This window comes from Aquimarina sediminis (genome assembly GCF_002895435.1).
Classification (GTDB): Bacteria; Bacteroidota; Bacteroidia; order Flavobacteriales; family Flavobacteriaceae; genus Aquimarina; species Aquimarina sediminis.
Map to the genome: position 1 here is coordinate 1 of NZ_POYJ01000005.1, position 57671 is coordinate 57671.

General features: G+C 32.0%; 55 protein-coding genes and 1 pseudogene (1 of these 56 running past the window's edge). 25 read left to right on the forward strand and 31 right to left on the reverse strand.

The genetic code is table 11. The features are described from left to right. Nucleotides 1-2432 (forward strand): InlB B-repeat-containing protein (locus tag C1X07_RS12500; RefSeq protein WP_128755268.1); only part of this gene is annotated, 2432 nt, incomplete at its 5' end. Between the two features lie 132 nt (nt 2433-2564). Here C1X07_RS12500 and C1X07_RS25380 read toward each other — a convergent pair. Beyond that, entirely contained in the window at nt 2565-2666 is a 102-nt protein-coding gene (locus C1X07_RS25380; RefSeq protein WP_262494917.1) for a helix-turn-helix domain-containing protein, read from the reverse strand. A 150-nt stretch (nt 2667-2816) separates the two neighbouring features. After that, a pseudogene (locus tag C1X07_RS25385) lies at nt 2817-2960 on the reverse strand (Crp/Fnr family transcriptional regulator); the annotation flags it as partial. Nucleotides 2961-3193: 233 nt separating this feature from the next. On the opposite strand from C1X07_RS25385, the gene C1X07_RS12515 reads away from it, so the two are divergent. Then, entirely contained in the window at nt 3194-3679 is a 486-nt protein-coding gene (locus C1X07_RS12515) for an HD domain-containing protein (protein WP_317046081.1), read from the forward strand. Nucleotides 3680-4028: 349 nt separating this feature from the next. Further along, nucleotides 4029-4886 carry a hypothetical protein gene (locus C1X07_RS12520; RefSeq protein WP_103070371.1) on the forward strand — a complete coding sequence of 286 codons (858 nt, stop codon included), beginning with the start codon at nt 4029-4031 and terminating at the stop codon, nt 4884-4886. 35 nt (nt 4887-4921) lie between these two features. Here the strand turns inward: C1X07_RS12520 and C1X07_RS12525 are convergent, their stop codons facing one another. Then, entirely contained in the window at nt 4922-6133 is a 1212-nt protein-coding gene (locus C1X07_RS12525) for a bifunctional alpha/beta hydrolase/OsmC family protein (protein WP_103070372.1), read from the reverse strand. 187 nt (nt 6134-6320) lie between these two features. Between C1X07_RS12525 and C1X07_RS12530 the strand changes: the two genes are divergently transcribed. Next, nucleotides 6321-7142, forward strand: coding sequence for an alpha/beta hydrolase (locus tag C1X07_RS12530; protein WP_103070373.1), 822 nt, complete (start codon nt 6321-6323; stop codon nt 7140-7142). Between the two features lie 23 nt (nt 7143-7165). Here the strand turns inward: C1X07_RS12530 and C1X07_RS12535 are convergent, their stop codons facing one another. Further along, complete coding sequence (locus tag C1X07_RS12535; RefSeq protein ID WP_103070374.1) at nt 7166-7714, reverse strand: type II toxin-antitoxin system RatA family toxin; 549 nt, start codon at nt 7712-7714, stop codon at nt 7166-7168. A 148-nt stretch (nt 7715-7862) separates the two neighbouring features. Between C1X07_RS12535 and C1X07_RS12540 the strand changes: the two genes are divergently transcribed. After that, complete coding sequence (locus C1X07_RS12540) at nt 7863-8966, forward strand: helix-turn-helix domain-containing protein (RefSeq protein ID WP_103070375.1); 1104 nt, start codon at nt 7863-7865, stop codon at nt 8964-8966. 30 nt (nt 8967-8996) lie between these two features. Here C1X07_RS12540 and C1X07_RS12545 read toward each other — a convergent pair whose 3' ends face one another. The 17 genes from C1X07_RS12545 to C1X07_RS12625 all read right to left on the reverse strand — a co-directional run bounded on the left by C1X07_RS12545 (nt 8997) and on the right by C1X07_RS12625 (nt 22378). After that, complete coding sequence (locus C1X07_RS12545; RefSeq protein ID WP_103070376.1) at nt 8997-9299, reverse strand: DUF1330 domain-containing protein; 303 nt, start codon at nt 9297-9299, stop codon at nt 8997-8999. Between the two features lie 32 nt (nt 9300-9331). Beyond that, nucleotides 9332-9955 carry a hypothetical protein gene (locus C1X07_RS12550; protein WP_103070377.1) on the reverse strand — a complete coding sequence of 208 codons (624 nt, stop codon included), beginning with the start codon at nt 9953-9955 and terminating at the stop codon, nt 9332-9334. Between the two features lie 96 nt (nt 9956-10051). After that, nucleotides 10052-10588 (reverse strand): GNAT family N-acetyltransferase, encoded by a 537-nt coding sequence (locus C1X07_RS12555; protein ID WP_103070378.1) that lies wholly within the window; start codon nt 10586-10588, stop codon nt 10052-10054. Then, nucleotides 10589-11326: a protein phosphatase 2C domain-containing protein gene (locus C1X07_RS12560; protein WP_103070379.1), complete on the reverse strand. Its 738-nt coding sequence runs from the start codon at nt 11324-11326 to the stop codon at nt 10589-10591. A gap of 74 nt (nt 11327-11400) precedes the next feature. Continuing rightward, nucleotides 11401-11820 carry a DUF1801 domain-containing protein gene (locus C1X07_RS12565; protein WP_103070380.1) on the reverse strand — a complete coding sequence of 140 codons (420 nt, stop codon included), beginning with the start codon at nt 11818-11820 and terminating at the stop codon, nt 11401-11403. A gap of 183 nt (nt 11821-12003) precedes the next feature. Next, on the reverse strand, nt 12004-12441 hold the full coding sequence (locus C1X07_RS12570) for a GNAT family N-acetyltransferase (protein ID WP_103070381.1): 438 nt from the start codon (nt 12439-12441) through the stop codon (nt 12004-12006). A 14-nt stretch (nt 12442-12455) separates the two neighbouring features. Next, complete coding sequence (locus tag C1X07_RS12575; RefSeq protein WP_103070382.1) at nt 12456-13886, reverse strand: AraC family transcriptional regulator; 1431 nt, start codon at nt 13884-13886, stop codon at nt 12456-12458. A gap of 62 nt (nt 13887-13948) precedes the next feature. After that, complete coding sequence (locus C1X07_RS12580; RefSeq protein ID WP_103070383.1) at nt 13949-14404, reverse strand: hypothetical protein; 456 nt, start codon at nt 14402-14404, stop codon at nt 13949-13951. Between the two features lie 280 nt (nt 14405-14684). Then, complete coding sequence (locus tag C1X07_RS12585) at nt 14685-15584, reverse strand: alpha/beta hydrolase (protein ID WP_164914154.1); 900 nt, start codon at nt 15582-15584, stop codon at nt 14685-14687. A gap of 97 nt (nt 15585-15681) precedes the next feature. After that, nucleotides 15682-16230 carry a cupin domain-containing protein gene (locus C1X07_RS12590; RefSeq protein ID WP_103070385.1) on the reverse strand — a complete coding sequence of 183 codons (549 nt, stop codon included), beginning with the start codon at nt 16228-16230 and terminating at the stop codon, nt 15682-15684. A gap of 33 nt (nt 16231-16263) precedes the next feature. After that, nucleotides 16264-16818, reverse strand: coding sequence for a GNAT family N-acetyltransferase (locus C1X07_RS12595; protein ID WP_103070386.1), 555 nt, complete (start codon nt 16816-16818; stop codon nt 16264-16266). Between the two features lie 195 nt (nt 16819-17013). Next, nucleotides 17014-18108 (reverse strand): serine hydrolase domain-containing protein, encoded by a 1095-nt coding sequence (locus C1X07_RS12600; protein ID WP_241507254.1) that lies wholly within the window; start codon nt 18106-18108, stop codon nt 17014-17016. A gap of 391 nt (nt 18109-18499) precedes the next feature. Further along, the gene (locus C1X07_RS12605; RefSeq protein ID WP_103070388.1) at nt 18500-19201 is read right to left on the reverse strand and encodes a hypothetical protein; all 702 of its coding nucleotides are present in this window, start codon (nt 19199-19201) and stop codon (nt 18500-18502) included. Between the two features lie 12 nt (nt 19202-19213). Then, nucleotides 19214-19786, reverse strand: coding sequence for a cysteine hydrolase family protein (locus C1X07_RS12610; RefSeq protein ID WP_103070389.1), 573 nt, complete (start codon nt 19784-19786; stop codon nt 19214-19216). Next, nucleotides 19786-20475 carry a DUF2490 domain-containing protein gene (locus C1X07_RS12615; protein ID WP_103070390.1) on the reverse strand — a complete coding sequence of 230 codons (690 nt, stop codon included), beginning with the start codon at nt 20473-20475 and terminating at the stop codon, nt 19786-19788. Before C1X07_RS12615 ends, C1X07_RS12610 begins: the two co-directional genes overlap by 1 nt. Before the next feature lie 155 nt (nt 20476-20630). Further along, a complete protein-coding gene (locus tag C1X07_RS12620) occupies nt 20631-21341 on the reverse strand; it encodes a LytR/AlgR family response regulator transcription factor (RefSeq protein WP_103070391.1) in 711 nt (236 codons plus the stop codon). Further along, entirely contained in the window at nt 21338-22378 is a 1041-nt protein-coding gene (locus tag C1X07_RS12625) for a sensor histidine kinase (protein ID WP_103070392.1), read from the reverse strand. The genes C1X07_RS12620 and C1X07_RS12625 overlap by 4 nt, the downstream gene beginning before the upstream one ends. Nucleotides 22379-22580: 202 nt before the next feature. Here C1X07_RS12625 and C1X07_RS12630 point away from each other — a divergent pair, with 202 nt between their 5' ends. The 4 genes from C1X07_RS12630 to C1X07_RS12645 all read left to right on the forward strand — a co-directional run bounded on the left by C1X07_RS12630 (nt 22581) and on the right by C1X07_RS12645 (nt 27748). Next, entirely contained in the window at nt 22581-23885 is a 1305-nt protein-coding gene (locus C1X07_RS12630) for a hypothetical protein (RefSeq protein WP_103070393.1), read from the forward strand. Nucleotides 23886-23910: 25 nt separating this feature from the next. After that, nucleotides 23911-24744 (forward strand): DUF5694 domain-containing protein, encoded by an 834-nt coding sequence (locus tag C1X07_RS12635; RefSeq protein ID WP_128755270.1) that lies wholly within the window; start codon nt 23911-23913, stop codon nt 24742-24744. Between the two features lie 136 nt (nt 24745-24880). Continuing rightward, complete coding sequence (locus C1X07_RS12640; RefSeq protein ID WP_103070395.1) at nt 24881-25327, forward strand: GNAT family N-acetyltransferase; 447 nt, start codon at nt 24881-24883, stop codon at nt 25325-25327. A 327-nt stretch (nt 25328-25654) separates the two neighbouring features. After that, nucleotides 25655-27748, forward strand: a complete 2094-nt coding sequence (locus tag C1X07_RS12645) for a M12 family metallo-peptidase (RefSeq protein ID WP_103070396.1) — start codon at nt 25655-25657, stop codon at nt 27746-27748. 135 nt (nt 27749-27883) lie between these two features. Here C1X07_RS12645 and C1X07_RS12650 read toward each other — a convergent pair whose 3' ends face one another. Further along, the gene (locus C1X07_RS12650; RefSeq protein ID WP_103070397.1) at nt 27884-29338 is read right to left on the reverse strand and encodes an MBL fold metallo-hydrolase; all 1455 of its coding nucleotides are present in this window, start codon (nt 29336-29338) and stop codon (nt 27884-27886) included. 161 nt (nt 29339-29499) lie between these two features. Between C1X07_RS12650 and C1X07_RS12655 the strand changes: the two genes are divergently transcribed. From C1X07_RS12655 to C1X07_RS12700, 10 genes are all read left to right on the forward strand, one after another. Next, the gene (locus C1X07_RS12655) at nt 29500-30309 is read left to right on the forward strand and encodes a LytTR family DNA-binding domain-containing protein (protein WP_103070398.1); all 810 of its coding nucleotides are present in this window, start codon (nt 29500-29502) and stop codon (nt 30307-30309) included. A 228-nt stretch (nt 30310-30537) separates the two neighbouring features. Then, nucleotides 30538-30903 carry a hypothetical protein gene (locus C1X07_RS12660; protein ID WP_103070399.1) on the forward strand — a complete coding sequence of 122 codons (366 nt, stop codon included), beginning with the start codon at nt 30538-30540 and terminating at the stop codon, nt 30901-30903. A 49-nt stretch (nt 30904-30952) separates the two neighbouring features. Next, nucleotides 30953-32221, forward strand: coding sequence for a hypothetical protein (locus tag C1X07_RS12665; protein WP_103070400.1), 1269 nt, complete (start codon nt 30953-30955; stop codon nt 32219-32221). A gap of 146 nt (nt 32222-32367) precedes the next feature. Continuing rightward, complete coding sequence (locus C1X07_RS12670; protein WP_103070401.1) at nt 32368-32805, forward strand: hypothetical protein; 438 nt, start codon at nt 32368-32370, stop codon at nt 32803-32805. A gap of 52 nt (nt 32806-32857) precedes the next feature. Next, a complete protein-coding gene (locus C1X07_RS12675) occupies nt 32858-33892 on the forward strand; it encodes an XAC2610-related protein (RefSeq protein ID WP_103070402.1) in 1035 nt (344 codons plus the stop codon). Nucleotides 33893-33931: 39 nt separating this feature from the next. Next, the gene (locus tag C1X07_RS12680) at nt 33932-34663 is read left to right on the forward strand and encodes a M949_RS01915 family surface polysaccharide biosynthesis protein (protein ID WP_103070403.1); all 732 of its coding nucleotides are present in this window, start codon (nt 33932-33934) and stop codon (nt 34661-34663) included. Between the two features lie 141 nt (nt 34664-34804). Further along, a complete protein-coding gene (locus tag C1X07_RS12685; protein ID WP_128755271.1) occupies nt 34805-35287 on the forward strand; it encodes a hypothetical protein in 483 nt (160 codons plus the stop codon). Nucleotides 35288-35814: 527 nt separating this feature from the next. Beyond that, entirely contained in the window at nt 35815-36579 is a 765-nt protein-coding gene (locus tag C1X07_RS12690) for a hypothetical protein (RefSeq protein ID WP_103070405.1), read from the forward strand. 353 nt (nt 36580-36932) lie between these two features. Further along, nucleotides 36933-37727, forward strand: a complete 795-nt coding sequence (locus tag C1X07_RS12695) for a hypothetical protein (RefSeq protein ID WP_103070406.1) — start codon at nt 36933-36935, stop codon at nt 37725-37727. A 126-nt stretch (nt 37728-37853) separates the two neighbouring features. After that, nucleotides 37854-38774, forward strand: a complete 921-nt coding sequence (locus C1X07_RS12700; RefSeq protein ID WP_103070407.1) for a hypothetical protein — start codon at nt 37854-37856, stop codon at nt 38772-38774. A gap of 305 nt (nt 38775-39079) precedes the next feature. On the opposite strand, the gene C1X07_RS12705 is transcribed toward C1X07_RS12700, so the two are convergent. Both C1X07_RS12705 and C1X07_RS12710 read right to left on the reverse strand, forming a co-directional pair. After that, nucleotides 39080-41035: a S9 family peptidase gene (locus tag C1X07_RS12705; RefSeq protein WP_103070408.1), complete on the reverse strand. Its 1956-nt coding sequence runs from the start codon at nt 41033-41035 to the stop codon at nt 39080-39082. 16 nt (nt 41036-41051) lie between these two features. Next, the gene (locus C1X07_RS12710; protein ID WP_103070409.1) at nt 41052-44264 is read right to left on the reverse strand and encodes a VPS10 domain-containing protein; all 3213 of its coding nucleotides are present in this window, start codon (nt 44262-44264) and stop codon (nt 41052-41054) included. Between the two features lie 435 nt (nt 44265-44699). On the opposite strand from C1X07_RS12710, the gene C1X07_RS12715 reads away from it, so the two are divergent. Beyond that, nucleotides 44700-44936, forward strand: coding sequence for a hypothetical protein (locus C1X07_RS12715; RefSeq protein WP_103070637.1), 237 nt, complete (start codon nt 44700-44702; stop codon nt 44934-44936). A gap of 14 nt (nt 44937-44950) precedes the next feature. Here C1X07_RS12715 and C1X07_RS12720 read toward each other — a convergent pair whose 3' ends face one another. Together C1X07_RS12720 and C1X07_RS12725 are read right to left on the reverse strand one after the other, a co-directional pair. Beyond that, nucleotides 44951-46426 carry an SLC13 family permease gene (locus C1X07_RS12720; protein ID WP_103070410.1) on the reverse strand — a complete coding sequence of 492 codons (1476 nt, stop codon included), beginning with the start codon at nt 46424-46426 and terminating at the stop codon, nt 44951-44953. 263 nt (nt 46427-46689) lie between these two features. Beyond that, nucleotides 46690-47049, reverse strand: coding sequence for a hypothetical protein (locus C1X07_RS12725; protein WP_103070411.1), 360 nt, complete (start codon nt 47047-47049; stop codon nt 46690-46692). A gap of 469 nt (nt 47050-47518) precedes the next feature. Between C1X07_RS12725 and C1X07_RS12730 the strand changes: the two genes are divergently transcribed. The 5 genes from C1X07_RS12730 to C1X07_RS12750 all read left to right on the forward strand — a co-directional run bounded on the left by C1X07_RS12730 (nt 47519) and on the right by C1X07_RS12750 (nt 51878). Then, the gene (locus C1X07_RS12730) at nt 47519-48655 is read left to right on the forward strand and encodes a vWA domain-containing protein (RefSeq protein ID WP_103070412.1); all 1137 of its coding nucleotides are present in this window, start codon (nt 47519-47521) and stop codon (nt 48653-48655) included. 48 nt (nt 48656-48703) lie between these two features. Continuing rightward, entirely contained in the window at nt 48704-50167 is a 1464-nt protein-coding gene (locus C1X07_RS12735) for a sigma 54-interacting transcriptional regulator (protein ID WP_103070413.1), read from the forward strand. 200 nt (nt 50168-50367) lie between these two features. Beyond that, entirely contained in the window at nt 50368-50919 is a 552-nt protein-coding gene (locus C1X07_RS12740; protein ID WP_103070414.1) for a TetR/AcrR family transcriptional regulator, read from the forward strand. 91 nt (nt 50920-51010) lie between these two features. Next, on the forward strand, nt 51011-51445 hold the full coding sequence (locus tag C1X07_RS12745) for an SRPBCC domain-containing protein (RefSeq protein WP_103070415.1): 435 nt from the start codon (nt 51011-51013) through the stop codon (nt 51443-51445). 4 nt (nt 51446-51449) lie between these two features. Further along, nucleotides 51450-51878, forward strand: a complete 429-nt coding sequence (locus C1X07_RS12750; RefSeq protein WP_206604239.1) for a hypothetical protein — start codon at nt 51450-51452, stop codon at nt 51876-51878. A 21-nt stretch (nt 51879-51899) separates the two neighbouring features. Here C1X07_RS12750 and C1X07_RS12755 read toward each other — a convergent pair whose 3' ends face one another. The 5 genes from C1X07_RS12755 to C1X07_RS12775 form a co-directional block, all read right to left on the reverse strand. Then, on the reverse strand, nt 51900-52835 hold the full coding sequence (locus tag C1X07_RS12755; RefSeq protein WP_164914155.1) for a questin oxidase family protein: 936 nt from the start codon (nt 52833-52835) through the stop codon (nt 51900-51902). Between the two features lie 110 nt (nt 52836-52945). Then, nucleotides 52946-53743 (reverse strand): RNA polymerase sigma factor, encoded by a 798-nt coding sequence (locus C1X07_RS12760; RefSeq protein ID WP_103070417.1) that lies wholly within the window; start codon nt 53741-53743, stop codon nt 52946-52948. 2 nt (nt 53744-53745) lie between these two features. Continuing rightward, complete coding sequence (locus C1X07_RS12765) at nt 53746-54135, reverse strand: SRPBCC family protein (protein ID WP_103070418.1); 390 nt, start codon at nt 54133-54135, stop codon at nt 53746-53748. A gap of 152 nt (nt 54136-54287) precedes the next feature. Beyond that, the gene (locus C1X07_RS12770; RefSeq protein ID WP_103070419.1) at nt 54288-56363 is read right to left on the reverse strand and encodes a hybrid sensor histidine kinase/response regulator; all 2076 of its coding nucleotides are present in this window, start codon (nt 56361-56363) and stop codon (nt 54288-54290) included. Between the two features lie 134 nt (nt 56364-56497). Beyond that, nucleotides 56498-57671, reverse strand: partial view of a response regulator gene (locus C1X07_RS12775; protein WP_103070420.1) — the 3' portion only. 932 nt of this gene lie beyond the right edge of the window; the window shows 1174 of its 2106 coding nt (coding positions 933-2106); its start codon lies beyond the right edge, outside the window; its stop codon occupies nt 56498-56500.

Consider the following 57671-nt stretch of genomic DNA (forward strand, 5'->3'; position numbering starts at 1 on the left):
CCATTACTTTTGGTAATAATTTGGTAAGAGCATATACTTTAAACACAGAAATCTCTATTTCTGGGAGCCAAACTTCATGGTTGCGTAATGATTTAAATGCAAATCCGAATACGATATGGAAAATGGCACAGTACCATAAACCTATGCGTCCTCATGTTTCTTCTAAAAGAGAGGGGAATAATCAGTATAACAATTGGGCACGACTTTTTTATGACAAAGGAGTAAAGCTAGTCGTAGAATGTGATGCTCATACAGTAAAGACTACCTGGCCTGTTCGACCAACAACTGGATCAGGAAATGATGAAGGTTTTGTAAGAGATAATCAAAATGGAACCGTCTATGCTGGCGAAGGCTGTTGGGGAGCTCCATTAAGATCAAATGATGATAATAAAACATGGACACGTAATTCAGCTAGATTTAATCAATTCAAATGGATTTTTGTTGATGCTAATAAAATAGAGATGCGTACCATTAGAGTTGATAATGCATCTCAGGTAGGGCAGGTTTCCAATAATAATGTATTTCAAATACCTTCTGGGCTAGATGTATGGAACCCTTCAAATGGAAGTGTTGTTACGATAAATAATACTTCTGTTGTGGATAATGAAGCTCCTTCAATGCCAACAAATCTAGCTTCATCCAATGTTACGGCTAATTCAGTTTCATTAAACTGGAATCCATCTACTGATAATGTTGGAGTAACTGGTTATGACGTATATCAAAATAATTCAGTGGTAGCTACAGTATCTTCTACAGGATATACCGCCAGTGGATTATCACCAAATACAACATATTCCTTTAAGGTTAAAGCAAAAGATGCAGCAGGAAACGTTTCTGGTTTTAGTTCTATATTAAATGTAACTACATTAGATGGTTCATCTCCGTTATATACTATTGGTGTTACAACTGTTGGAGGAAGTATTTCTACACATTCTACCAGAAGAGCAATGCCATATACAATGAGTGAGGATGGAATACTACAAAGTATAGCTTTTCATACCGAAGGAGGAACAGGTAGTGTACAGTTAGGGGTATACAATGATAATAATGGAGTACCTGGTAATAGAATCGGTCAAACGTCAATTACTACGCTTCAACCGAACAGAGGTTGGCAAACGGTTTCATTACAAAACCCGGTGACAGTAAATAGTGGAAATACAATATGGTTAACTTGGATATTTTCTAATAATCCTGGTATTCCTTATACAGCAGGGACTCCAGGTAGATATGAGGCTACAGGATCCAGTTGGTCTACTAGTGGTAATAACATACCATTTAGTTATGGTAGTGGTGCTCAAACTAATTATAAGTACTCTATATATGCCAATTATAAACGTAGTCAAACTTCTATAACCTATACTCTTGCAACTAATACCATAGGTCAGGGTACGGTAAGTGGAGGAGGAACTTATAATGAAGGAAGTATAGCAAGTGTTGCGGCAACTCCAGCTTCAGGATGGAAATTTGATGGATGGAGTGGTGCTCTTTCCGGAACTTCGAATCCAGGTACTATTACAATGAACGCTAACAAAACGGTTACTGCTAATTTTAGTGAGGATTCTGGTGGTGGTCAACCACAAACTATAGAAGTTGCTATTAGCAGAGGTAGTGATGATGTAGAAGAAGGAGAGAATGGTAATGTATATTCTGATAGTAGCGATCTCGAATTAGTATACGATAGTTATAATAGTCAAGGCTATCAGATTATTGGATTACGATTTAGATCTGTCAATATCCCTAAAAATGCTACTATAACTAATGCATACCTCCAGTTTAATCCCGATGAAAGTAATAGTGCAAGTGCTTCATTAGAAATATCATTACATAATAGTAGCAATTCTCCTGCATTTTCTTCATCTAATAATGTTTCTGGGAGAAGTGTTTTCTCAAGTAAAGTAACCTGGAACCCCGGATCTTGGACAAGAAACGGAAATAAGCAACGTTCTCCTGATCTAAAGAGTATGGTGCAAAGTTTGGTAAACAAAAGCAATTGGTCTTCAGGTAATAATGCTAGTTTTATTATTAGAGGTAAAGGAAATAGTTTGACCAGTACATCTGCAAAAAGAGTAGCCGATTCTTATGAAGGAGGAGCAAGTAAAGCACCAAAACTTGTGGTAGAATACAAAACAACTAGCGCGAGATCTTCAGAAATAATAGTAAATAATAATAGAGAGAAGGGCTTTAAAATTCATCCCAACCCTTTTACAAGTAATATTAATATAAGTACATCTCTATCACAAAGCAACAAAACCTTTACTATTGTTGTTTATAACCTTAGTGGTATAGTGATTCATAAAGAAAAAATCTCATCTCGATCACAAAATGAAACTATGGTTATAAGTCCAAAAGTAATTCATTCGGGAATTTATTTACTCTCGATTAATGATGAGAAAGGACGAGTTTTGAAAACAGAACAAATAATAAAAAAGTAAAGTAAGCTAGAAGAAGCCTTACGATTTACATTTAGAACCACTAACTCTATATATAGTTAGTGGTTTTTTTATGAGGGTAAAGATATTTTAAGATTCTAAGAGTAATCTTGTAGGGAGACTAATTCTATTATGCTATTGGCTTAACATTCCTTCTTCTTTTAACTTGTTTAGTGTTCTGTTTAAGCTACGTATTGTTATACCTAGATAATTTGCAATATCTTGTTTAGATATCACTTTGATCAAATCTGGAAACTGATTCTGAAGCCGTAAAACATTATCTTCTATGGCATAAGAATGCTGATACGAATGTCTTGGAGCTTTATAGCTTATTTTGGCGGCAAGAGATTTTATAACGAGTCGATTAAACTGTTTGTCTTCCTCAAGGAGTTTGTTAAAATAAGAATGGGATATTTGATAAACTTCTAGAGATGTTATTGACTTGATTGAGCAAAAGCTGCTCTTATCACTAAACACTTCAATTTCTCCAAAGAGCATTCCTTTTCCCAAAAATTCTTGAATAAAGTTTTTACCTTTCTCGTCTGATCAAAAACACTTGGTAATCCCTTGTCTAATAATGAAAAGAGAAAAATATCTTTTGTTTTGTCCTATCACTTCTTGACCAGGATCAAAGTTTTTTATAGAAATATCGTCTTTATTTAATTGATAAAGAGTATCAAAATAATTTAATACTTCAGAGTTAATTCTTATCATTTTTCTTGCGGGACATTTGTCCTTTTTATTTAGCTCATTACACCATTTCTTTGAAAACAATAAAAATACATTATATAATGCAACCAGAAAGACTATTCAAGCAGATAGCGTTTATTAAAGAAATTGATAAAATCAAGTACATAAAGCGTAAAACCAAATTATTTGATAGTGATATACACGAAAATGATGCAGAGCATAGTTGGCACTTAGCTATGATGACAATTGTATTAGCCGAACATACTAATGAAGATATCGATATTTTGAAAGTTTTAAAAATGGTTCTTATACACGATATTGTAGAAATAGATGCTGGAGATACTTTTATTTTTGATACCCAAAAAAATCATTCTAATACAGAGGAAGAACTTATAGCTGCCAAACGAATCTTTGGATTACTACCAAAGGATCAAACCATAGAATTAGTTTCTATTTGGCTGGAGTTTGAGGAAAAAAGAACTAAGGAAGCTAAATTTGCTCATGCTATGGATCGATTAGAGCCGATACTACAAAATATTTCAAATAATGGAGGCTCATGAGCAGAATTTAATGTAGCGTATAGTAAAGTATTTGAAAAAACTAAATCTATAAAAAATGGCTCAAATACTTTATGGGATTATGCTAAACAATTGATTGATACATATTACAAATAATAAGAGTGGTGAGCCATAAATCTATCTAAAATATAGACTCATATCAATTCTATTATTTTTTGTTTTTTAACTTAATTTTAAAAAGAAAATTCTTACAGATTTTATTTATATTTGCGCTCTTTAGAATGATACAATTTGTTGAAGCATTGCTTGTTTGGATAATGTTGTTTTATTCGAATTAGTTTGCTCGGCAGGTTTGTTTTTTAATTAGTATAAAGAACCAGAATTCGATAAAATGATAAAGCAAATAATAAAACTATTTGATAAGCAGGTTTTATTTTGGGAAAGCCCAAAAATAATCCAGAGAATAAGTTCTTTTTTGGTATTCTCATTTATAATATGTGGGATTTGCAGCTCATTGGTGTATTATAAACTAATTTCTATTGGAGACTTTAATAATGTTTTTAAACATCCCTTTTTTGCGATTGAGGTCGCTTTTACAATTCTTTTAATTTTAGAGTTGCTTAGTTTGATTTTTGTATTACCAAAATCAGTTTCCAGATCCTTGAGTAAACAGCTTGAATTATTATCATTGATATTCCTAAGGGATGCCTTCAAAGAGTTTAGTCATCTTGATAATTTTTTGATGTGGAGTGAATCCAAAGATACTATACAAAGTATGCTTGTATATTCGTTTGGAGCATTGGCTATTTTTACAATTATGGGGTTTACTCAAAGACTAAATAGTCAAATTAGGTTATCAGAAACGTTTGTTAACCAAACCCAATTCGTTCGAATAAAAAAACTATTAGCACTATTTTTATTAATTTCCTTTTTCTTAATAGGTTGTCGGGATTTTGTTGTTTTAATCCAAACCGGGAAATATTTACACTCTTTTGATACTTTTTATACGGTATTGATTTTTACAGATATCATTATTGTTCTGGTAGCTTTGAGGTATACTATAAATTATTACCGAGTTTTTAGGTATACGGCATTTGTATTAGCTACAATCTTAATACGAATTTCACTAACTTTAGAAACCTACTATAATGTATTTCTTGGGGTTACAACAGCAATATTTGTTTTGCTTTTGGCTATTATTTATAATTATATGCAAAAATATCTCACGAAGAGAGAATTGACCACTTAATAATGATTTATTGTTGAGTTAGATTTTGATTATTTTTATAATAATGTAGTAATTACTTGTGTATCGTTGTGTAGTGTTATGTGAACCGGACATTTATCGGCAATTTGAAGAATTCTTTTAATTTGTTTTTCATCTAGATCACCTTCTATTTTTATTTCTCTTTTGAAAGTATCAATTTTTGCTGTTGGGTCTTCGCAATTTTCACAATCGACCATGTGAGACTTACTATAACTGGTGTGAACCTCGACATTTTGCAGATCCCAATCTTTTCTGGCAACATACATTTTTATGGTCATTGCGGTACAGGCTGATAGACCGGCAGATACTAATTCATATGGAGAAGGACCAAAATCAAACCCACCAACACTTTCGGGTTCATCAGCCAGCATATAATGATTCCCTACTTTCATTTGAGTGGTAAACCCTTTCTCATTTCCTAGACTGGCAACAACGTGATGGTTGCTTTTTAGACGTTGTTCTTCGGGGATATCCATATATCGCAAAGACCATTGTGCGATAACATTGCCTGCGTATAGAGAATCCTTTTTTTGCATTAACAAATGATCAGCACCATCAAGGGTAATAAAACTTTTTGGATGTTTGGCAGCATGATAAATTTCTTCTGCGTTTTTTATACCTACTGTACTATCTTGAGGAGAATGCATTACCAAGAGTGCTTTGTTCAAATTTTTGGAAACTTCAGAAAGTGACTGGGTTTCTAAATCATCTAGGAATTGCTTTTTTATAGTAAAATCTCTTCCACTTAAATTGATTGTAGCTTTCCCGTTACTTTTAATTTCTTCTAAACTACTTTTTAGTAAATGAGTTACGTGCTGAGGATTGGATGGGGCACCAATTGTAGCAACAGCTTTGACCGAATCAATTTTCTTTGCAGCAAAAATTGAAGCAGCACCTCCCAAAGAATGACCTATTAGTAGCGACGGAGCTTTGAAATGTTTTACTAAAAAATTTGATGCAGCTATTAGGTCTTCTACATTTCCAGAGAAATTAGTATCTTCAAAATCACCATCACTTTCTCCTAGTCCGGTAAAATCAAACCTTAGAACTCCATATCCTTGAGAAGTAAGACCACGACTTATATTTCTTACTGCTCCCAAGTTTTTATTGCAGGTAAAACAATGTGCAAATAATGCAAAATTATGTGGATGTTGATCAGCGGGTAGTTCCAAACGACCAGAGAGTGTTTGACCTTCAGAATTCGTAAAAGTAACTTTTGATAGGCTCATAGAACGGAATGTTTATAATAAATGTCGAATTTTTTGAAATAAGATAACTTTTTGGAAGGGTTAAAAATATGTTAAAGAGAAACAGGTGATTCTTTTTCTATGTTATCAAAAATGATTAATAAAGAGAAACATGTTATTCGTTTGAGTTCTTACTATTTGTTATATTGTATTGAAAATAATGTGATTAATGGTGTATAACGAGTTTAACTGGCAACAAGAAGGTAATAGGATATATGCACAGTCATGGCAAATTAATAATCCAGCTGCAGTAGTTTGCCTTGTACATGGAATGGGAGAACATAGTTCACGATACGCTCATGTTGTTAATTTTTTTAATATTCATTCTGTTAGTGTGTATTCCTATGATCATATCGGTCATGGTCTGTCAGAAGGTAAGCGTGGCTATACACCAGATTATGAGTTTTTGCTGGATAGTGTTGAAGAAATAGTTACTATAGCTACCCGAGAAAATAAGGAAGTACCACTATTTGTTTATGGGCATAGTATGGGAGGAAATGTTGTAGTTAATTATTTACTCAAAAGAAACCCTAAAATTAATGCAGCAGTTTTATCTTCTCCATGGTTAACCTTACCTTTTGATCCTCCTAGATTTAAAGTTAGTCTGGCTAAACTAATGAACAAGATTTACCCAGCATATAGCGATACGACTAACCTTGATGTAACTGCAATTAGTAGAGATAAAAATGTAGTTGATGCATATAATATGGATAAGTTAGTTCATAGTAAAATCACACCATCATTCTTTTTATCTTGCTTTAATGCAGGGAAATGGGCAAAAAGTAATGGCAGTAAGTTAACAATACCAACAATGGTTATACATGGTACAAAAGATCGGCTAACCAGTTACAAAGGGTCAAAAGAATTCGCATCTACAAATACCCTAATTGAATTTAAGGAGTATGAAGGGTTATACCATGAATTACACAATGAGCCAGAGCAACAAGTGGTTTTGCAAGATGTTTTAACTTTTATTACTTCTAAGCTGTAGAAGTGTAGTATTATCACTTATTTTTATTTCTCAGCTAATCGTTGCCAGTTATCTAATAAGAACTCTGTATCCTTTTCTGCTTGTTTCATACCTATTGATAAGAAGTATCCACTTAAAAATGGATTTTTAAATTCGTAAGTGAAATCCATATACAATCGAGTTTGCATTGGACTAACTGTCTCTACTTTCCAAAAACCTGATAAAGATTTTAGGGGATAGGGGTAATCTTCTTTTTGGGTATTTACTACAAATTCAAATTCGTTATCGGGATTCCATATAGTACATGTTTCTTCCCAGCTACTACCATCTGGAGCTTTGCATATACGTTTCATGCCCAGTCCTTTTCCTTCTATAATTTCTACATGATCAATATTTGGAGCCGTTACTTCATGGTAGTTGCCAACATCAGATATTACCTTCCAGACTTGATCCTTAGGAGCATGAATTATTCGTTCTGCTATAAAATGTTGTTCACCTTTGGCTTTTGGATATTGGATAAACCCATATACTAGTATTAGTATAATATCCAAGATAAAAAAAATAGCGATTCCTTTAAAGATTTTACGTTTCATAATTATTTGTTTTTGATGGTATAAAAGTAGGGTGAAAATCCCTTGAATATATTGCAAATAGGGAGCGCTCAATTAATTGGTACTCTTTTGCCAAGTTTTGATTGATGGCATATTTTTTCATTTAATTAAGGAGTACTATTTTTATCATATGAATAGTATAGAGTCATTTTCATTTATAGTAACCTTTTTATTGGGAGGTGTTATTTTGGTGGGTAGTTTTATCATATTGGTTGTTCTAAAGAGTACTTCTCTTAAACAATCACGATATTATTTAGCAATCGCTCTTTTGGGGTTAATACAACATTTATTTACTTATTTGTTATTTACCACCAAGCTTATTTGGTTATGGCCACATATGCTTGGAGTTGGTTATCCTCTTTTGTATTTGATTGGTCCTAGCTTTTATTTGTTTGTAAAAAGTTATGGAGATTCTTCTTTTAGGTTAAAAGCGATTGATAGTTTTCACATACTTCCTTTTTTGACAATACTTGTACTTTTATTTCCCAAATATTTGGGTAGTATAGAAGAAAAACGGGAGATTATACAATATTACTATGATATTTTACCAGGAGAGGGGGTACAATTTTCAGAATGGTTACAAGCTAGTTTGCATCTTATGTTGTTATTTATATATTCTGTAGCGTCATTAGTTTTTATATATAAAAAAGATAAAAACAATGGTGTCTTGTTAAAACGATTTGGTTTACTATTAGTCATTTTAGCTTTTATAGAAATTTTATTACAAACAGGGTTTTTACTTACTGGAGTTTCAGCAATAACTACTGAAATTATCCTATCTGGATTTATGTCTATTACTGTTTTGTTGCTAGGATTTTGGATAGTAGATATTAAGCAAGTGCTACCCATGCTAGAAGGGAAAAAGTATAAGACATCTCCATTGTCAGAATCACAATTGCAAGAAATCGAGCGACAGGTTCATGGTTTTTTTAGTGATGATGAGAAATATCTGATTCCTAATCTCAAGATTGCAGATATGGCAAAGATGATTGATATACCGTCGCATCATATTTCTCAGGTGTTAGGAGAAAAAATGAACTCTAATTTTTATGATATAGTAAATCAATATAGAATAGGCAAAGCTAAAGAAATGTTAGAATCAGGAGCACTGCAAAAAATATCTGTACAAGCAATAGGAGAGGAGTGTGGGTTTAGCAGTAAAACTAGCTTTTATAGAGCTTTTAAAAAAATAACGACAATGACACCAACTCAATATGTGCAAAAGGTTACTTAAGTTGTTTTGTGCTTAATAACTGTATTAACCTTATACTTTTTCTCCCTTAATTGTCAATGTCGATTTAATAGATTCTTCTTTGAGATGTATAAATTCTATTCGTTTTGGGTCTTTCATATATTCCTTTAGACCTTGTTCTGATGTAAAGGTTACAAAATGAATTTCATATGGTAATTCTTCATCTCCCGATACAAAATTATTTTTATCCGGTCTGATACGATAGAGTATTCGACCGCTATATTTTTCCATTAAAGGGATGACATATTCTTCAAATTCTAAAAAAGCATTTTCTTTCCCTTCTTTTACAAAAATTAATTGCGTTATATATATCATCTTACTTGATCTGTTGTAAGTATAATGTGTTACTACTCTGTTCTTAACTCAATTTCCATGGCTCGATTATAGAACTCAGCAAATTCTTCTTTGTTGTATTTTACACGCATTGCGCCTAGCACATCAGGTAAGCCTAGACCACGCCATTCCCAAAGCATGGTATCAAAATTATACTTTAGCATTTGTTGTTCTACTTCTTTACGGATCTTTTTAATTTCATATTTGGTAATTCCATTTTCAACTAAGATCTCAGTAATGTTTTTATCGATCTTTTCGGTGTATTCTGTATCTATAAATGGTTCTAGTAACCAGTCCCAATTCTTTGTCGCTTCAAAGGTTCTTATAGCATTTCTTTTGGTAAACTCTTTTAAGGGTTCGTAATGCTCTCGCGAAACAAAGATTACTTCGTTTTTGATTTGTAAGAGAAGAGGGTAAGAGTCATAGCAAATTGCAGTAATTTCCTGAGCTTTTATGATTCTTTCTGGAAAGGCATAGGAGGGTTCAAAAGGATATTTTGAAATTTTTATTTCTGAGGGTAAGATTTCGGATTCACCTATTCCACAAAAAAAATTATTCATTTCATAAGCGGATGCCCCATAGTACGCTCCTATTTGGATGTTAAACATTTTTTTAACTAATACTTTTAAAAACTTCATAACCTTTTAGATAGTACCAATGCAATATAAATTTTGATAATTACTTAGATAAATGTACTCTTTTTTTGGTTAAGCATTCATTGTAAACAATTGATCTTAGCTCTTGGTAATAGTATTGTATTCTGGTTGTTGTATAGTATAGATTAAACTCTTTTCTGCTCCGGGAACATCATCAAGCTTACCGATAAGTTTCATTCCACTTTTTTCCAATATTTTTATTGATGCAATATGATTGGGGCGTACCAAAGCAAATACTTCTTTTTTACCTAAGGTTATGAGACCATGGTGTACGGCATATGTAGCTAATTCTGTAGCATATCCATTTCCCCAATATTCTTTATTAAATCGATAACCTAAATTAAGTTTTAGAGTATCTTCATATTTTCGATAGGATAGACCTCCAAAGCCAATAATTTTATCGGGATTTTCTTTTGTTCTAATAGTCCACATTCCGAATTTGTGTTTTTCCCAGTGTTCAATTGATTTTTGAATGATTTGAGAAGCAATATGCTTATCAGTTAATGGACCATTTGGGTTAAATTTATTTGTTTTTGGATCGGCGTATATTTTATAAAACTCATCAACATCTTCACTTTTTGTTCTACCCAAAATAAGTCTTTTACTTGTATCCATTTATTTTGTTTTAATTCTTACAATCGCAAGATCATCTGTTACTACATGATCCAATTCATCTTTGAGGAATTTTATCCTTCTATCCAGAAAATTATCAAATTCTGAATTTTTATTATCAACCAAAAGGTGCTTGATAATTTCATAATCGGTCTTTTGTTTTTCCTTGTTTTTGAAATTTTTAAAAGTAAATATACCATCGGTACAGATGGACAAATCTTTGAATTCTGATACTGATAGTCTTTGATTTTGTAGGTTATACCATGTTTCAAAATCTTCAGATAAATGATATCCCAGATAATCTGGTTTATCGTTTTGTTCATATTCAATTAATTCTCCATCCTTACAAATTAATCCGTCTCCAATAGCCAGAAATTCGGCTTCAGATTTTTCGGTATTAATGATACCAATAATTAACGTAGAAAGTAATTCATTCGTTTCAAGTCCAAGTTGGTTTTTTATCAGTTTTGTTTCATGAATTAATTGCTCGATGATTTGTTTTAATTTGGTCTTTAAGTCAATTGGGATAGCAGATATAAATTCTTCGTAATATTTTTTCTTACAGATGTTTCGTAATATTTTTCCGTACAAGATAGAAGCAAAAACAGACTCTGTTCCCATGGTGCAACCATCCAAAACAGCAATTAACCTTTCATTAGAGGCAATTTTTTCGTTAACATAAAAATCTTCGCAGTAATTGGTGTGAAATTCTCCAATATGTAGTGTGGTGTATATCTTCAATTTAATATTGATTTGTAATTAGTTTCTTCATTTTTTGAGGATTACAATTTTGGAATAACGCTATGTATAAAACCTTACGCTCCAAGTAACGGAAGGTGCTTTACTTTATGATATCTTAATGCCAAAGAAATACAGTGTTTAAGTTCATTTTCTGGAATTTTGGAGGTTAATTTGAAAATGATTGCTCTGTTACCTTCAAACTCAAAAATATCTTTATAGATTGTTCTGAATGTTGGAACTAGCTTAGAAGTACATTTAAAGTATATGGCAAATTGCTCAGGACTTTTTTCTTTCCAATCGATTCTCACAGTACTTCCATATTTTGTAAGATAGCTTGGTTCGCCCCATTTTAAGGTTTCCTCAAGCTTGTTAAGTCCTTCGATTTCTGTTGCTACACCCAGAATTAGTTCTCGAAGATGGAGTAGTTGAGGTTGTACATCTTGAGGGTAGTTATTAAAGACATCTGTGACTTTTGGGTTTGTGACTAATTCCATACAATTGTTTGTTTATCATGTAATATCATCCTAAACCGATATCTAAGAAATAGTATTCATACTTCAATATTAATTGATTAGTTTCTGATTTTTTATAAACATAAACTTATAATAAATATAGTTAATACCACTCAGAAAAGTCTTCTTTTATGAGGATAAGAGAGGTAGTAGTAGTGTATGCCCCTATCGTTGTTGTTCCATATAGTATAAATCAAGCCCTGGACCCCAGTAATCTTTTTCTGTTTTGATAAGTTGAAATCCAAATTTTTCGAAAAAGCCATAAGCTAATTGTGAGGTCGTTACTACTAGTTTTTCTACAACTGGGTTTGACTTGAGAATAGCCAGGCAATGTTCTACGGCTTTTTTTCCTAAACCAAGTCCCGAATATCCGGGATGAAAAAAGATCCATGTTATTTGCCCGGACTTGTTACTTTCTTGAATATAACAGCCTGTTCCTCCTACAATTTGGTTTTTGTATTCTACGATGAAGTATGTGTCACCGTGATCTTGTAGATACTCCTTAAAATCAGCTAGCTCTTTTGGATCAAAATATTTTGGAGTATTGAGCTTAAAGAGCTCGATTAATTGATTTTTGTCTGATATGTCATATGGTCTTATCATCTACACTATTCTTTCTATCCATCAAGAACATTTGTAATGTCTTTAACGAATTTCATCGTCATGATTTCTATTTGTTGGGTTAATGTATCTGGGTCGTCAAAATCGGGATACTGAATAAGTATATGGTCGATAATGGATAAACCATCACCGGTTTCATGAATATGGTATACATCCCAATCGCTATGTTTAAAGATACGCCAATACTTTTTTCTGATCTGTTTGTTTTGTCCAGACAAGCAAATTTCAAATTGCATTTTTACATGATTAAAGATAATGACAAATTTTAGTTTTAGTTTTTTTAGTGAAGCAGGAGTTATAGAAAAATATGTAAAATCCATATTACCCTGATTCAAATTACCTACTTTAAAAGTAACTGCGTATTCTTTGATAAAGTAAGTTCTTATAGTTTTTATATATGTAATGAGCTGATTATAGTCTTTTTGTATTTTTCCTTTTTTAATTTGCTCTTTATAGTATCCCAAATTACTATCAGAGTTCTCTACTATATTATTTTGAGGAGAGGCACCTTTCTTATGGCTATTTTTAACAGGGATACAGATGTCTATTACAAACTTTTGTTCGGGGTGGGTTTTGTGATCGTTAAGATAGATTTCGAAGTAATCACTGTCTCTAAAGTTATACCCATTTTCTAATACCCAAACACACATACTATCCCAGGCTTTTTGAAATAGATCTGCCGTAATCTCAAAATGTCCTACCGCATAGTGACCACTTTGAATCAAAATTGGTTTTACTTCTCCTTCAGCACTAATATCTTTGTCTATCGTTATGCAAGTACTAAGTCTTACCTTTGACATTTGGGTAACTTTGGGGTTATCATGATATATGGTTATGGCTTTTAGGTTTTTAGAATTTAGTAACCTTTTTTGTGAAGCCCATTTAAATAGCCTTTCATATGTATTTCCGATTTCATCGAACTTTCCTATATGTGTGATTCCTGCTAGTTTTATTTCCTGTAGTTTTTTAACTTCTATATGTGCATTCATATCAATCCATTTTTTGATGTTATCAATGCTACAAACATATGTATCAAGTGTTACAGGGAGTATACCGATCTTGCTAACAATGTCTTTACCTTTTGTTTTAAATGCTGTAGGACTAACTCCATAGAATTTTTTGAATACTCGGGCAAATGAGCTACTACTGTTAAAACCATATTTGTAGATGAGCTCATTGAGAGGTTTCTGGTTGCCTACCAGTAAGATAGAAGCAATTCGCTCTATTCTTTTTCTGTTGATGAATTCATTTATAGATTCTCCTACAATTGCCGAAAAAATTCTATGAAAATGATAAGGGGAGTAAAAGGCTTTTTTTGATAATTGCTCCAGAGATAAATCTGAGTCTAAGTTTTTTTCAACAAAATCCATTACATAATTGATTCGCTTAATGTATTCTTGCCTTGATTTTGTTATTTCATTTTGCATGGATTCTATATACTTGCAGGATTTATTTTAGTATAAAACTAAAGACTTTGAAAATGTTCTGTTTAGGTAGCTTCTAATAATTGTATTCCATTTTTAATTTTTTTAATCCAATTTTTATCTACAGGATTAACAATAATAGTTTTAAAATTATATTGTTTGCCTTCAATTTCGACACCTTTAGAATCATCAATGTGCAATTCAAAACCAAATGACAAGGGGTGTTTTGAAGCATTTATATTTCGGGATTTTAATACTCTTTGATTTTCGGTTTGGTTAACAATTCTGTCTACTTTGATTCCGTAAAATCTTAATGTTAGGCGTATTTTAAGTTTTGTTCGAAACGAAGTAGTGTAAATATGTATTTTATGACCTAGATGCTGTAAATCATAAATTAAGGCAGGTGTTCCTGCTCGTATTTCTTCAATTCCAACGAGTTTTGCAATACGACTTCTTTTTTCAGTTTCAAATTCATTTCCATTAGGAATAATTGTGCTGTCGAGATCAAAACTGATATTCATTTGTTACAATAGGTACTATTGATGTTATTCCATTAGTATTTTGTATAAATCTATAGGATTTTGAGTAAATAGTATAATGTTTACATTAATTTCTATTTTTACTATTATTGATGATAATAAAGTTCTTGTACCCTAGGCAGAGATTCATCAGGAACTATATGACTTCTTTTTACTAATACTAAATTGTCTAAATAGATTATGAAATTTGATTTTGTATAGATGAAGTAAGATGTTCTTTTTTTGAAGACCTGTTTTACCATAGAATTATATCATCTAATGATCAAAGTGTATTTATTGTTCGTTCAGTTTGTCTTATCGATGTACTATACAGTACATCATGATATAAAAAATCAATAATATCACTAAAACACTTGGTTAAGGGTAGTTCTGCCCAGGCGTGTGAGCCCCCGGTAATAGAATATAGGTAATAAGGGCTACCAAGTCCTTTTAACCGTTTGGCAATAGGCGCAGAACCATATAGCATTAAAAGACCTTTGTCATTAGATTTACAATAATGATGAGGAGCAACTCCGTAAGGAACCAATATATCGCCGGTACCATGAAAAAGTTGTGTGGGTATTGCTGTTTCATGTTTTATTTTGTCTACTGTAGTTATGGCTCCGGCCAGGCTGATTACACCTGCATATTTAAAATCGGCAGGTAGGGTATTATCTTCATACACATACGCCATATTTAATACAGCCTCTGCACCGGCGCTTCCTCCGGCAAGAATTACCTTGCTTTTGTCAATATTAAACTCCTGATTGTGATCAAGGATATATTTTATAGCGATACCTACATCGTGCGAAGCTGCATCAATTGCTTCTATTTTTTTATTAGTTTTGGTATTACATCCAAAACCAATTCCTTTCATTGTTAATCTATACGATACAGAGGCAACGGCGAATCCATGTTGCGCAAGTTTTGTTGCAAATGCAACAATGCCATCACTGTCTCTTTGTCCTCCAGAAAAACCACCACCATGTACATACACCAAAAGAGGTACTTGTTCTTTGATCTCTGAAGCGATATAGTAATCTAATTGTAAAGAATCATTTTTATGAGTATTAAAGACATGAGTAGTTTTATTGACTTCAGAAAAAATACTATCTAAATATTGTGTCTGAGCGATCGAAACTTCTATAGCCATTATAAGTATAAAAGTCAATATGTTTTTCATGGTAATCATTTGTTTAATTCTAAGAATTTGTTTGCTACTTATTTGACAAATATCACATTCTAAATCCATAGTTAGAGGCAATACATGGATATTTAACCTAGTTTTTTATAAACTTTACTCCATACGTATTTGCAATAGAATCTACTTCGTGTTTTGCCAGTTTACTATTCTCTGAAGCTTTTGCTATATCATTAAAAAAGTTCTCAAGTCCACCTGGTGTCATTGTATTCATGGTAATACCAGTAATAGTATCTATATTGATAAAACTATGGGGAATCCCTCTAGGTAATCGAATAAAATCTCCTTGTTTGGCTTCGATTTTTTTATCTCCACACTTAAATATGTAGCTGCCTTTTAAAACATAAAAAAGCTCGTCCTCGTTTTTGTGTACATGTACCGGAGGTCCTCCATTTGGTGGTGTTTCTGTAATAATGGTCGAATAATCACCATTGGTTTGGTTACTTAAAATTTTCCCTGTAATTTTTACCCCAAAGACATTCCATTCTTTACCTTGGTCAGAGGATATGTGTACAGGAATATCGGTTTTGCCTTTTTCAGAAGTATGTGGTTCTTTATGATGCTTACAGCTATTATTTACTATTAGTATTACAGCAAATAATAAGGTTTTTTGTAGAGTAATATTCATAAGTATTTCTAATGATAAGTGTGTGAAATATTTTTAAATGGTCTTGATCGTTTTATGCAATGCCACCCACTCGGGTTTTGTAATCTTATACCAGTTATGTGGCTCTTCTTCAAAGTCAAAAGTCTCAATAAAATTTAACCCAACTTTTTTAAGAACCTTATTAGATGCCAAGTGTTTTATATCTGCTGCCGCACAAATCTCCTTTAGGTTTAAAGTATTAAATCCGTAGGTTAGGGATTCTATAGCAGTCTCTGTGGCAATTCCTTTTCCCCAATACTTTTTCCTTAATCGATATCCCAGATCGTAGTAGCTAAAATCTTTTCTCACCCTTTGCTCATATTTTAATCCAGTCCACCCGATAAAATCTTCTGTTTTTTTATCTATAACTGCCCACCGACCAATTCCGTATTCGGTATATTGTTTTCTAATCAAATCGATTACATTATGGGCTTCATCAATTGTTTTAATAGGGTTATTTCCTAAAAACTCATGAACTTCAGGGTCAGAATCAAGATCAAAGATTCCTTGTGCATCGTATTTTTCAAGATCTCTGATGATTAGCCGTTCTGTTTCTATATGAATTTTCATCTCTTGTAATTTGATTTTAGCAATGGATATTAGTGGTATAACGGTAGAGATTGTTAAGTCAACTAGATTTTTTATAAAACTAGTAGATTTTGGAAGAATACCATAGTATTTTCTATGATTTATGAATTTATCAAGAGTCTGGTTATTTTGCTAGATATCTATGAATGTATGTTAGTAGATTACTGATGTTGAATATCACTCCTGCAAAGCAAAAGCGGGTAAGAAAACGTCTTTTATAATAGCAAAGGGTAACTTATCTTCTTGAGAATTGTAAGCTCCACCAGTAAATACAGCAATAATACTTAGTTTAGGAAAAACTATGATATACTGCCCTCCATTTCCAGTGGCTGTTTTGGACGTATATACGTTATTATCTAATCGGAAAGGGATGTTCCACCATAAAAAACCGTAATCAATTCCTGTGATTTTGGTTTTGGGAGTGGTAGCCTCTTCAATCCATTTTTTGGATACGATTTGCTGATCATTCCATAGCCCTTCTTGTAGTATAAGCTTGCCAATTTTTGCCATATCCCGAGGCGTCATATTAATTCTTTTGGCTGAAGGGATCACTTTTTTATTAGCTGTGTGTCCCCAACTAACATTGTTGATGTCCAGAGGTCTAAATAAATGCTCTTGGGCGAATTTATCAATAGTCATTCCTGAAGCTTGACTGATGATTTCAGACATTAAAAGAACACCCATTGAACAATAATCAGAAACAGTTCCCGGATCATTGATCATGGGTAAATCAAGAGTGTATTGTAACCAATCTTTCTTTTTATACACCTTATCTTCTTGACCTTTTGAGTTTTTATCCCAGTCATTGCAATCCAAGCCGGTAGACATGGTGATTAGGTGTCTTATGGTGATTTTATCTTTTCGCGTATCCAGGTTCTTCTTGGCAACAGGGTTTTTGAGATATTTGGTTATTGGATCATCTATATTGTCAATAATTCCTTTATCGATTGCAATTCCCAACAAAATTGATCTGATACTTTTACTCACTGAGCGAAGATCATGTTGCATACCAGCATTATTGTTACCAAAATATTCTTCGATAATAACCTGATTATTTTTTATTAATAAGGCACTATGAATTTTATGTTTACCATTTTGTAGCTGATTGAACAGTTGATAAATTCTTGTAGAATCAATATCCAGTGATTTTAGGCTATTGGTTTCCCAACCATCATTAAGTAGTGTAGGTTGAGTGTATTTATAAGAGTTTTGCCCATAGGAAAACGAACTTATAAATACGATAAAGAGTATTAGAACTATTTTGTTTTTCATAATGTATAACTTCATAAAGTGCTTACTGTGCGATCTGTTAAGCCACAATGTTTATGCCATGAATAGTGTTTCGAAATTATAATGTATTCTGAATATCCATATTGTAAGATTAACAGAGAAGTATAGTGTTCCCCAGAAAACAATATGTATCACCTATGTGTTTTATAGTACTCACTATAGTAAATGTACTATTCCTCAGATTAAATCATATAATTCCCGTAATGGGGAGCATAAAATATAGTATGGTGAGCATGATATTATGAATGGTGAGTATATGAATAATTATGGTGAGCAATATATTTATTGTGATGAGTATGACAAATGCCATGGTGAGCATAATAGCAAGTATGGTGAGTTACTAAAATAGTCCCGGGATTAGTTATAATAGGAGCTAAGCTTTTCTGTGTCTACTGATATATCCTTTAAATCGATTGGGATTATTTCTAAAAATATACTTGCCGGCATTACGAATTTCGTCTACCGACTCTTTTAGATGAGTATATGCCTGGTTTCTTATTTTTACAATATTACTATTCTGAGCGGTAGCATTATTAGCCAGCGCCAGCAGTTTTGCTATTTCTGAGGATAATTGACCGGCAAGATCGAGTTTTTGAACATCAAAATTGATATGCTCTAGTTCTGTAGGATACGACTTTCCTAAAATATCAAGATTACTAAGATCCTGGATCAAATCTGCAAAACTATTTCCTTTGGCTATAGCTCTAATGGCACTCAAGGCATTTTTTTGATTACGATAAGCATACCTAAAATCAGCAAGTAACTCTGCTCGTAATTCTTTTGCTACGAGAAGTTTTTCTTTCCATAGTTTTTGGGGTTTTTCTTGCCCATTTTTTCTGTTTACCCATATTGCCTGGGCATGTCTTAGTGCTCCTGCACGGGCAGTTAGATCTTCTACATGGTGTTTCCAATCCAGGTTAATTTTTAGTAATGCCTCTTTATCATCCAAAACCCATAGATATAAATCTTCGGCTTCCTGAAGATAAATATCTATGGGAATATTTGGGGTGCGTATGTCTTTTGTATCGATTTCCTTAAGTATGATAAGTTTATTCTGGTAATCAATTTTTGACATAGCCTCTCTATATTAAGAAATTAGTTGCAAAAGCTGCTCTGTTGATAGGACAGTGGCAAACTCATCTTTTAAACTTGCGATAGCGGTGTCATGTATTAGTTGCGCACTATAGTTCTGTCCATTAGCTCCTGTTTTATTAAAAGTTGCCACCGCATCTTCAATAAGATAGGTGTCAAACCCATAATTACCTGCCATTCTGGTGGTGGTGGATACACAATGATCTGTAGTTAGTCCTATGATAACCAGAGTGTCTGTTTTTTTGGTTTCTAATTGCTCTTTGAGGTTTGTATCTATAAAAGCACTATTAACTTCTTTTTCGATTATAGGTTCGTTGTCTTGCGGATCGATAAAATCCATAAAATCATTACCACTATTATTTTTTGATAGTGGAGAAGTAGGAGAGGTAGAGCAATGTTTGATATGAAATACTGGGAGATTGTTTTTTCTCCAGGATACTAATAGCTTTTCCATGTTGGTTTCTGCATCTGGATTATTACGCTCTCCCCCCCAGTGGGTGATATCTTCAAAACCTTTTTGGATATCTATTAATACTAAAGCTGGATTTTTTTCTTTTGAAATCTTCATTATTGCTTTTCTTTTTTTCTAAAATCAGTATTGTAAATAACACCTAGCTGTAATCGGTCATAATTGATTCCTGTAAAGTGATTTTTGAGATACCCTAGCTGTATACTAAAATTAGATTTTACATTATACCCCACAGCACCATACAATCTGTTTTGACCAAAAATAGGTTCTTGCAGATTTATAAAAACTTCGTCATAGGCATTCAAGAACCATTTTTCATTGATAGGATAAGTTAGTTGTAATCGATATCTTGCTCTATGTTCTGTAAAATCATCATTCTGAGTATTAATAAACCTTTGCTCCAGACGATATCTGTGCTCAAATTTAAACTTCCCTACAGTGTTTTTTAGAATAAATTGCTCAAAGATTCGGTGTTCCTTAGTGTTTTCTTCTCCCGGTAAATCCTCAAAGGTACCATCGGTGCTTATAAAACCATATCCCAAAGTGGCAATTGCTTTATCACTAATATGATAGTTTAACCCTGTACGCAATAATAATTGATTAAAACTAGAAGCGGTTTCATAAAACCGAAATTGAGCTTCAGAATGAATACTCAGTTTATCAGTTACCTGATTTGTGCCAAAATACATATACCAGGCTCCTAGTTCATCCTGACCGTTATCCTGAGCGTTAGAAAATGTTATTGTCGAAAATAATACTAAAAAAAGAAATAAGCTTTTTGTGTTCATCTTATAAAATGCTTTGAGTTGTATTCAAAATTAAAATGTAATTCTGTAGAAAATCTAAATTTATTTGTTGAAAAAAAGTAGTAAAGATAAAATAAACAAATCCTTCTATACCTCACTTTAAGATTTATATAAGAAATGATTTATAAAGATCATAATTACAATTTCTTTTTGGTAATGATTTCAAAAAAATCCTTGCGATAGGTATCTCCTATAGGAAGTATCTGATCATTAATATAGACATGTAACGAATCTGTTTTGAGAATATGATTCATAGCAACGATATATGATTTATGGATTTTGATGAATGTGCTTTCGGGTAATGTGTTTTCTATATATTTTAATGTATTATAGGTAATGATTTGTTTGTGTGGCAGATGTATGGCAATATAATTTTTTAAGCCTTCTATGTACAAAATATCATCAAGGTAGACCTTTTCGTAATTGTTTTTACCATCAGTCTTTACAAATAAATATTCTTTTGCAGATACATTTTGATCAGTAGTGATATTTTTTTGTTTAACCTTGAGTACTGCTTGATAAAATCGTTCAAATTCAAAAGGTTTAAGTAAGTAATCCATAGCGTTCAGGTTATATCCCTCTAAAGCAAACTGAGGATACGCTGTGGTGAAAATAATCTGTACCCGATCTTTGACAATTTTGGATAATTGAATTCCTGACAAATCTGGCATTTGGATATCCAAAAATACCAAATCTATAGTATCATTTTCGATTTGTTTAAGTGCTTCTATAGCTTTTGTAGTGGTAGCGATAAGGTCTAGAAAAGGTACTTTGGATACATAATTTTCTAGCAAACGTATTGCTGGTGGTTCATCGTCTACGATAAGGCAACGTAATGATTTACTCATATAGGTATTTTTAGATAAGCTTCAAAGTAAGATTTTTGTTCACTCTGATATAATGTAAAATCGTTTTTAAAAAGAATAGATAACCTTTGATGGATACTCATATATCCAATTCCTTCTTCTAGGTACTTCTCTGAAAGAGCCTTTTTATTTTTGGTATGGATCTCCAAGTTCTTGGAGTGAATTGTAATCGTGATAGTGGCAGGAGCCGAAGAATCGTTAACAATACCATGTTTAAAAACATTTTCTATAAAATGAATTAATAGCATTGCAGGGATTTTTTGATTAGCTACAGTACCATGTACTTGATAGTCAACAGCCAGATTATCTTCATATCGTTTTTTATAAAAGAATATATAATCCGAAATAAATTTTAGATCCTTTTGTAATGAGATAGTCTCTTGCTGCGTTTCATAAGTCACAAATCGTAATAGACCCGAAAGCCGATGAATATCTGTTGCTATTTTGGGCTCACTCTGTATAAGATCTGAATAAAAGCTATTTAGTGTATTAAAAAGGAAATGAGGATCCAGTTGTGATTTTAGCAAGTTTAACTCTGCCTTTTTGTTTTCAATTTTTAATCGATGTATAGCATCTTGATGATCTACAAATCTAAAGAAAAGATATATTGCGGTACTGAACAGTAAGCTTTTTGAAGCATAATAGGAATTATCAAAGACATAGTATCTAAAATGGCGATAATTATCTCCATAGTTATGTAATCCGGTAATAGAATATAGTAAAACCTCTTCTAGTAGATAACGAATACCAGCATATAGAAATACTAATAGAATAACCCCAGAGATATATTGTAATATACGTTTGCGCGAAAGTATAAAAGGACATAATATCTTATAATTTAATATGTAGATACAAAAGAAAGTAGTATACATTGCCAGAGTATATAAAAACAGAGGGTATTCAAAATAGTCCGCCCAGCTGTTTTTTTGTTTGTATATGTAATCACCATACATGTCCATTATAATAATTAATACACCTAGCAGTACATGATATTTCCAACGGTATTTTGATACGACCATAGGTCAAAAATACTATTTTGAGTATTCAATCTATTCGGTTCTGGTAACAATCCTTATTTTCTTTATACAAACCCGGCAAACCATACAACCAAATTTTAGGTAGTGAATTTGTACCCATTTATAAGATAAACATAAGAGTAGATGTAAATCCACCATATTTAATAGGGATACCCTTTTATTTTGGTCTCAAATATATAATGTAATGAGACAATTTATAATACTTATTGGTTTAATTTTATTTTTTTCTTGCAAAGGCGAAAAAGCATCGGATACCATTGAAGCAAAAACAAAAATTGAGGTTGGAGGATCTAGTATAGATTCAACATATATCGCTACAAAAACACGACACTTTACACTTGCAGATACTATAATAACAGGAGAAGGATATGCACTATTAAAAAATATTATTTCTAACTCACAATTTATAATGTTTGGCGAGAGACATGGCTCCAAGGTTACTTCAGAGTTAATCGCGGCACTCATCCCAATATTGCATAAAGAAGGATTTAATCACACTGCTTTTGAGGTAGGTCCGTATGCTGCAAAAAAACTGATGACGCTTAGTTCACCTCCATCTGCTACGGTAGAGAACTTAAAAATATTTACCTCAAAATATGCCTTAGAAGAAGATCATCAGGTTCCCATTCCTTTTTTTGATGGTTTGGAGGATGCCTATTTTCTTCGTGCTATTCGAGAGCGAAACATGAATATTTGGGGACTCGATCAAGAGTATTATTCATCTACATTGTTTTTTATAGACGAATTTCTCTCATTGGCTAAAAATGATACCGAATATCTAACCATCAAATCAGAAAAAGAAAAGGTGTCTAAAATAATTACCTCTTGGTATACAAAGGATAATTTACCAAATTCTAATATTAAGCTTTTTGAAGAAATACAAAAAGATTCCATTGTAACGCAATATCTAAATCGCTTTCGAGAGAAAGAAAATACAAAGAAGATGGTTCAAGATTTAGAAATGAGTTGGGACATATATACTAGATGGAGAGATGACTCACATGCTGATAGGATAAGCTATATGCGTACCAATTTTTTATCGCATTACAATAAAGCGTTAGAAACAGAAGCAAACCCTAAAGTATTTTTAAAATTTGGTAATCTACATGCTTCAAAAATAATGACTAATAGATGTTATGATCTAGGAAATCTTATAACCGAAATCGCTACAAAAAATGATAGTAAGGCAACCATCATTAATTCTTGGCATCGCTATTTTAATACTAATGGGATAGAAGAAGATTACTTAAAGAAGTATCCTTTATACTTCAACCGGCTACGGGATTTTATGATTCAAGCAAAACGAGATCAATGGACAATAATTGATCTCGAGTCTATACGCAAAGATATCGAATTAGGACATGTTACCTTACCAACAAATGGAGACTATCACCGTATAAAAAACCTTATAGAAGGGTATGACTATCAATTGATTTTACCTGTCGATAGTAAGATAACACCAAATCGAACTGAGGTTTTAAACAAATGAAATGTAACTACTTAATTTTTAAATAATGAAAAAAGTAATTTTGACAATAACTATTTGTTGTTTATGTTTACCCTGTATTGCCCAGAGTCAAAAACCGGTGATAACAGTTTTAGGGATGGTTCATTTGCATAATCCCGGTGCAGACGAAGTAAATATGGATATGGGAGATATCCTATCAAATAAAAAACAAGCAGAACTAAAACAACTTATTGATTTGGTAGCACGATTTAAACCTACCAAGATTGCAATAGAAAAACCAAGGGAGGACACTTTGTGGAGCCAGATACATTATAATAATTATCGTAATGGTATATTAGAAAAAGAAGTAAGTGAAAATGATAAGTGGCGTATACCAGGCGAAGTTGTACAACTTTCTTATCCTCTGGCAAAAAGAATGAATCTAGATAAGTTATACCCTATCGATGCTACAGCAGAGTTTGATATAGAACCCGTTATAATCTATGCAAAGCAGAATAATCAATATGCCCAATTAGAAGAGTTTAAGAAGTTTATTGAAAACATTGAAAAAGATATAAAATCAATGTCCAAAGGTACCGTCTTGGATATTATTAGATTTGTAAATAGTACCGAATTTGATAAAAACTACAATCAGAATTTTTATTTAAAGCACTTAGTTTCTTTTGGAACTGATAATAGCTATATAGGTACCGATGTAGTTGCTGGTTGGTATACTAGAAATTTAAGAATTTTTACAAACCTAAATAGGATCATTACACCAGAAGATAGGGTTCTAGTTATTTATGGTGCAGGCCATAAAGATATTTTGGTAGACCTTATCAAAGATAGAACAGATTGGGAATATTATGATATCAATCAGGTATTGAATTACAATGAATAATTAACAAAGAGTATATTGATACGTTATTATAATTCCCTACAGAAAGAAACACTAGTAATTTCAGTACGTAACGGCGATATTATTAGAGTGTATTACTGTAAAAAATGTATCGTTAGTAAAAATTAAAATAACAAATATGATAATAAGAGAAATTAAAAGCACTGATTTAGAGCAATTAAGTGAATTGTTTGATGGATATAGAGTCTTTTATAGAAAAGAAGCAGACATTGATTCTGCAAAAAAATTTCTTGCTGATCGATTAAACAATAAAGATTCTGAGATTTTTGTTTGTGAGACATATGAAAATAAATTAGTAGGTTTTGTACAATTATACCCTTTATTCTCATCAACAAGAATGAAAAAACTATGGTTATTAAATGACTTATTTGTCAATCCGGAGTTTAGAGGAAAAGGAATCTCTATAAAACTCATTGAAAGAGCAAAAAAGTTGGTAACAGATTCGTCTGCTTGTGGAATGTTTTTAGAAACAGAGAAAGTGAATGAAATTGGTAATAATTTGTATCCAAAAACAGGATTTGAGCTTAATAAAGGTTCTAATTTTTATGAATGGAATAATAAGTAAAAATATCTAATCAGTTTGTGTAAAATGTATCAAAATACATTTTACACAAACCGTTCTGAGTAGTTCTTTATATATCCGAAGCATGGTCGAAGTAGAAAATGTTTAAAATTAGATAAGCCACCAGTGCAAATTGGAGTGATGGTAAGCTTCAAAACAAATTGAAAGAAAGTAAAGAATATTACTATTTGTAAATAAGTGAAAATATTTTTTTTAGGTTGCCATTAAGTTTGTAATTTTATGATACACAAACTCTTTTGAATTTTTATAGGGATGATTTGTAGGGCCAAATAGCTATCCATTAAATATTCAAAAATTAAACCTAACATAATGAAACGTATTCTAGCGATTGCTATTACCTTTTTTACGGTAATGAGCTTTGCACAAACTCAACTACACAAACCCAGTGAACTAGTAGCCCAACAGAAATCTTTGGGATCGAATTTTGAAAGTACACAATTATTTACTTCGATTAATCAACAAAAAAACCAAATTCAAGTCCCCAAGGGATTAAAGGATTATGTTTTGTTTGCAATAGATCAGAGTAAAATGAAATCCTTACAGGGGAATTTCCCTAGTACCATGAATTTAGATATTCCTGGTCAGAAATCAGCAATGTCACTTGATCTTGTAAAAGTAAATATAAGAACAGATGATTATGTTGCTATAGAAATGCCATCAGGAAAATCCCTGAAGCGTGATAATATTGCACATTATCGAGGAGTGGTAAGAGAACAGCCTAATTCTCTGGTTGCAATTAGTTTTTATGACAATAAAATCTCTGGTTTTATTAGTATCGAAGGTCAGGATGGTAATATGGTAGTAGGTCCTGTAGAGAATTCTAAGAGTCATATCTTGTATAAAGATAAGGAGATTAGTTTTTTATATGAGCTTGCTTGCCAGGTAGAGGATGATCCTCAGGGATATACCATCGAAGAATTAGCAGATACTCCTAAAAGTCGTGCAGCTGCAAAATGCCCAAGAGTATTTTTTGATATCGGAACCGATGTTGTTAACGATAAAGGTGGAAGTCAAGGAGCTTCTAATTATATAGAAGGTCTGTTTAATCAGGTAGCTGCTCTATATGCTAATGATCAAATATCGATCAAGTTATCAGGAACTAAGGCATGGACTTCTAATCAACCATTTAGCAATAACCTAGATAGCTATATCAGTTATAAAAACCGTAATGGTCTTAATGGAGATTTAGGACATTTTGTAACATATAACTATAGTGGAGGTGTTGCCGGAGGAATAGGAACACTATGTAACTCATCAAGAAATTATGCCGTTTCTGGAATTAGAGGTAGTTATAGTAACATCCCTACATACTCTTTTGATGTATTCCTTGTCTCGCATGAGCTAGGTCATAATGTAGGATCAAGACATACACATGCCTGTGTGTGGAACGGTAATAATACTGCCATAGATGGTTGTGCCGGTTTTACAGAAGGAAATTGTAGTATACCAGGAAACCCTTCTGGTGGAGGAACCATAATGAGCTATTGCCCTAATACTAGTGTTGGAGTAAATTTCAACAAAGGATTTGGTTCGCAACCACGTAATGTGATCCAGAATTATATTGGTAATTCTAGTTGTCTACAAACTTGTAATGGTGGTGGTTGCTCATCTGGTGATCCAATATCTGTAACTTTTACAAATAACACAGATTGTACATTACAGTACTACCGAAACAACTCTTTACAAGGGTCTGCTAATGCAGGAGGTTCTTATGCAGCAAATACTACGGTAGGAAGTGCATGGCAAGCCAAAAAATCATCTGGAGAAACAGTTGATAATTTTACTATCGCTTGTAATCAGACTACCTATAACTCTTCAGGAAACTGTAGTAGTGGTGGTGGTAATTGCGATGGTGTAGCGCCATGGTCACCTAATGTTAATTATAGTATTGGTGATAGGGTAACATATAATGGTAACCTATACGAGCGTACAGCTAGTGGATGGCAAAACCTTGGTCCATGTACTACTACAGGTGATCCTTGTGCTGGTGTAGCGCCTTGGTCTTCTACTGTTAATTATAGTGTTGGAGATCGAGTAACTTATAATGGATCGTTATATGAAAGAACAGCAACAGGTTGGAAAAATTTAGGACCTTGTGGAGCGGCCTTTACTTCTTTTGATGGAGAGGGACCAGCTTTGGGAGGAGATCTAAGTTTTATAACTTATCCTAATCCAGCAAAAAATCTACTTAATCTAGAAATTAGTAACCTAAAATCATCTTCTGCTCATATTACTATTAAAGATATGAACGGAAGAGCATTAGAGATAGTAGAATTAAAATCACCTCCAGGAGGAATTGTAGTAAGAAAAGTAATAGATATTAGTAAATTATCTACGGGTATCTATTTTGTACAAATAAACACAGGTACAAAAACACTTACTCAAAAGATTTTTATAAAATAAATTTTAATAAATAATAAGTTTTGGTCCTACAAAGAAAGGCTGCTTGTAAAAGCAGCCTTTCTTATGTCATGTCTTTTTATAGAAAACTATTCTATGGTTTTGATTCATACATTTGTTTGCAAACGTATTAGGATATTACTTCTTTGTTGTATTAGAATCATAGTATGCGTTCATAGTTTCTAGAGATATATTTGCATTTCTATGGTTCCCAACTATTCTTTTAATCTTTAATTTTTCCTTTCTTACAAATTCTACAAATTCTTTTTCTACTTTAGACATATAGGTGGGGATCGTGTTATCAAATGGAACCTCTAAAAAATCACCTTCATATATAATTTGAGAATCTGTGAAGTATGCAAAACTTTGCCCTAGACTGTGTGAGTTTTTGGGTATAAAAAATTGTACATCATTTAGAATCTGATTATGTCTAATAGGAGAGAATTTAAATTTATTGATATCCTTTTCAAATCTTGGATATGCTTTAATTGCCTCAATAGTATAACTGTCTGCCAGAATCGTTACATTTTGTTGAGCATACGCATTAAGCCCCCCAATATGATCATGATGAGAATGGGTAACATATACATAATCAATGTTTTTGTTAGGAAATTTATCTTCAATCAATGAAATAACATTTTTAGAAACTTTATCCGAGATAGGAGCACCAAAAACTGTGATGCTTTTATCAGTAACCTTAAAAAGCATATTTCTACCACCATCTGGAGTAGTAATTAGATATAAGTTTTTTGCTATTTCTATAACTTTACTCTGTTCTTGCACCTTTTCTTTATTAGGTACGATATAGCCCTCAGGAATAACTAGTTTATTAGGGTCGACTTTGGTGATCTTGTTTAACTCTTCAATTACATACTGCCTTTGCAAGTTATCCGATCTGTATACATCTACACTATGAGCAAACGAAATACCATTTACGTCCTTATAATTACTAAATACAGTTTTAGTGTTTTTTGCTTTACTTTCTATAGAAAGTAACTGAGTAGGATTCATTTTAAATGTGTAAATATTTATAGAAGAATCCTTGTCCATATGTTTTATAACAGCCTCGTTTTTTTCTTTGCTAAGAATTGTTTCTATAGAATCCCCTTGCTTTTGGTAGGTAAGTAAGTCTGAAACATTTGTAAAATCAAGAAAACTTGTAGCCCTTTTTTTAACATTACTAAAAGTATCTTCTCCGACTTCAACTTGTTTCCCTATAAGAACACCATTTACATCATAGGATATGACAAGAGAGTCTTTTTGAAAATGAAAGAATTCGAATAAAAACTCACCGGGATAAAAACCTTTATTATGACTGTAAAATTGCTCATTTTCTAGGTCTATTTCGGTAGTGGATGTGTTATAACCATTAATGGGATCTTCAGGGTGCTTGTAATCATAACTTTGATGTGAAAACGGGCTTATAGATTTATACTTTACTCTAAACTTTTTTAAAGTCTCGCTAAAACCATATTCTTTCTGCAAATTTTCAAAAACAATCTGAGAGGTAGTTTTTGGATTATTACAAGACGAATAAATGATTAGGGCAAAAATTAATAATGTGATTTTTTGTAGCGCGTTAATTTTTCTCATTGATTTTTTTGTGATAATTGATACTTATTGATTAAGGATATAAGTTTTGGGAATATCTTAACTCATGCCTCAAATATATTAGAATATCATTTACTTATTTTCGTACAGTGCCCATTAAACCACCAAATAGGGGTTTTTTGTACCCAAATATGATGTAAAAAATGCAAAGAAAAATACATTTTCAATTTCTTAGAAATCCAATATATATATTAGGATGTTACGTACTCTTATTATTACCAGAATTTGTAAACCTATGTAGTCATAATAATGTTATTTCACCTTTTTGGGGTAATATTCCAGTTTGTAGTAAGGAATTTGTATTTACTACCTTTTTAGAAAATTCGATCTGGTCTATGATGCTTTTGATATTTGTTTTTGAAATTTATCGCGGTAGTAGTGCGATTTTGAGAATTGATAAATTACCAGTTGGGAGAAAAGAATACATTCGTTTTCAAGCAAATTTATTACTCGTTGCAGGGGTTTCCTGTGTTGCATATATACTTTTGACTTATTTTTTTGCGTGGCATAAAAATAGTTTGGATGAAGTAAATGTATGGACGATTATATATAGAACTATCTTTGTTACTTACCTAGGAATTAATGGTGTTTTATTACTGAGTTTCATGAGCTATCGAAGAGATCCATTATCTAAGGAGCTGGAAGTAAAAGGTCCTTTGGGCAAAATACCCTTGACTTTAAAAGAAATAACCTTTTTTGAGAAAATTGGAAGGAATTATGTTGTAAACTCTAATGAAAAAGAATTCAAAATTGAATTAAACCTTACTACTCTAGAGAATTTACTGTGTAAAAAACATTTTGCAAGAATCAATAGATCCGTAATTGTGAATATTTCTGCAATAAAAAGCTATTCGTATTGGGAGAATGAAAAGTATATCCTTTCATTAAACACAGGTAAAGAGTTTGTAGTAACTCGCAAGCGAATAGTAGAGCTTAAAAGGGTATTGTCCTAAAAAAACTTTGTATCGAATTAGAGTTAAAGATACTTTTCTTCTTCTGTTTCAAAAATTATCCATGCATAATATTACATAGCAGTGTTTATACCTAAAAACAGCTGTGCAATTCCCCTGAAAATAGGGTAGTAGTAGATATGAATAATCGATAGTTTTGTTGTTATAAATACATCTTTTTATATAATTGATGGTAACAATTAGAAATTGTAGGACATTAACATTAGAAGCATGTTTGGTTGGTTAAAAAAAAGTAAAAGCTCTACATCTGCAAATCGAGGGAAATTAGATTTCAGTACAATAGATAGTAATGAAAAAGCTATTGAATTATATGAAAAAGGAGAGCTTGTCAAAATGTATTTAATGCCTATAGTATTTGGAGGGCAAGATAACTCATTAAACACTCTGTATGCCCCAAAATTTGCTCTAGGACTGAAAGAACGATTTGATAAAAAGATTGAAAAGGAATTAATGAATGGCAAAAGGTTAAGCTATTCTGGAACACCTAAATATAAAGGGAAAAGTTTTATCCCTTCAAAACTAGTTATCACAGTAAGTGGAGATTCTGATTTTAGAAAAACGATAGCTATTTGGTAATTGCAAAACAACTTATTGGCGTACATCATACTTAATTAAAAACAGATAAATGAAATTTAGTTTTTTTAATAAAAAGAAAATTCAGAATACTACAAAAGAAGAATGGAATACTCTAGGCAATACATATGCAACTGGGATAAATGAAATGGTAGCATTTGGAGAAAAACATGGCTGGGATAAGTGGAAAGGAGAAGAACCCAAAGATGAAAGGGGGTACCTGGCTGATGAGGTATATAGATTATTAAAAGAAGCCAATGAAAATGGTACCGTAGAAGAGTTTAGAACAAACTACCCACCCGCACATTCACCACTAATCAAACTCTTGCAGAAAAAAAGTCAGAATATAGAACAACTACATTTTATCAATAATGAAAAAATTATCTTTTTAGTTGGAACTGCATATCAAAATAGACAAGCTTATATTCTTAATGAGAACAAAACAATTGAACTGGATTCGTCTATTAGAGCCATAGGAAAATCAAAGAAAAATAATGTCTTTGCAATACTAGCCAATAATCGAATTGCCACAACACAAGGGTGGGAAGGGGAAATTATAGAAACTTTTATTCTAGATCAAACCAAAGATATTGGAGTTACAGAACTTATTCCTTTTAATGATGGGTTAAAACTACTTTTGACAACTTCAGAGGGGATCTATATAATTTCAAAATCACATGAAGAAATGATTCACCCGATACCTGATCCCGAAGATGAAGAATGGGATCCATATATAGATATGGAAAATGCAACACTATCAAATGATAACCAATTTATTGTAGTAGGAGATCAAGGTGCTGACCATAGAATACTAAATGTAAAAGGGGAGCAAATAGGAGAGATCGGACCCCAATCATCATACCCTCATTACTGCTTGTTTTCAAAAGATGACTCACAATTGATAACAAATTCATGTCATTTTTATAACGGAATTACAATTGGAGTAGATACAGATACTATAACTGGACTAAAAATAGAAGCCTATGAAGAAAGTGAAACCTATAAGGTAATAGATGATGGAATGAGAGTATATACAGGTCTAACCACAAAAGAATACTATATTCTTGGAGATGCGTATGGATATATTAAAGCTTTTGATAAAGAAGGAAAATGTGTATGGAGACATTTTTTAGGATCAACCATAAGTAGCCTCACAATTTCTGATGATGAGAAAACCTTGTGGGTTGGTTCTTGTTCAGGAATGATTCATAAGCTTAGACTAGGAAAAGGACATAGAGATAATCATACTATAGGAGATGGTAATCATTTTGAAGAGTTTAGATTAATCCTATGGAAAGAAGAACCCATACTGATGTGGTAATGTTGCCTGTCGAAAAACGTAGGTGTTATACAAAAGTTTAATACCCAAAACTATTCTAAAGTATACCTTGAGTGATCAATAAGAAAAAATCATAGTTTTGTTTATAGCGTGGTATTGTATGTGACGAAAGTCTAAAACATAAACAAATGAATTATATTATAAAAAAAGGATCTACCAGAACGATGTATTTGTTTGTCATAACAGGAGTTTTCCTAATCCTCACTTTTAGCTATAATCTATATAGTTACCTCCAAACAAATCAATTTATAATAGAATTTCCTGGAGATTGGGATAAGCCATTAGGGATTGCAATCGGTGTGTACTTAATTATTCGATCGAGAAAGTTTGTTAATCAAGCCAGGAAACTTTTTATCAAAGTTTCTCAAGGTCAATTAGTGTATCGAACAAAAGCATCAGATTCGGTTAATACAATACACATATCAGATATTGATAAAGTACAAGGTAAAGAGGATAAAGTGGTGCTTATAACAAAAGGATCAACTAAATTAGAAATTGATCTTAGTGCTATAAAATCTGATAAAGACAAAAAAACAATTAGAAAGACTTTAATCGACTTAGTCTAAAAAATAGATATCTTCGACACCCAAACTTAAAGCAATACAATAGTATAACACTATGAGAAAATATTTATACTTTTTTTCCTTCTTACTTTCACTATCCGTTTTTGGGCAAACAGAGTATGTTATCGATGGATTTTCAGATAGGTACAAGGGTAAACTTGTAATAGCATCAGGTTCTGAAGATGAAGTGTTTAAAACGGGCACTATTACTATCATAGAAAAAGCAAGAGCTAAAGAAATCATAAAAATTGAATCCGACGAATTGACTTTTGATATAGATAAAGATGGAAATGTAGCTACAAATGTTTTAGAATTACCTTATGGAGAACAAAGTATAATTATTAGTCAAGACTTTGATTTTGATGGAGATAAAGATTTGGCCATACTAGATGGACAATTTAGTTGTTATCATGGTCCCTCATTTCAGGTATACCTCGAAAAAAATAACCAGCTAATACATAGCCCAGAATTTACAAGGTTAGCACAAGAATATTGTGGTATGTTTCGGGTAGATAAAGAGACCAAAACGATTGATACAATGACCAAAAGCGGTTGTTGTTGGCATCAGTTTTCAAAATTCGAAGTAATAGATGGAGTTCCAAAACCAGTATTAATTATAGAAGAAGATGCTACAGATCTTCCTTACCTGACAACAAAAACAATTGAACGGCACGGTAGCAAAATGATAGAAAGTAACGAAACTACTATTGATTTTAATGAAGTCGTAGAGATCATGTCGTTTGAATTAACCAAAAATCAAAAAAGAGTAGTACTATTTACTATAAACGATAGAGAATTAAATTATGTGCTCCTTAAACCTAATAAAGTCGTTGAGTTTTCGTATCCGATTGAAGCTATTTACAAAAATCCTGATTTTAGAATTAATAAGACAGAAAGTGCTCTGACGTTTAATAATAAGAATGTGGTTTATCAAATATATGAACATAGAGAGGGCAATAAAGTAAAAGAGATCGGGGTTTATGTTAAAATGAATGGGAAAAAATATGACTTAAAAGGAAATTTGAATTCCTTAAAAGGCTCATTACAAAATGTTCGCAAGGTCAAATTAGACAATGTAGTAGATCAGTAAACTTATATTAAAGAATAAACTATATCCATAACTAGAAAAATGAAGTTCATCACAATCATACTCGCTTTTATTACGGCAAATGTAATTTATGGACAATCTGAAACCCATATTAGAAAATTTAGAGAACTTGAACCTGATTTATGGTTAGATATTTGGGACAAGCAAAATTCAGATACCACTATTAAGATAGATTCATTACGATATGATGATATTCCTAAATATCTTGATTTTAGAGGAACGGTGGTGTCCTCGCTAAAATGGAAAGATGTATCTGGTGAGAAAATTTTGATCCAGACTGTAACGGGACACTTTATCTGGAGAGATTATGACAAAGACTCAACTAGCTATATGCTTCAGGATAAATCAGAACTAAGAGCATATTTATTCGAAAAAAAGAATAAAGAATCAGCTTTTAGTCAAAGTTGGAGAATTTATGACTATACCGAATGTTTTGGTGTAGATTGGTTTACAGGATTTATTCCAAAAGCTACAACGATAACTGATATCGATAATGATGGTATTTCTGAAATTAGTATGCCTTATGTCTCGATTTGTAGAGGAGGAATGGATCCGGGAACAATGAAAATAATAATGTATGAAGGAGGTATTAAATATGCCTTAAGAGGAGAAACTATGCTAGGGTGCAGTAATCAACAAGCTTATGGAGGAGAATTCAAGGCTAGCAAAAATTTAGCTTCTAAAAGTAAGTTGATGGACTTTCTTGAAAAACGCTGGGATGCGCATAAATGCGAAAACCAAAGGTTTTATTAATGAAATAGAAGCTTAGTACTTCAAAAATTTGTTAAGATACTTCCTTATAGTAAATGTTTTTTCGACTTTTAGCTATCTTAGTTATAAAGAAAACAAAATCATTACTAAAATATGTCGACTGTTATAAAAAATAAGGGTTTTTTGTTAATCTTAGTACTACCATTGATTATGTGTGGTCAAGATTCTAAACTTTCATTATTCGATAATCTTGTGGGGAAAATATGGAAGGCAGAAGGGAATTGGGGAGATGGAAGCAAATTTAAACAAGAAATAAGATTGAGGTATTCTTTAGATAGTACTGTCGTAGTGGTCAATTCTATAGGTTTTATTAATAAAGAACAAACTGAATTGGGAGAAAGAAACCATGGAATCAGACAATTTGATGCCAAATCTGATAGCATAAAATTTTGGGAGTTCGATGTTTTTGGAGGTCGAACAGAGGGAGTTGTACTTTCTGAAGGAAACAATATCTTATATCAATATCAATATGGAGAGAGCTATGTTACCGATATGTGGCAGTATGTAGATGATTCTACATATAATTTTAAAGTAGGTAATTATGAAAACGGTACTTGGAAACAAGTGTATTTAAGTACCCAATTTAAAGCGACTAAAGAAGAGTAAGATAAAATTTTGCTATCTAAAATAAACCCTCTACGGCATCCTGAGTTTGAAAAATAATCTTAGGTTTACAAGTAAATTTCAATAGTATCAAGTCTTATTCTAAGATAGTAATAAGAATATCTCATGGGGCGAATAATATAAAAACTTCGAAAAAAATATAAGCCCGATACATCATCTTCAAAAAGAAAACTCCTGCTATGGTCGCTTTTGAGCAACTCAATTGTATCTATCCAATAGTAATTGTTCTATTTAACTAATTCCATATAACTCTGATAAGTAGAGTATAGTAGATTATTTGTTTTAAAGGAAAAAACAATTCATTCATTTTTGTGGGTAATGAAAATCAGGTTTCTACACTTAGTAGTAGATCGATCTAATTAGAACCAGAGTACGTGTTTAGTTTTTATAAAAACTAGTGCATATTTCTTGTCAAACCAACATCAATTGAATTCTGATATTTAATTGAAACAAAAGGTGTATCCCGAAAAACCTATAAAAGAGTAGGGTACTGTTAAAATCGCAAAATCATGAAAATTAGAATAAATTATATCGCAATTACAATCCTTATGCTTTCTGTAATGCTTGCATGTGAAAAAGAGGATGAAGTTACTATTCCTCAAAATGAATCAGTAACTAATGAAAGGAGCGATAATTTTGAAATTGGAAAAAACTACAGTTATAGTAGAAGTTTAACTATAAAAGATAAAAGAGGAAATGAAGTAGATCTTGTTATTTTCACAAATACACAAGATAATGCCAAAAGTTTTAATACCGAAAGTTTCGAAATTGTAATAAATAACGCTGAAGAAGTTGAAAAAAATACAATTTCAAATTCAATTCAAACAGAGATTTTAGAAGAAGGGGACGAAGAATATGGTTCTAGAGAAAACCTTTTTAAGAACTCTGTTTTGGTATATATTAAAGGCACAAAATTCATCGATGATGTTAATTCATTTGCTGTCTATCCTTCAGTTTTTGGAAATGAGGAAAAAGCAAGTTCTGGAAATTACAGACATTATGCATATGCCGCTGCTAACGTGATTGGAGCAACCGTTACCTACACATCAGAGACGCAGTCAAAAGAATATTTAGAACTTGATATTAAAAAGAAAAATGGAAAGTACGGAATCTGGTCACGGTTGTTGGGGACCAAACTATATAATGTAGGTAATTCTGCGACGTATTGCGGGTCAACTGTTTATCATACAATGATGATAAAAGTCAATTTTCATAAAATTAAAACTGGTAAATGTTGCTATGGATATCATTATTCATTCAAAACATCATGCTAGTTAATTAGAATCTGTAAAATGAAAAATAAAGTTTCTATTGTAAATAGCATTAGGAGCTTTCTTCGCGTGAGTTTTTATGTTAAAGGAATAGTTCTGATAAAAAGAGGACAACAGATTATTTTCCCGAAAAAGAAAAACAATTCACTCTTTTTTGGGTAATGAAAATCAGGTTTCTACACTTAGTAGTAGATCGATCTAATTAAACTTTTGAAGTATGTGTCTAGTTTTTATAAATAAACTAATACATCCTTCTTGTCAAACCAACATCAATTGAATTCTGATATTTAATTGAGACAAAAGGTGTAACCCGAAAAACCTATAAAAGAGTAGGGTACTATTAAAATCACAAAATCATGAAAAAAAAACTTAGAAGATTACTAGTCGTCACCTTAGTATCGTTTTTTATTTCTGGATGTGAAACAGATGATTCTGTAGTAACAGCAAAAGTAGAAGCTAATGATGAAATTGAAAATATAAAACAGGAGGAAGGGATAGTAGATATCTCCCATACTTATTATTATCAGGGGAAAGAATTTAATGTGACTTATACTCTAAATGAAAAAGAAAGAAATGTTATTAAAACATCAGGAGATGTGGATATGGCAAGAACTATTTTTGGTAGAGAAGATAGTCCAAAAGCATTACTTTTTGAAAAACCAGTGATGGACAGTAAAGAGATCTCAATAAAAGTATTCGATACAGATCAGGAAATGAATCAGTACTTGGAAAACAAAGGGCAATTACCTAAAGAAAATTTTAAAAACAAAAACATCAAGGGAGCTTGTTCTAGTTTTAATTATTTAGGCTATGGTAGCTTCTATTTTTATAAACACGCATATTACAATACGGAGATGTTGGGTATGAGAAGAACTTCTACCCGCGCTACTGGTAACCATTGGGTAGGGTCAACTTATAATGATAATTTATCTTCCATTAAGATGGGAATACCGATTAATACCAAAGGATTTCTTACACTTAGAGAACATATATGTTATGGAGGTAAATCTCTTAACTTCTATATGGAGGACTATACAACATCTCTTTTCTGGATACCAAACCTGCAATGGTATACACTTTCTGGATGGTGGTGGTGGAGAACATCGTGGAATGATCAGGTTTCTTCATATGGAGCTTGGTGTTGGTACTAATCCCTATCTATTTCCCATAAACAAATAATAATCATTTCTGAAAGTGAACCATTATAGTGTTTGATGAATTTCTCTTTCGTAAGTCAGCATATATGCTGGTTTTATACTAACAATAAAAATAAACAGATGAAAAATAAAATAAAATATATAGCGATTACAATCTTGATGCTTTCCATAGTATTTAGTTGTGTAAAAGAAGACGAAGCTACGATTCCTCAAAATGAATCAATAACCCATAAACATTCAGGAATTCATACAGCTCCCTGGGCTTTAGCTATGGATTGGAGGTTTAGTTTTGGGTCTTGTGCAACAGGACCTGGAGTATGTTTTACAGATGGCGATGGAGATATAGTAATTGGTTGGGGCTCCATAAATAACTCTGGATCGGGAGGAACAGGTTATGTAAATGAATTGCATAAAGCTTTTGATACTTTGTTAGAAGGGAATAACGATCTTGATAGTGGAGTTATCGCATTTCGCATAGAAGGAGACCAGTTACATATGGTGTTCTCAAGAAGTTTAGAAGAACGTAGTTTTAATGTTCCCGAAGATGTAGTGCTACGAAGTAATTTAAGTAGAGAACTAGGGATGCAGGAAATAATTATTCCAGCAGGAGTTTATGAAGTTGATAGAAGTAATTTTGAACATGGAGAAGCAAGAGTACCTTTTAAAGGGAATGAAATTGTTTTAGATTATCATGAAGATTATGGCACTATTAATATAAAAGATTATGCTGTTGGCAGAGGAACTTCTTTAGGCTCTTTCCTAAAAGATCTAAATATCACCAAAAATGATCTGAAAAAATATCAAATTGTCGAGGCTAAATTTACCGGGACAGCATATGCAGAACATTTGATTAATGGGAAAATAATTCATGTTTGGCATAAGTATGAAAATGAACCAGTATTTATGTTTGAAGGAGTTTTAAATAATGGTAGACCCGTAACATCTCAGAGAATAAGTTGGTGCGGAAATGAATTTGGTGGATGGAACACTTTTGATTTCTTTTGGGCATTTATAGACAATGGATGCTGGTGGTGTGATTAAAGCAATTGCTTTATTATTAACCTGAGTTCTATTGAAAACCTTTTTGAGCGATAAGTGTTTGTATGTTGTTGATAGGGAAGATAAAGAACGTATTCAGGAATAAAATTAACTTATAGATACTATAACGAAGAAAGTTTATTAAAAAAATAACTCCCAAGACTTTTACGGTCTTGGGAGTTATTGTGTTTTTAGTGATTATAAAATGAAAGGATGCTTGCGAATCTTACATATTAAAATCAATCTTTGATAAGTACATAGCCTGTATATATGGTTCTATGTAAACTTTATAGACAGGCTAATTCTATTTAAGATTCAGAATCAATTTTGGTTGACTCCGTTTTACCATCATTAATTGTTTGAGGGTCTCCACCTTTTAGATATTTATCCAAAAACTTAAGAACTCTACCATACGCTTCTATCTGGTTTTCTTTTTTAACAAAACCATGACCTTCGTCTTCAAATAATACATACTCTACAGGAACACCATTTTTTTTAACCCCTGCGACAATTTCATCAGACTCTACTTTAAGTACTCTAGGGTCTTTTGCTCCCTGAAGTACAATTAATGGTTTTGTAACTTTTTCAGTATGAAAAAGAGGAGATATTTTTCGTAATCGAACAGAGTCTGCAGTATTAGGATTACCCATTTCTGTGTATAATGCTTCTTTAAAAGATTCCCACCATGGCGGAATACTTTTTAAAGTTCGTAACCAGTTGGTAACTCCAAAAATATTTACTCCAACTTTAAACTCTTCTGGAGTATAAGTAAGGGCAGCCATTGTCATATATCCACCATACGAACCTCCAATAATACCAATTTTATTAGAGTCAATGATTTCCTGTTTGGCTAACCAGTCTTTACCAGCAACACAATCTTTTAAGTCTTTATCACCGTGGTTTTGGTCATCCATTTTAAAGAATGTTTTTCCATAACCACTACTTCCTCTGTTATTAACTGCTAATACTGCGTAACCATGATTTACAAGGTATTGGATGATAGAGCTAAATCTTTGTCTGGATTGCCCACCAGGACCACCATGCACCCACACTAATGCAGGTACCTTTGTATCTACAGAGGCTTGCTTTGGTTTATAATATATTGCAGGGATTTCTAATCCATCAAAAGATTTATACCGTACTACTTCTGCTGTTACAAGATGATCAGGGTTGATATCTTTGTTTAAAACATCTGTCAGTTTATGATACTCTTTAGTAGCAAGATTATATGAGTATGAATTTGAAGGAGTGTTTGACCCACCGATACTAAGTATAGCCATCGACTCATCTCTAGAAAAACGGGCGCTGTTAATTTGTTGGTTTTCTATTGCCGGAAAATCAATAGTAGTACCAGTAGCAACTTCTTTTACTTCAATGACAGTTTTTGCATCTTCATTGGTAAACATGATTTGATATTTTCCGTTTCGAGTAAAATAGAACCCAGAAATATCCCATTTTTTTTCTATCACCTTCTCTTTAGTGCCATCTGCAAGATTGTATTTCATAAGGTAATTGAACTCTGCATTATCATCTGTTGTATAATAAAAAGACTTTCCATCTGGTGAAAAATCTTCAGGAGAGTTACTACTTATCTTTTCATTGATTTTAGTTTTTTCTTTGGTTTCGGTATTAAGGATAAAAAGATCATTGTCGTTAGTAGTTACTGCTTTTCTTAAAACAATATACTTTCTATCTTCAGACATTCCTCCAAAATCCATTCCATCAGTATTTTGATATATTAATTTAGAAGAGAAATCAGTAATGTCCATTTCATAGTGATCCATAAACTTAGGATCTCTTTCATTACTACCGTAAAAGAAGCTTTTACCATCCTTTGCCCATCCTCTAAACAAAGCTCTCACGTTTTTCTCTGGAGTCAGACGTTTTATACCAGAGCTGTCCTTAACAAAGATTTTGAAAACTTCATCACCATTGCCATCCATTCTAAATAAAATTCTATCATCTTCAGGAAAATATGAGATTCCGTAAACAGAAGAGCTATCAGAAGCGGTAATTGGAGTTAGTTCTCCTCCTTGGGCAGATACGGTATACATATTATAAATCCCAGACCTGTTACTGGTCATTAATACTTCGGATTTATCCGGAGAAAATCCATTTGCAAAGGCATTTTCATTATCCATAAATTGCTCAATAGAATACTGATCAATTGTAACGGGAACGGGTTGTGCTACTTCTTCTTTCTTTTCTTGTTTACAAGAATAGAGAAGGAGTACACCTAAACTAAGTGTGATTAGTTTTTTCATAAGTATACTGATTTGTTTAGTTGTCTATATTGAATTGTTTTATTTCCTTAAAAGGAGAAGTCTCTAATTTCTCAATTTTTTCTTTGTAGGGTTTCCATTGTTTGTCAAAAAATACATTTGTTTTTTGTAGGGCATCACTAAGTGCATCTTTTGCCTGTTTTATCAAAGTATTTTCTGTTGAGGTTAATCCTGTTTGGCGACTATTTACATACCAGTTTGCTGTGCCCATGCGTTGCATAACAGTAACTTCAGGATTTCGGGTAATTCCCTGGCGTTTATCTTCTTTTCCAATATAAAAAGCCATTACACTATCGATTTTTTTAGAAATGTCCTTTGATAATTTGATCTGGTCTTTAAATTTCTTTTTATCAAGCTTCTGAAGTTCTTTCTGATATTTTGATGCTGTTTCTTTGCTTTCTGCAAGTTGTTTTACAGCATCTGCTGCTATTTGCGTCATTTTTTCCAGATCTTTAGAAGCGGTATAAACTTCGTTAATATTTTTCTGAGATATTTGTAATCTTGGATCAGATTGAACGGTTATCATCGTTTCAGATTTCTGATCTCCATATTCTAATACAAGCTTATATTTTCCTGGTTTGACAGCTACTCCACCGGGCTCTGTATCATGTTTTTGAACTTTTCTAGAAGGTTGATGAACTCCTTTTTCATTCATAGCCCAATTTATTTTATGAATACCTGTAGAATCCGGAGTTTTTCTTTTTAAAGTTCTAACCAAACGATCCTTATCATAAATTTTTAATCGAATAGAATCCCATTTTACTTTGGCTTCGTCTTTTTCATCCACTTCATCATCATTTTTCTCTTCATCTTTATCAGATTCTTTTTTAGTTTTCTTTTCTACTTGAAGGTAATACGAAATTAGTGCTCCATAATCACGATTTTCACCATTATAAAGAGCATCCCCTCCAAAACGGCTACCAGTAGGTTGTTGGTATGATGCCTGGTAGGCTATTGGAGGATCAAAAAGATGTAGTTTTTGAGTTAAAATAGTACTGTTTTTAGCCAGGGCTCTCAAAGGTCTGATATCATCCAAGACCCATGCTGCTCTACCAAATGTACCAATTACCAAATCATGTTCTCTTGGTTGTATTACTAAATCTTTTACGGGGACTGTAGGGAATCCTTTGGTCCATTTAATCCAATTATTACCAGCGTTAAGAGAAACATATAGTCCATCATCTGTACCTAAAAAAAGCAGATTCTTTTCTAGTGGGTCTTCAACAATACTTAGGGCATAACTTTTTACATCGTTTTGATCTACAATACGATTCCAGGTTTTTCCATAATCTGTAGTTCTATAAGCATAAGGAGTGTAGTTAAACCTCCTATAGTCGTTGGCAACCAATAATGCTTCTCCTTTCTTTTTATAAGAAGCTTTGATTTGTACAATCCAGCTACCTTTAGGAAGCCCTTTTATATTAGAAGAAACGTCTGTCCAGTCAGTTCCCCCGTTTTTGGTGATATGCACGCGTCCGTCATCTGTAGCTGCCCAAAGCATATTTTGTTCTAAAGAAGAAGGCTCTACAACCAAAATAGTGCAATGATTTTCTGCTCCAGTGGCATCCATAGTTAATCCACCGCTTTCACTTTGTTTTTGTTTTTCAGGATCATTGGTGGTTAGGTCAGGAGAGATTACCTCCCAAGTTAACCCTTTGTCGGTACTTTTATGTACAAATTGACTTCCAAAATAAATAATATTGTTATCAAATGGATCTATATTAATGGCGGCATTCCAATTAAATCTTAATTCTATTTTCGGATCTGTATGCGTAGGTCTAACAGTATAATTATTTCCCGTTATCCAATCGTATCTACTTACATATCCCTGTTGACTCATAGACCATCCATATCTCGAATCGTCTTTGTCAGGTACTACATCAAATCCATCACCAAAAGATATTTCCTGCCAATATGAGTTTCGTATTCCCTGAGCTCTCCATACATATGCAGGACCTCTCCAGCTACCATTATCCTGCATCCCTCCATATACATTATAAGGAAATTCATTATCGACATTAATGTGGTAAAATTGTGCTACTGGCAGATTACCAATAAAACGCCAGGTTTTACCACCATCGCGAGTTATGTTTAATCCTCCGTCATTACCATCAATCATATAATTGCCATTGGATGGGTGAATCCACCAGGCATGGTGATCAGGGTGCACACCATTATCTACTCCATAAGCAGGCATTAACTGTGTGAAGTTTTTTCCTCCATCTTCCGAAACATTTACATAAGTAAAAACAGAGTAAATTCTGTTTTCATTTTGAGGGTCAACAAATATATCTGAGTAATAAAAAGGGCGATTTCCGATATCATTTTTATCATTAACTTTTTCCCATTTAAAACCTCCATCTTTAGATTTGTAAAGAGCATTCTTTTTTGCTTCTACCAAGGCATAAACAATATCGGGTTTATTAGCTGCAATAGCTAGCCCTATTCTTCCTAAGTCACCTTTAGGAAGACCATCTATATCAGTACGCTTTTCCCAATTTTTTCCTCCATCGTGGGTAATATAAAGACCAGAACCTTTTCCTCCTGACTTAAAAAACCACGGATCACGTTTGTGTTCCCATAAAGCAGCAATTAGTTTATTTGGGTTTGTAGGATCCATAACAAGATCTGCAGCTCCAGTTTTATTGTTACTAAATAAAATTTTGGTCCATGTAGTACCACCATCAGTGGTTTTAAAAATACCTCTTTCTGGGTGTTCTCCCCAAGGAGATCCAATTGCCGCTACATACACTATATTAGGATTGGTAGGATCAACAATAATTTTATGAATATGACGGGTTTTCTCTAAGCCCATGCTTTTCCAGTTTTTACCACCATCCAAAGATTTGTAAATACCATACCCCCCATTAAGACTATTTCTTGGATTTCCTTCTCCTGTTCCTACCCATAGTACAGAAGGGTTAGATTGCTGGATAGCAACGGCTCCAATTGAAGCCGTAATTTCGTTGTCAAAAATAGGTTCCCATTTAATACCACCAGAAGTAGATTTCCAAAGACCACCAGAAGCAGTTCCGGCATATATAATATCAGGATTAGAGGTTACTACATCTATAGAAGTAACTCGACCACTCATTCCTCCGGGGCCTATGTTACGTGGGTTACCATCTTTAATAAGATCCATAGTGAATTTCTGGGCTGATAGTGTAGAGATTATACCGAGTAGTAATAAAAAGAATATTTGTTTTTTCATTTTTGTTGAATGTGCGTTAATTATAGTTGAATTGGTTGTGTTAATTTGGTAAGAAAATAAATGTTGGTATAAACAGTTTTTAAATTCAAAGGCTCTTTCCTTTTTATTCTTGTATAAATATGAGTAATGATTAGATGTTTACTTCGGGCTATTAAAATAGTACAAGAAAAAAATGGACGATCTACAAAAAGAGAAGGTTTACTATTAGGTACTGATAATTTCATGTTATAGAAATATGTAAGAATTGTGTTTTTTTTAGAAACATCAAACAAATTATTACTACAAAGAATATTAATAAAAAAAAGGAGTGATTTTAACACGTTTTGATTGATTGACTTTTAAGACTCTAAAGTAAATAAAATGAAAATGATAAAGTCTTAAAGGCGTGTTAAGGTAAATTGGGTAAATTTGAAAACTAAATAAATAATGATAGCAATGAAATTTATAGAACTTACTTTAAAAAATCATATAATTCTTCATGGTTTTGATGCCAGAGATAAAGAAATTACAGAAGAAGTGGAAGTCGAAAAAGCTTCAAAAAAACTGATTGCCGTGGATAGAATCTTATCAATAAGCGAAAAGTTTATTTTGATCAAATATGCCTATAATAGAATCATATACTGGGAGTATATAGAAGATTATGATAGGGTAAAGACCATGCTAGAATCGTAGACAAAAATTATCTCTTATACTTTTTTAAATTCATTGGGAAAGTGTGAAGGATCAAAATCCCAAAAATAGGGTAATAGATAATAGGTGATCCCTATAATCAGAACGATGGATATAATGTTTAGCCAAAATCCTTTTTTCATCATATCCGGAATAGTTAGGTACCCAGAACCAAATACAATAGCATTAGGAGGAGTGGCAACAGGAAGCATAAAAGCACAAGATGCTGCGATAGTAGCTCCTACCATTAGTATAAAGGGATGTACATCTAGGGATAGTGCCATTGAAGCTAATACGGGTAACAGCATTGAAGTTGTGGCAGTATTTGATGTGATTTCTGTTAAGAAATTTACTGCGGTAATGATAAAGACTAAAAGAGTAATCAGATAAACTCCTTGTAACAATGTCATTTGAGTACCAATCCATAAGGCTAACCCAGAAGCCTTAAAACCTGCAGCTAGCGCTAAACCACCACCAAAAAGCAATAGAATACCCCAAGGTAGTTTTACAGCAGATTCCCAATTCATTAATGGTTTTCCTTTTTCTCTACTAGGTAGAAGAAAAAGAAGTATTGCGGCAGTAATAGCGATGATTGTATCATTAATAGCCGGGAATAAATATTGCAATAAAAAGGATCTGGTAATCCAGGCAAGAGCAGTACAAATAAAAACAGAAAGCACTAGTTTTTCTTCAAAAGAAATCTCGCCTAGCTCTTTTAATTGTCTGTTAACTTCGTGTTTTCCTCCCGGAAATTCTTTTTGAGTAAAAGTGAATGCTACCTGAACCAAATAACGCCAACAAATAATTAGAAGTAATATTGAAATGGGTAAACCTATTACAATCCAATTGGTAAATGTGATTTCGTAACCATACATTTCTTTAACTACCCCTGCAAAAATGAGATTGGTAGGAGAGCCTATTAGAGAAGCTACCCCACCAATTGATGCGCTATATGCTATACTGAGCATTAATGCTTTTCCAAATATTTTATTTTCATCTTCGATGGTATCAGGATTGTCTATAAGCTGGGTTATTATTGCAATACCAATAGGTAACATCATTACTGATGTTGCCGTATTGGATATCCACATAGACAAAAACGCGGTAGCAACCATAAACCCCAGAATCATGGTTTTAACATTGGTTCCAATGATCTTTATAATGTTTAAAGCTATACGTTTATGTAAGTTCCATCTTTCTATTCCTATAGCTAATATAAATCCACCAGCATATAGAAAAACATTATGATTACCAAAGGCAGCTGTCGTAGTTTTTATATCTAAACCACCAGATAAAGGAAATAATATGATAGGTAATAATGAAGTAGCAGCGATTGGAATAGCTTCTGTAATCCACCATATTGCTATCCATAGCGTACTAGCTAATATAGCATTGGCTTCTTTACTCAAACCATCCGGGTGAAAAAACAATAAAACGAGAATAAAAACTATGGGACCAGAAATAGCCCCTACTTTTTTGATACTTATATTCATAATTATAATGAAATGGTGTTCATTTAAAAATTATTTGTCTTACAATCGATGAATAAAAGTATAGATAAAAGAACTAAATCTTTATCTCAGGAAATAAAAAAATTATTTTATAAGGGTAAGAGAGCTTTAAAATATAATACGGTTTAAAAGATATAGCAGAAAATAACCAAGTTAATACAGAACGTTATAGTTCTTTTTTGTTTATCATGATCCAAGAATAGGGATTATAAAACTAGCGCATTATGGTTTTTAAATTTTCTTTATTACGGAGTCATGATTTTTGATTTACTACCACTTCTAGTAGAAATAAGATTAAAATCTTTATCTACCTTAACAATAATTATTTTACTGGTACTTAGATTAACCATTTTCCACCTAAACCCATATGATGTCTCAAAGATTGCTGACCTTGCCATTTTTCGCAAATCAATTTCATCAAGGTTTTCAACAATTTCATTTGCCAAAAGATCAAGTCCTCTTCGTTTAACTTCTTCTGTCGATAGCTTACGATCACGTGGATTTTGAACAGAATTAGTAGTAGAATATAAATAACTTTCAATTGAACTATTGGGAAATATTAAAAAGGAAGAAAATAGTAGAAGAAATAGTACATAATTTTTCATAATCTGACGATTTTTCTGAATTACATACTATGTTATTTACACATTATGCAATCACATTGGGTTTACGTTTATTGTCATATGTATTTGTAATAGTGCTTTAACAATTATCTTTAAAAAGAGGGGTACATGTAAAATTAGCATATAAAAGCCCTTTTTGTTTTATTATTATGTTAAAAAAAAGGTAATTTTTCTTAAAATCGTAATTTTTGCTATGCCTTATTGTTCATTTCTTATAGAATGATTAATGTACCGTGATTTCAATAGAAGTGCTTTTTTATGATTAGAGAATTGTATTTGGATTAAAATTTTCCAAAACAAATGTTAATTCTCTTTTCTTAGAATAGATATAAGCATTTATCTCTTATAAAATGTACTAACTTTAGCTAATGAAGATCATGTAGCATTTTGAAGATATATAAGTCTCCAGCATGATTTGTAATAAATAGTGATTTGTTGTTATTGGATATTTATGAAAATGAGAAAAAAGAAAGAGTTGTTTAAAAAAGGTTTTGCCTTTACAATATATGAAGCTCCTGAGCAATCCCCATTTGATAAGCTCTTTGATATTTTTCGGGAAATTATTATTCATACTTCTGGGGATCTTGATGAAGCTTTGGACTGGATGAAAGAATTGGATAAAGAATATAAATTAACAAATGAGGAGTATACTTTAGATGATTTTGTGGAGGACCTGAAGAAAAAAGGATACATTCGTGAAGAAATAAAACCAGGAAGTAAAGGGGGAATGTCTATTACGCCCAAAACCGAACAAGCCATACGAAAAAGAGCATTGGATCAAATCTTTGGTAAGCTAAAACGAAGTGGAGCAGGCAATCATAGAACGAGTTTTTTAGGAAAAGGAGATGAGCATTCTGGAGAATTTCGTAATTACCAATATGGTGATTCCTTAGAAAGAATCTCTATAACCGAAAGCCTAAAAAACGCACAGATTAATCATGGTATAGGCGATCTAAATCTAACAGAAGATGATTTAATCGTAGAAGAAACACGGTTTAAAGCACAGATGAGTACAGTGTTGATGATTGATATCAGTCATAGTATGATTTTGTATGGAGAAGATCGCATTACTCCTGCAAAGAAAGTTGCTATGGCATTGGCAGAACTTATCACAACAAAATATCCAAAAGATACATTAGATATATTAGTTTTTGGAAATGATGCCTGGTCAATTTCTATCAAAGATTTACCGTATCTTCAGGTTGGACCCTACCACACCAATACTGTAGCGGGGTTACAACTCGCTATGGATATGCTTCGTAGAAAACGTAATACAAATAAACAAATTTTTATGATCACAGACGGCAAACCTAGCTGCCTAAGAATGACCGACGGGCAATATTATAAGAATAGTAATGGGTTAGATCGCCAGATAATAAACAAATGCTATATGATGGCTCAACAAGCTAGAAAATTGCATATACCAATAACTACCTTTATGATTGCTCAAGACCCGTATTTAATGCAATTTGTAAGAGAATTTACACATGCTAATCAAGGAAAAGCATTTTATACCGGTCTTAAAGGATTAGGAGAAATGATTTTTGAAGATTATGAAACAAATAGAAAAAAAAGAATACGAAGATAAATTAATTCTGAACTCTATAATTAAGAGTTTTTAATTAGAATAATGTATATGAAAATTGAAAACATACAAACATTAGGGCAACTAAAAGAGTCTGGATATAGAAGTGTATCCATTAAAGAAGAACTTAGAAATAACCTAAGGGCTAAAATTAGCAGGAATGAAGAAACTTTTACAGGAATTCATGGGTATGAAAACACGGTTATTCCCGAACTAGAACGAGCAATTCTTTCTCGTCATAATATTAATTTACTTGGTTTGCGTGGTCAGGCTAAAACCAGATTAGCGCGACAAATGATTAACCTTTTAGACGAGTGGATTCCTGTTGTAGAGGGATCCGAAATCAATGATGATCCTTTTCGTCCAATATCTAGATACGCTATCAATATAATTAAGGAAAAAGGCGATAAAACATCAATAAGCTGGTTACATAGATCTGAACGTTTTGCAGAGAAACTTGCTACTCCAGATGTAACTGTAGCCGATATTATTGGAGATGTAGATCCAATCAAAGCTGCTAATCTAAAATTAAGCTATGCAGATGATAGGGTGATTCATTTTGGAATGATACCAAGAGCAAATAGAAGCATTTTTGTAATTAATGAATTACCAGATTTGCAAGCTCGTATACAGGTAGCATTATTTAATATTTTACAAGAAGGAGATATTCAAATTAGGGGGTTTAAGCTTAGATTACCACTAGATATACAATTTGTTTTTACTGCTAACCCTGAAGATTATACTAATCGAGGTAGTATTGTAACCCCATTAAAAGATAGAATAGGCTCCCAGATTTTAACCCATTATCCAGAGACTATTGAAATAGCAAAAACAATTACGCAGCAAGAAGCCAAATTAGACTCAAGACAAACAGATTTGGTTTATGTACCCGAAATAGCTAAAGATTTATTAGAACAGATTAGTTTTCAAGCACGAGAAAGCGAATTTATTGATAATAAGAGTGGTATAAGTGCAAGAATGAGTATTACGGCTTATGAAAATTTGTTAAGTACTGCTGAGTATAGAGTCTTACGATCAGAGGATGAACATACAGTATTGAGATTAAGTGATTTTATTGGAGTTATACCAGCAATAACGGGTAAAGTAGAATTGGTATATGAAGGAGAACAGGAAGGAGCCGACACTGTTGCCCATTCCTTAATTACAGAAGCTATTAAAACTTTGTTTTTAGAGTATTTTCCCAAGATCGAAAAATTAGAAAAAGAAGATTATCAAAGCCCTTATCAAGACTTGATGAATTGGTTCTTTGAAGAAAATGGATTTGAACTACTAGACGATATTCCGGATAAAGAATATAAACAAAAACTGGATGAAATAGTTCCTCTTCAGAATTTAATTAACAAATACCAACCAGAAATTAGTAAAGAAGATAGCTATTTTATGAAAGAATTCTTATTGTGGGGGTTAGTAGAGTACAAAAAGCTAAGTAAGCACGGACTATCCGAAGGTTTTCATTTTAAAGATATGTACGGAAGTTATATTAGTGGACTATAGCAAATAGTTCTTGTATAAAAATATTAGGTATTTTTCGTAAACTCCATTTCCTTATAAAAAGGAAATGGAGTTTTTTTATATATCAATGAGCATTGATATTAGTTGTTAGTTTGATTTCGTACTATAGTGTTTTTTATTAAACGATATCGTTTATTTAAAATTTTATTATAAATTTGCTTTATAAACGTAATCGTCTAATAATGCCAAAAATTGTTGCTCAAAAAACTGATTGGATAAAGCTTGGATACACACTTTTCGCTGAACAGGGAATCTCTGGAATTGTTGTTGAAAAAATGGCCAAGAAATTAAATTGTAACAAGTCGAGTTTTTATTGGCATTTCAAAACAAAAAAAGTTTTCATAAATGAGATAATAGATTTTTGGGTTTTATCAGATACAGAACAGATAATTACATTGATTAATACTGAGAAAACAGCAAAACAAAAATTTGAAACCTTAGTAGCTCTATCTTTTGTAAAAGACCCTTATCTCGATTTTATTTTCTACTTAAAAAGGTATGCACAGAAAGAGAAAACCATCCAAAATATAATAGATAAAATTGACCATCAAAGAATTGAGTTTGTAGCTGATCTGTTACAAGAAATGGAATTTTCTAAAGAAGAAGCAAAAGTAAAATCTACTCTTTTTTATAAATATTTGATAGGATATCATGAGATGATACGTTACAAACAACAGAGTAAAAGCTACGTTAAAGAGGTGCTAGCAGAAATAAATCATTTTATAAAATATTGAGAATGAATCAAAATAAACGTAGTGATTATAAGCAAAGGTTACATAGTATACTATTGATAAGTTTTTTTCCATTACTCTAAATGCACAAAAAATGAAAGAATATATAATTGAAACAAAGATTAATGCACCAAAAGAAGTTGTTTGGAAAACAATTACCAATTTTGAAGATTATCCTAGTTGGAATAGTATTTTGACAATGAAAAATAATGATAGCTTACAGGTCGGAAAGAAGTTTGACGTTACAATTCATAAGCCAAAAGGTAAAAAATCAAAATTTAAGGTGATTGCATTAAGCAAAAATGATAATAAATCGTTTTCTGCCAGACAAAAAGTTATGGGCAATTGGTTTTTATCGGCAACTCATCATTTTATTATTGAAGAAATCAATAAAAACCAGGTAATGTTTATTCAAAAATGGGAATTAAAAGGAATAGTTATCTCTTTGTTTAAAAAACAAATATTCAAAGAATTAGAAAGTTTTAATCAAATGAATGAGGAGCTTAAAAATCTATTAGAAAAAGAATAATTTTATGTTGCTAAAAATAGGAGGGATTGCTAATATTATTATTGCCGTAGCCCATATTATTGGATTGTTTTGGCCAGAAAAAATGTTTGAGATTACTGGAGTTGGAGAAAAAATGAAAGAACTCTCAGAGATTCATAACACTTTGCCATACTTAGTAACCATTTTTATCGCCATATTTTTTTGGATTTTCGGAATGTACGGACTTAATTCTGGTAATACATCTAAAAAATTACCGTATCCAAAATTAGGAGTTTTTATAATTGCAGGAATTTATCTTTTTCGTGCTATTGGCGAACAATCTTATAATATATATCACCAAACTACAACATCTTCAGAAACAAATCAATCAATAGTAGCTTTAGCAATTGGGCTTCTATTTTTATTTGGCGGATGTAAAACATGGAATAAGAACAAACTTGATTATACTGTATAAATAGGGTTGAAAAATACTTCTTTATGAATTTATAGCTCTACGTGCTATAAAATTGTAAAGAATAGATGGAGTGTTTTTGTTTTCCTCCCAACAGGTGTAAACAAGTTTGATTACATGATCATCAAGAGAATCACATGCCTGCTTTAAAACAAATGACCAATCGTTATCTGTATTGGTTGAAGGAATTTCAGTATTTCTATATGGTAATCCTGTGCTTATTTGAGCCATTACTATGGCTTCCCAAAAGTATCTTAATGAGATATCATTATTTAAAAAGTATTTAGAAATTATTCTATAAGCATGGCAAGCAGTTACTGTATGTAATAATGTAAAATCATTTTTTTTTGCAAAAACTCCAAGGCAAAAATCTCTAATATCATTTAATGTTATCTTATGGGGCTGTATAATAACATTATCTTTTTGAATATTAGTATTGATTAGGGTTATTCTATCCGTTATAAGACCTATAGAAGAAGTGAAGTTTATAGCATAAGAATTTAATTTTGTTCTAATTTCTGCTAGATTTTCAGCACTTTGCTCAAAGCTATTTCCTAATTCCAGATATTCAGAAGCCCAATACGCTAGTGACATTGCAATTTCTGGTTTATAATTTGTTTGTAAAGCATATGACAGCCTGATTATTGGATGAAAAGCAGAACCAGCTACCCCTTTAATTAAAATAGGAATAACTTCTCCCAGTAATTTTTCAGTTGATGTCTTTTCTAAAGCTTTAGAAAAGTAATAGAAATAATTCTCGAATTGATCCTTTTGTCCTAAGGTATCTTCCGAAAAATAGAAATCATTTTCTTGACTCCTATCTTTTCGATAGTCTAATTTGGATGTAGATCTTTCATAATAATTCTTTAACTGTAATTCAGAAGCACCCATGCAATCCAACGCAACTAAAGACATAGGTGTATGAGAGGAAATCCCATTGTTGTATGAAGGATGATACATTATCCCTTTTTTTAAAAAAAAATTACAAGAATTACTTATCATTATGAAGATGTATAGGGAAACTAATTTGTTTAAATATACAAACTTTTGCAGCATTGGATAATGCTACATTATTTTCTAGAAGTTTTATTAGTTGTCGTTTTATTTTCAGAAACTGCTTTTTCGGTTTGATTTATTAGGAAATTGTGAATGTTAAAACTGCTACAATTAATTGGGTCGATTGCTTTAATGATATTAGTTCTTAATTTATATAAGTTAAGATTTTTTTTATTTTTAGCAATTGAAACTAAAGTTAGTTGTGTATTTGTGTTTTTGTTTTTATTGTTTAATTCAGAGCATTGATAACAAGTTCCTTTCTTATTAACCAAGGAGCATCTATTTTCAAAAATTGTATCCAAAGTTTTTCTGCCATTATGAAGATAATGCTTTACCTGACCATAACTTTTTTCTAGAATAGTACTTATTTCTTTTACTTTAAATGAATAAACATCTGCAAGGATAATTGCTATTTGTTGTTCAATAGTTAAAGTTTTTGCTAAACAGGTAAAGCAAAAATCTATATGTTCTTTTGCTTCATATTTCCCTAATTCGGGATTATTATAAATCTCTACAAAGTTATTTTTTGTTGTAGTATCCTGATGAATTGAAGTTTTGCATAAATCCTGAGCATTTATGGGCCATCTTTTTAGACTCTTTACATTGTTTCTGGCTACATTTACGCCAATCCCAAAAAGCCATGTTTTAAAGGATGATTCTCCCTTAAATTTAGAAACATTTTTATAGGCAATAATAAAGGTTTCTTGAGCAAGATCCTCTGTTGTTTCTTTATTAGTTGTGAATCGGTAAAAGAATGATTTAAGATTAGGTAAATATTCTTTATACAAAACTTCAAATTCTTTATTTGTCATTCTTATTTTTTTAGATATTCCTTAATAGGATTCCAGTACAGGAAATCCCAGGCATCTTTATTTACGAATTGCCGAGCATTTTCGGGGATGTAAAGATGGTTCAGTTCGATTTCTGCATTATCATTAATTTGATTAAACTTTAGGATTACTAATGAATCCATATCTTCAGGTTTCCATGGTCCGTCGGATCTCCATAGTTGAATAATGATATTGTCTTTTACAGAGTGAATTATTTTCCCATGTCTTTCTTTAAAAGTACAATTTTTTAAAGAACACTCGCGAGCTTTTGGATGTACAGCCTCTTTATGTTTATGATCATCCATGTAGATATCGTATAATTCAGAAGCATTTCGGTTTTCAAATACCGTTTTTTGATAGATAGAATCGTTCATTTTTTATTTTTTTAATAGTATATACTCTTTAGTGGAGTTTCAACTAAAAAATGATCGGATTCTAAAAATGTTAAGGTAATTTTTTCTTGTAGAGATATTGCACTGAAAATTACAGACTACTTTCAGTTTTTTGATTAATTCGATAATAGTAGTTAGGTAACCTTAGATTTTGAAAAAACTGAAAAATACTTATTAATAATTGGTCTCAAGATTTTTTTGTCTACAGGTTTAGATACAAAATCATCACAACCGGCATCTAATGCTTTTTGGATATCTTCTTCTGTAGAATAAGCAGTTTGTGCAACAATTGGTAAATATGGTCTTACTTTTTTTATTTTTTTGGTAGCTGTGTATCCATCCATTATAGGCATTCTAATATCCATGAGAACCAAATCAATTCCTTTGTTTTTTTTACAAATTTTTACTGCCTCCTTGCCGTTTTCGGCTCTATGAATTACAAATTTATATCCTTTCATTTTTAGCAATAAAGTTTTGAGAAACAAAAAGTTTATATCTCCATCTTCTACAATTAAAATAACTTGCTTTATTGGTATATTAGGGGTTTTAAGAACATTTGACATATTATGAATGTTTGGATCGTATATTGGATGATAAGGTAATAATATTTCAAAAACAGACCCTTTGTTGAGCATCGATGAAAAAGAAATATCGCCTCCTAAGAGTTTAGCATTTTTCTTGGCAATTGATAGTCCTAAACCTAGTCCGTCATAACTTTTTGTAACTTCTTTTTCAGATTGAGAAAAATTCCTAAATATTAATTCCTGATCTTCAGGTTTGATTCCTATTCCAGTATCTTTTACAGTAATCATCAATTTATTTTGAACAATCTTACAGGAGATTTCGATCATACCTTTGGTTGTAAATTTGATTGCGTTATCAATAAGGCTATGCAAAATCTTATTGATCTTTAATTTATCCATTAGTATGATGCCTTGACTAGTAGTTAATTTGTTATTAAGATGAATTGCAATATTCTTACTAATAGCTTTACTCTGAAAATCTAAAAATATCATTTGTAGTAGTTCACTTAGATTTATTTCTTCGAAACGAACATCAACTTGGTTGGTCTCTAGTTTCGAAATTTCTATAATATCATCTATTATACGAATTAACTGGTTACTACTATCAATGATAATTTTAGAATATTCTTTTTGTTGACTAGATGTAACTCCGGGGTCATTTAGCAGTTCAGAAAAACCAATAATTCCATTCATAGGAGTACGAACTTCGTGCGAGATGTTATGAATGAATGCCGTTTTCAATTTGTTACTCTCTTCTGCACGTTCTTTGGCAATATTTAATTCTTTTGTTTTTTGGTTAATTAAGAATTTTAAATATCTGTTAAGTAGTAATATAGTAAGGAATAATAATAAGATAACTCCTGTAAGAGTTACCCAAAAACTTGCTTTTTTATAGAATGGAATAACGGTATGATATAACCAGTTATCAAAAATAACTTCTTTTTCATTATCGGTAATACTATTGGCGGTTTTAGAGATAATCTGATTAAGGATGCTATTGTTCTTTTGTACAGCCAAACTTGGCGTATAACTATATTGTATTTTTGAAACAATCTTAAGGTTATCAAGATTTTCTGTTTTTATAAGATAATTTGCTACAGCTTTGGGTCCTACATAGGCGTCGTATTTGCCAAGACTTACTTGTTTTAAGCATGCTAAATCGTCTATTTCTGTGGCTATTGTTAGGTTTTTAATATCTTTTTTTAAATTTTCATGAATAGCATAGTCTTTGGGGACTACAATAGTTTTATGACGATAATTGCCTAACTTGGTTCCATAAGAGTGTCCTTTTCTAGTAATTATAACATGCTTGGATTCAAAAAGTCTGGAGTAGAAATTGAGATAAGAATCTCGTTCAGAAGTCTGTTGAATTTCAAGGATAATTTCTATTTCGTTATTCTTTGCATCATTTAATAATTCTGCCCAATTGGTATACAGCTTTCGTTGAAATTTGTGACCAATTTTTCTTTCAATTAGAGAAAAGTAATCAACTAAAATACCATCTATTTGCTCATTTTCATTGATAAATTGATATGGGGCATAATAAGGAAAGAAACCAACAGAAATACTATCATTATCTTGTAGCCATTTCTTTTCTTCTTCTGTAAGAACTGTAGAATTTGAACAAGAAAATAAAACTATCAAGACCAAAATCGAAAAGGAACTATATAGTATTTTTTTTGCCATAACTTTTTGTTAGTTACCTCTTACTTTTCTTGTCCCTTATTAATAAAGATACTATTTAATAGTAACACATTCAAGAAAGACTCGCTTTAATTTGTTGAATCAGAATGACATGTTTGTCATTTGAAAGTGTTTTTTTATTTTTTTGAGGTCTCTTTTTTGACGTTGGTCGAAGAAGTTGGAAGATATTTACGAATTACTTTTTTTACTATTTTAGGGTCAATAGGTTTTGATATAAAATCATTACATCCAACTTTGAAAGCAGTTAGGATATCATCTTTGTTTGCATGAGCAGTTTGTGCAACAATAGGAAGTTCTGGGTGTATTTTTTTGATTAGTTTTGTCGCAGCATATCCGTCCATTTTTGGCATTCTAATATCCATAAAAACCAAATCTATTTTATTGTTCTCTTCACAAAATGAAACAGCTTCTTTTCCATTTTTAGCACGATAGATACCAAAATGATAGTTTTTCATTTTGAGAAGTATGGTTTTTAGAACCAAAAAATTTATTTCACCATCTTCAGCAACAAGAATTATATGTTGTTTGGTCTTTGTAACACCAGAAATAGTATTTAATACATTAGTATCATAATTTGGATTACTATTCTTATATGTATTATAGGGTAGCTCAAGTCGAAAAGTAGATCCTCTGTTAGGGATTGAGGAAAAAGATAACTGACCTCCCATCAAATTAATGTTTTCTTTAGCAATGGTGAGTCCTAATCCTAAACCTCCATATTTTTTAGATATTAGATTTTCTGACTGAGAAAAGCTTTTAAATATAATTTCTTGATTCTTTGGGGTAATGCCTATTCCCGAATCCCGAACTGTGATAACTAAAGAATCACTATGTATTCCAAAAGAAATTAGGATAGCCCCTCTTTTGGTATATTTGATTGCATTTTCAATTAGACCATTAATAATTTTATGAAGTTTTGATTTATCAATTATGGCATGACATTGATTATTTGCAATATTATTATTGAGTATTAGCGATATTCCTTTACTTTTTGCCTTTTCATCATATAGCGAAAAAGTGGTGTCAATAACTTCATATAAATTAGTTTTTTCTGGGTTAAGCGTTATTTGCTTGGTTTGTAGTTTTGATATTTCTAGTACGTTATCTAGTGTGTTAATTAATTGTTTACTACTATTAACAATTAATTGAGAGTATGTTACTTTTTCTTGATGGGTCGTATCAGATTCTTTTAAAAGTCTCGAGAAACCGATAATACTATTTGTTGGCGTTCTAATTTCATGAGATATATTATTGAGAAATGCTGTTTTTAATTGATTGTCCTTTTCTGCA

Coding starts and splice junctions, on each gene's coding strand:
- C1X07_RS12520 (WP_103070371.1), top strand. CDS start 4,029: ATGATAAAGCAAATAATAAAACTATTTGATAAGCAGGTTTTATTTTGG.
- C1X07_RS12525 (WP_103070372.1), bottom strand. CDS start 6,133: ATGAGCCTATCAAAAGTTACTTTTACGAATTCTGAAGGTCAAACACTC.
- C1X07_RS12530 (WP_103070373.1), top strand. CDS start 6,321: ATGGTGTATAACGAGTTTAACTGGCAACAAGAAGGTAATAGGATATAT.
- C1X07_RS12535 (WP_103070374.1), bottom strand. CDS start 7,714: ATGAAACGTAAAATCTTTAAAGGAATCGCTATTTTTTTTATCTTGGAT.
- C1X07_RS12540 (WP_103070375.1), top strand. CDS start 7,863: ATGAATAGTATAGAGTCATTTTCATTTATAGTAACCTTTTTATTGGGA.
- C1X07_RS12545 (WP_103070376.1), bottom strand. CDS start 9,299: ATGATATATATAACGCAATTAATTTTTGTAAAAGAAGGGAAAGAAAAT.
- C1X07_RS12550 (WP_103070377.1), bottom strand. CDS start 9,955: ATGAAGTTTTTAAAAGTATTAGTTAAAAAAATGTTTAACATCCAAATA.
- C1X07_RS12555 (WP_103070378.1), bottom strand. CDS start 10,588: ATGGATACAAGTAAAAGACTTATTTTGGGTAGAACAAAAAGTGAAGAT.
- C1X07_RS12565 (WP_103070380.1), bottom strand. CDS start 11,820: ATGGAATTAGTCACAAACCCAAAAGTCACAGATGTCTTTAATAACTAC.
- C1X07_RS12570 (WP_103070381.1), bottom strand. CDS start 12,441: ATGATAAGACCATATGACATATCAGACAAAAATCAATTAATCGAGCTC.
- C1X07_RS12575 (WP_103070382.1), bottom strand. CDS start 13,886: ATGCAAAATGAAATAACAAAATCAAGGCAAGAATACATTAAGCGAATC.
- C1X07_RS12580 (WP_103070383.1), bottom strand. CDS start 14,404: ATGAATATCAGTTTTGATCTCGACAGCACAATTATTCCTAATGGAAAT.
- C1X07_RS12585 (WP_164914154.1), bottom strand. CDS start 15,584: ATGAAAAACATATTGACTTTTATACTTATAATGGCTATAGAAGTTTCG.
- C1X07_RS12590 (WP_103070385.1), bottom strand. CDS start 16,230: ATGAATATTACTCTACAAAAAACCTTATTATTTGCTGTAATACTAATA.
- C1X07_RS12595 (WP_103070386.1), bottom strand. CDS start 16,818: ATGAAAATTCATATAGAAACAGAACGGCTAATCATCAGAGATCTTGAA.
- C1X07_RS12600 (WP_241507254.1), bottom strand. CDS start 18,108: ATGAAAAACAAAATAGTTCTAATACTCTTTATCGTATTTATAAGTTCG.
- C1X07_RS12605 (WP_103070388.1), bottom strand. CDS start 19,201: ATGTCAAAAATTGATTACCAGAATAAACTTATCATACTTAAGGAAATC.
- C1X07_RS12610 (WP_103070389.1), bottom strand. CDS start 19,786: ATGAAGATTTCAAAAGAAAAAAATCCAGCTTTAGTATTAATAGATATC.
- C1X07_RS12615 (WP_103070390.1), bottom strand. CDS start 20,475: ATGAACACAAAAAGCTTATTTCTTTTTTTAGTATTATTTTCGACAATA.
- C1X07_RS12620 (WP_103070391.1), bottom strand. CDS start 21,341: ATGAGTAAATCATTACGTTGCCTTATCGTAGACGATGAACCACCAGCA.
- C1X07_RS12625 (WP_103070392.1), bottom strand. CDS start 22,378: ATGGTCGTATCAAAATACCGTTGGAAATATCATGTACTGCTAGGTGTA.
- C1X07_RS12630 (WP_103070393.1), top strand. CDS start 22,581: ATGAGACAATTTATAATACTTATTGGTTTAATTTTATTTTTTTCTTGC.
- C1X07_RS12635 (WP_128755270.1), top strand. CDS start 23,911: ATGAAAAAAGTAATTTTGACAATAACTATTTGTTGTTTATGTTTACCC.
- C1X07_RS12640 (WP_103070395.1), top strand. CDS start 24,881: ATGATAATAAGAGAAATTAAAAGCACTGATTTAGAGCAATTAAGTGAA.
- C1X07_RS12645 (WP_103070396.1), top strand. CDS start 25,655: ATGAAACGTATTCTAGCGATTGCTATTACCTTTTTTACGGTAATGAGC.
- C1X07_RS12650 (WP_103070397.1), bottom strand. CDS start 29,338: ATGAGAAAAATTAACGCGCTACAAAAAATCACATTATTAATTTTTGCC.
- C1X07_RS12655 (WP_103070398.1), top strand. CDS start 29,500: ATGCAAAGAAAAATACATTTTCAATTTCTTAGAAATCCAATATATATA.
- C1X07_RS12660 (WP_103070399.1), top strand. CDS start 30,538: ATGTTTGGTTGGTTAAAAAAAAGTAAAAGCTCTACATCTGCAAATCGA.
- C1X07_RS12665 (WP_103070400.1), top strand. CDS start 30,953: ATGAAATTTAGTTTTTTTAATAAAAAGAAAATTCAGAATACTACAAAA.
- C1X07_RS12670 (WP_103070401.1), top strand. CDS start 32,368: ATGAATTATATTATAAAAAAAGGATCTACCAGAACGATGTATTTGTTT.
- C1X07_RS12675 (WP_103070402.1), top strand. CDS start 32,858: ATGAGAAAATATTTATACTTTTTTTCCTTCTTACTTTCACTATCCGTT.
- C1X07_RS12680 (WP_103070403.1), top strand. CDS start 33,932: ATGAAGTTCATCACAATCATACTCGCTTTTATTACGGCAAATGTAATT.
- C1X07_RS12690 (WP_103070405.1), top strand. CDS start 35,815: ATGAAAATTAGAATAAATTATATCGCAATTACAATCCTTATGCTTTCT.
- C1X07_RS12695 (WP_103070406.1), top strand. CDS start 36,933: ATGAAAAAAAAACTTAGAAGATTACTAGTCGTCACCTTAGTATCGTTT.
- C1X07_RS12700 (WP_103070407.1), top strand. CDS start 37,854: ATGAAAAATAAAATAAAATATATAGCGATTACAATCTTGATGCTTTCC.
- C1X07_RS12705 (WP_103070408.1), bottom strand. CDS start 41,035: ATGAAAAAACTAATCACACTTAGTTTAGGTGTACTCCTTCTCTATTCT.
- C1X07_RS12710 (WP_103070409.1), bottom strand. CDS start 44,264: ATGAAAAAACAAATATTCTTTTTATTACTACTCGGTATAATCTCTACA.
- C1X07_RS12715 (WP_103070637.1), top strand. CDS start 44,700: ATGAAATTTATAGAACTTACTTTAAAAAATCATATAATTCTTCATGGT.
- C1X07_RS12720 (WP_103070410.1), bottom strand. CDS start 46,426: ATGAATATAAGTATCAAAAAAGTAGGGGCTATTTCTGGTCCCATAGTT.
- C1X07_RS12725 (WP_103070411.1), bottom strand. CDS start 47,049: ATGAAAAATTATGTACTATTTCTTCTACTATTTTCTTCCTTTTTAATA.
- C1X07_RS12730 (WP_103070412.1), top strand. CDS start 47,519: ATGAAAATGAGAAAAAAGAAAGAGTTGTTTAAAAAAGGTTTTGCCTTT.
- C1X07_RS12735 (WP_103070413.1), top strand. CDS start 48,704: ATGAAAATTGAAAACATACAAACATTAGGGCAACTAAAAGAGTCTGGA.
- C1X07_RS12740 (WP_103070414.1), top strand. CDS start 50,368: ATGCCAAAAATTGTTGCTCAAAAAACTGATTGGATAAAGCTTGGATAC.
- C1X07_RS12745 (WP_103070415.1), top strand. CDS start 51,011: ATGAAAGAATATATAATTGAAACAAAGATTAATGCACCAAAAGAAGTT.
- C1X07_RS12750 (WP_206604239.1), top strand. CDS start 51,450: ATGTTGCTAAAAATAGGAGGGATTGCTAATATTATTATTGCCGTAGCC.
- C1X07_RS12755 (WP_164914155.1), bottom strand. CDS start 52,835: ATGTATCATCCTTCATACAACAATGGGATTTCCTCTCATACACCTATG.
- C1X07_RS12760 (WP_103070417.1), bottom strand. CDS start 53,743: ATGACAAATAAAGAATTTGAAGTTTTGTATAAAGAATATTTACCTAAT.
- C1X07_RS12765 (WP_103070418.1), bottom strand. CDS start 54,135: ATGAACGATTCTATCTATCAAAAAACGGTATTTGAAAACCGAAATGCT.
- C1X07_RS12770 (WP_103070419.1), bottom strand. CDS start 56,363: ATGGCAAAAAAAATACTATATAGTTCCTTTTCGATTTTGGTCTTGATA.